Here is a 57,671-nt window from a genome sequence, read left to right as displayed (position 1 = left end):
CCATTCCCATTGCACGCTATGCTGATCGCGCCAACCGGCGCAATGTCATTGCCGCCAGCTGCATGGCCTGGAGCGTCATGACCATCGTGTGCAGCGCCGTCACGGGCTACTGGCAACTCGCCATTGCCCGCATGGGCGTTGCCATTGGCGAGTCGGGCAGCAATGCGCCATCGATGTCGATGATTGCGGATCTCTATCCGCCCCAGCGCCGTGCCAGGGCGATCAGCATACTGATGCTGGCGGCGCCGGTCGGCACGCTGATCGGGATGAGCGCCGGCGCCTATCTCACCTACTACTACGGATGGCGCGTGACGTTCTTCTGGCTCGGCCTGCCCGGACTTGCCGTTGCCTTGCTGCTGCGCGCGACGGCCCGCGAGCCGGCCCGCATCGACTACCCGGGCGATGCCAGGGGCGTCGCCGCACCGCGCGGGCAGCCGGTGGGAGAGGTGCTGGGCGAAATCCTGAGCTCGCGCACGTTCGTCACGATCGTCGTCTCGGGCGCGTTGCTTGCGTTCTCGGGCTATGCCTTCGGGATCTGGAGTACGGCCTTCCTGGTACGCACCCATGGCATGACGCTGCGGGATGCCGGCGCCCTGATGGGCCTGGCCGCCGGCCCCGGCGCCGTGATCGGTTCGCTGACGAGCGGATGGCTGGCGGACCGGCTGGCGCGCCGCGATGCCCGCTGGCAACTGGGCATCCCGGTGATCGGGGCGCTGCTGACGTTCCCCAGCGCGCTTGCGGTGACGCTGGCGCCGGTGCATGCGGCCTGGCACCTGGGCACGCTGGCGATACCCGCGGTCGGTCTGCTGATCTTCTGCATGTCGGTATTCGGGATGTGGTGGATGGCGCCGAGCTATTCCGCGGTCACGCAGCTGTTCCCGGGGGATCGCCGTGCCACGGTCATCGCGATCTACAACTTTGGCATTCTCGCGGTCGGTGCGGGGTTGGGCCCGCTGGCGGTGGGGGTGCTCAGCGACGGGCTGGCCGCACAGTTTGGCAGCGCGGCGCTGGGCCATGCGCTTGCCGCGTCGTCGCTGGCCAATCTTGTCGCCGCGGGGTTGCTCGCGACGGCGCTCAAATCGTTCGCCCGGGCGTTGCCGGAAGCCGCCGGCGTGGCGGCGGGCAAGGGCATCGCGGAACCTGAGAAGCGCGCCGCAGCACGCGCATAGGGAGCCGCATAAAAGAGGTGCTTCGGACTTTCGCGTGGGTACTGCATACGGGTGCGAGTGGCCGGAAGCAAAACGCTGGTTTGCTCCCCCATGAAATGCATGAAATGGGAGGGGCCGCCCAATCAAAATTCGGTGTGGCCGTGTGGAGCGCCCGAGGGGCGGGCCACACCCATCCGCGATGCGAAGCGAGCCGTGAAGGCACCAAAGGCCGCCTGCAGGCGGCCGGTCTGCCCGCGCCACGGGACCAGCCCGGGCGCGGGGACGCCTCAGTTCACATCAGCCCGCGCTGGCGCGCCAGCGCCAGCGCCGTGTCTTCGATCATGTCCTCCTGACCGCCAACCAGCCGCTGCCGGCCAAGCTCCACCAGGATCTCGCGTGCCGGGATGCGGTACTTGGCCTCGGCACGCTTGGCGAACAGCAGGAACGACGAATAGACCCCGGCATAGCCCAGCGTGAGCGCGTCGCGGTCGATGCGGATCGGATGGTCCATGATCGGCACCACCAGGTCCTCGGCGACGTCGGCAATGCGAAAGACATCGACACCGGTCTCGATGCCCATCCGCTCGCACACGGCTACCAGGACTTCCATTGGCGTGTTGCCGGCACCTGCGCCCAGGCCGGCCGCCGCGGCGTCGATGCGGGTGGCGCCGCAGGCGATCGCCGCCAGCGAGTTGGCGACGCCCATGGCCAGATTGTGATGGCCATGGAAGCCCAGCTCCGTTTCCGGGCGCAGCGCCTGGCGCACTGCCGTCAGCTTTTCGGTGACGTCGTGTGGCAGCATGTGGCCGGCCGAATCGGTGATGTACAGGCAATTGGCACCGTAGCTTTCCATCAGCAGCGCCTGCTTCACCAGCGTCTCGGCTGGCGCCATATGCGCCATCATCAGGAACCCGACGGTATCCATGCCGAGTTCGCGCGCCTTGCCGATGTGCTGTTCGGAGACATCTGCTTCCGTGCAATGCGTGGCCACGCGGATGGTATGGACGCCCAGGTCGTGGGCCATGCGCAGGTGGTCCACCGTGCCGATGCCGGGCAGCAGCAGGGCGGATACACGTGCCTGCTTCACCTCGCCCAGCACAGCCTGCAGGTAGGCTTCATCGCTGTGCGCGGGAAAGCCGTAGTTGACGGAGGCGCCGCCCAGGCCGTCGCCGTGGGTGACTTCCAGCAGCGGCACCCCGGCCGCATCCAGGCCGCGCGCAATGCGCTTCATCTCCTCAAGCGAGATCTGGTGGCGCTTCGGGTGCATCCCGTCGCGCAGGGTCATGTCATGCAGGGTAATGGTCTGTCCCATGTTTTCTCCTCAGGCGAGCGGGGGGGATGATGGCGTGCCGTGCGCCGGCGCGTCATGGCGCATGGCGGCGGCGATGCACTCGGCGGTGCGGGCAGCCGATGCGGTCATGATGTCGAGGTTCCCCGCATATTTCGGCAGGTAATCCCCCAGGCCCTCCACTTCCAGGAAGATGGAGACGCGCTTGCCGTCGAACACCGGCCCGTTTTTCAGCGTGTAGCCTGGGACATACTTCCGGACCTCCTCGATCATGGCGTGCACGGAGGCGGTGATGGCTGCCACGTCCGGGTCTTCATCGGTGAGGCAATGGATCGTGTCGCGCATGATCAGCGGCGGCTCGGCCGGGTTGATGACAATGATCGCCTTGCCCTGGCGCGCGCCACCCACCGCTTCAATGGCGCCGGCAGTGGTTTGCGTGAACTCGTCGATGTTGCGGCGCGTGCCCGGGCCGACCGAGCGCGACGACACGGTGGCAACGATCTCGCCATAGGCTACCGCCTGGACGCGTGACACGGCATAGACCATGGGGATGGTCGCCTGGCCGCCGCATGTCACCATGTTGACGTTCATCTCGTTGCTGCCGATGTGGGCGTCGAGATTGACCGGGGGCACGCAGTACGGTCCGATCGCCGCCGGCGTCAGGTCGATCACGCGCACGCCTCGCGCGGTCAGCGCGGCCGAATGGGCGGCGTGGACATAGGCGGAGGTGGCGTCGAACGCGATACGGATATCGTCGTCGGCAAGATGCGGCAGCAAGCCATCGATGCCGTCGCTGGTGGTCTTCAGGCCCAGCTCGCGCGCGCGGGCAAGGCCATCCGAGGTCGGATCGACGCCGACCATCCAGACCGGCTCAAGGATCTCGCTGCGGAGCAGCTTATAGAGGAGATCGGTGCCAATGTTTCCTGGCCCGATCAGGGCGCATTTGATTTTCTTCATGGAGCCTCGCGTGAGAGAAGTTCAGCGGCGCAGTTGCCCCTGTGGCCGAGGGACATGTCTGGTTGGAGTGGGACCTGCAGGACAGAAGCATCGGCAGTGCGCCAATGAACGCCCCATCGTAAGTGGAGCGACCCTCCGTTTCGTCGTCCGAACGAAGGATGCATGGCGCGAAGGGTAGAACGGCCGGCTGATGCAACGTGGCACCGATGCCGTGCATTGGTCTGATTTCCCCGGACAGGCCGATTGGGTGACAATCCATATTTGTCCAACCGGGCTGACCCGCCTAACCAAATGACTGCCACCATCGTGATGATCTTTCTCGTTGTCTACCTGGGGATGATTCTCGGTGGGCTCCCCTTCCTTCAACTGGACCGGACGGGAGTGGCACTGCTTGGTGCCATTGCCTTGATCAGTGTCGATGCCGTCAGTCTGGAAGAGGCAGCGGGCTCCATCCATCTGCCGACGGTGATCCTGCTGTTCTCCTTTATGGTGGTGTCGGCACAGATGCGGCTGGGCGGCTTTTACGACTGGATCACGCACCGGTTCGTTTCATTGTCGTTCAGTCCGCCCGGCTTGCTCGGGGCGCTTATCTTTGGCGTCGCGGCGCTGTCGGCCGTCTTCAGCAACGATATCGTCTGCCTGGCCGTTGCCCCGGTGCTGATCGATGCCTGCCAAAGGCGGCACCTCGATCCAATGCCCTATCTGCTGGCGCTTGCCTGTGCCTCCAATATTGGTTCCGCCGTCACATTGATCGGGAACCCCCAGAACATGCTGATCGGCCAGACGTTGCACATGCCGTTCTTTGCCTATGTTGGCGAGGCGATGGTGCCCGTGACCTTCGGTCTTTTGGCAACGTGGGCATTGATTGCCTGGCAGGCAAAGGGTCGCTGGTCGGCGCCCGCAAGCGCCGTGGGCATGCGCGATGAGGCGGCACGCCGTGCCGACGAAGTGCCACTGGACCGCTGGCAGACTGCCAAGGGCCTCACAGTTGCTGCCGTGCTCCTTGTGGCGTTCCTCGTTGGACTCTGGCCGCGCGAGCACGTGGCGCTCATCGGCGCTGGCGTGTTGTTGATGAGCCGGAAAATGCATTCAGCCCGGACGCTTGGCCTCGTGGACTGGGAACTCCTGGTCCTGTTCATGGCGCTCTTCGTCATCAATCATGCGCTACGGCAATCCGGCGTCGCCGCCGCCGTCATCGACGACTTCGCCGCTGCCGGACTTCACCTCGACCAGCTTGCACCGCTGTTCGGGGCCACCTTTGTTCTGTCGAACCTTGTATCCAATGTGCCGGCCGTGATGCTGCTACTGCCGCTGGCGCATCACGAGATGGCTGGACCGCTCCTTGCCTTGGTCAGTTCGCTGTCCGGCAACCTGTTCATCGTCGGCAGCATCGCGAACATCATCGTGGTGGATGCCGCGGCCAGGCGCAACATCCGAATCGATTGGCGTCGCCATGCGACAGTGGGTGTACCGGTGACACTCGTGACGCTGGCGATATCCGCTGCCTACCTGGCCCTTCGCGTGCATTTCGGCGCTTCGGGGGGATAGCTGCAGACCCTGCGGTCATTTGCGTAGCCGCAGCGCCGAGTGCGGCATTCGGTACCCCTTTTGACGCACCCTTTCCTGGGTGAGCGCGCATGACAATGCAATTGCATTGATTTGGTAGTTGATCTGCATTACCATGCAAGACATTCCCCTCTTCAACTGGAGAGCGCTATGCCTGCAACCCTCGAAGTCGAATCCACGTTGACCGACCGCTATCAGACAACGGTGCCGGAAACCGTGCGCCGCGCCCTGCGGCTGGGCAAGCGCGACAAGATCCACTACACGATCCGCCCCAGCGGCGAAGTCGTGCTGACGCGCGCCGAGGTATCCGAGGGAGACGACCCGGTGCTTGGGCAGTTCCTGGGCTTTTTGGCCCGAGACATCGCCAGCCATCCAGAGCGTCTGCAAGCCATTGATGGAGGTCTTGTACAGCGGTTACAGGCACTGGTCGGTGGCATCGACGTCGATCTCGATGCTCCCCTGTCGGCAGACGATGAATGAGCACAAGCAAGACTGGTCCCTTGGTCATCAACGGCTGGACGGTTTTTGCCCACCCCCTCTTCCTGGCGCAACTGGAAGCCCTGACCCAGCAAGTCGAAGCGTTCAAGCAAAAGGACCCTGTGGGCTACGCGAAGAAGAATGCCAGCAAGCGATTGGCCGCGATCGGCAAGTTGGCGTTTGACGTTATCCCGCAGGACCCAACCAGGCCAGAATATCGGCAAGGCAACAGTCTCGGCGACGAACACAAGCACTGGTTCCGCGCCGAGTTCTTTCAGCAGTACCGGCTGTTCTTCCGCTACCACGCGCCGGGCAAGGTGATCGTGTTCGCCTGGGTCAACGACGAGGACACCAAGCGCGCCTACGAAAGTAACGACCACGCCTACCGGGTGTTTCGCAGGATGCTGGAAAGCGGACATCCGCCAGACGATTGGCATCGGTTGCTGGCAGAGGTAAGTGCCGAGGGCCACCGCCTGCAGCGGTTTGCCACTGGGGCAACTCGCGCTTAGCGTTGCCATCCGATCTGGTGGTGCTCTGACATCCGCTGGTCGTCTCCGTCCCAACGCTCTGGCAGCGACTGCGACTGCCATGCGCCCTCCCGACACTTGCTAGCGCTGACAAGTGATGCCGGCGCGGGTTTTGCGCAGTGAGCCTCCGGTAGAGCCAGGTCAAATACCTGAACAACGTCGTCGTGCAGGACCATCGGGCGATCAAGCGCATCACCCGACCGATGCTCGGGTATAAAGCCTTTCGCTGCGCGAGCCTTCTCCTGGGTGGCATCGAGTTGATGCATATGATCGCCAAGGGGCAGATGCAGCGTCCCGGCCATGCTGCCGTGCGACAGTCCGGACTCCTCTACTTTGAAGGGAGCGTTTGGACGCTGCTCGCAGTTGACGGGGCAAGTAGCCCGAGCGTCGACGCTGAAGGCACCGCCTCCAGCATCGCCTGAAGCGTGTCCAGCACATTGGATATGCTATAGGCCGGCTCCCAGAACCGATTGGCCACTTGCAGATCCATGGCGGCTTCCCAGGCCGCCCACACTGCGCTGCCATATATACCAACCAGCGAGAGTCGCTGTTGAAGGATCTCGGGGGGAATATGGGGCAGCAGTGCCCCAAGGTGCGCCAGGCAGCGCCGATAACCCTTGTTCCAGGTTTCGCCTACCGCCTCCCGAAGCATTTCGCGATCGGTGAGTTGCACACTCGCGATCATGCGAATGTAGGTGTACTGGCCCGTCTGCTGGCCAAGTTCGAGCAGGGGGTACGCCAGCGCCTCGATCAAACCTCGTATCGACAGTGTTTGTGTCGCCTCCATCTGGTCAAGCATGGCCTGGCGCCGGGCATCGATGAGCTGAGCGCCGTCGCGCACCAACTCCTTGAGCAGGTCTCGCCTGGATCCGAAGTGATAGTGCAACGCGGCGTTGTTCCGCTGGCCCGCGGCCGACACGATCTCCTGCACTGTCACGCCTTCAACTCCGCGCAGGGCAAACAGCCGCTGTCCCGCCTGCTTGAGCCGAGCCCGCGTCTCCAAACCATCAGCCCTGAGGGTTTTCACTGATGTCATCTCTAGTTAAGCAATCTATATTAATTAAGACACACAACTTACTTATGCGCAAGGAGCGTATTAACATGCGAGTGATCATTGTAGGCGCGGGCATCGGAGGACTTTGTGCGGCACTGGCTCTGCGGCACCACGGCATCGACGCGGTAGTTCTCGAGCAAGCGGAAAAATTGACGGAGGTAGGGGCCGGCATACAGGTAGCAAGCAATGGAGCACTTGTGTTGCGTGAACTGGGCGTTGAAGCAGCCCTGGCTGCCGTTGCTACTCAGCCCGATGGATTTGACTACCGCGATCTGATCACTGGACGTCGACTGTATTTCGCGCCGCTCGGCCCGGAAGCCGCCAAGCGCTATGGTGCGCCGATGTACAACGTGCATCGTGCCGACCTGATTGACATCCTCGCGCGCGGGTTGCCTGCAAGTGCTATCCGACTCGGTGTCAAGGTCGCCTCTATTGGCCAGACCGCCGATCGGGCGTGGGTGGATCTTGTCGGAGGGGAGAGGGTCGAGGCTGACGTTGTGGTGGGTGCCGATGGTATTCACTCGGCCGTGCGTGCAGCGCTTCGGGGGCCGGAAAAGACTCAGTTCGCCAACATTCTGATGTGGCGCGCGCTGATTCCGGCCCATAAGCTTGCAGGCCTGCCGCTTCCCGTGCGAGGCAACAACTGGTTCGGCCCGGGACGCACCGTGATCTCGTATTGGGTGCGCCCGGACCTTTACAGCATTCTCGCGTCGGTGCCGGCGGGGGAAGTGCATCGCGAAAGCTGGAGCACCAGTGGCGACATCGAGGAACTACGACGCTCATTCCAGGGAGCCGAGCCGACGGTTACCGCATTGATTGACCAGGTGGAGACCAGCTTGATCACGGCAATGTATTACCGCGATCCGATCGAGCAGTGGAGCACCGGGCGCATCACGCTGCTTGGCGATGCTGCTCATGCCATGGTGCCATTCCTCGCGCAGGGCGCATGCCAATCCATCGAGGACGCCTGGACTCTGGCGGTCACCTTGGCAAGGGAGAGCAACGCGAGTATCGCCGAGCGACTGCTCGAGTATGAACGCCGCCGGCAACCACGCACCACACGCGTACAGGCCGGTGCCCGCGCCATTGTGAAAATGGTGCACGAATCCGATCCGGAGCGTGTGCGCGTACGAAATGGTCGCTGGAAAGGGATGGCTCGTATCGATCCCCTTGCCGAGACCTCCTGGGCCTTTGTATGGGGACACGACGAGCGCCTGGCAGCTCAGCAAGCTCCCGACGAAGTGGTGGGCATTGCCAATGCCCGCGAGGGGAGGCGCATGCAGCGGCCAGAGAGCCAGCGCGCATTCGACATCTGGAAAAATACATTCGCGCCGGAAGACGTGGCTCGCGGCCACGATGGCATGCGCGAGGCTTACGATCGCATGCTGCTGAGCCACTTCCCGGTGCCGCACGGCGCGTCCATAGAGCAAGTCGAACTCCATGGCGTGCAGGCGCTCAGAGTAGACGCCGCTGAAGCCTCAACAGAAAACCCCGTCGTGCTGCATTTTCATGGCGGCGCGTATGTGCTCGGTTCGGCGCGCAGTTCGCTGGAGTATGCGCATCGACTTTCCGCGGCAGTCCGCGGAGCCTGCTACACGGTCGAATACCGGCTGGCCCCTGAGCATCCCTATCCTGCCGCCGTCGACGATGCCCTGGACGCCTACCGTGGTCTTCTCGCTACCGGCGTCCCTTCTCGACAGATCATCCTCAGTGGCGAGTCGTCGGGCGGTGGACTGGCCCTGGCCCTGGCCATAGCGATCCGCAGCGCTGGCTTGCCTGCTCCTGCCGGCGTCTTCGCGGTCTGTCCCTTTGCCGACCTGTCGTTGAGCGATCCGAGCGTTCAGGCCCGCTCCGGAGACGACCCGGCAGCGCATCGGGATTCGCTGAGCCTGCTGGGAGCGTCCTACTTCCAAGGCCACGAGCCGACGGATCCGCTCGTCTCCCCTCTGTATGGTGACCTTCGCGGTCTTCCCCCGCTGCTTCTTGCTGCCGCGGAGGGCGAGGTACTCCAATGTGACACTATGCGACTGGCTGACAAGGCGCGGTCCAGCGGGGTAGACACGACGCTACGCGTCGTCGAGGATTCTGTGCATGTCTTCACGCTGTTTCCGTTCTTGCCCGAGGCGCGGCGGACATTGGCCGAATTTTCCGATTGGAGTCGGCAGCGCATTGGCTGCTCCGCACTGGCGGTGACGGCGGCCTGAAGGGCCAATGCCTGCAACGCCCGCCCGGGAAGATATGCCAACCGGGCGCGCGACTCGACTTCAATCGTCAGCCTTGTCCAACGCCTTAAGACGTACGACAAATTCGCAGCCTGGACCTACAGCGGCGGCGACCCCGAGCGCTCACTCACCAAGGATGAGATGCTCGAGACATCACGCTGTACTGGGTCCTGCTCGACACGTTGTTCAGGTACTTGACCTGGCGAATGACGATTGGGGTTTCCCGTTCGACGTTGATGTCATGCAGCGCCGCCAGGTTGGCCAGGCTGCCGTCTGGCGTGCTTTATTTTCCGTTTTCCGAAGCGGCCCCAAGCAATGCCTTGGCCTGCAGAAAGTCAGCGGAGTCGAAGCCTTCGGTGAAAGTGCCATGGATCTCAGTGAGCCTCAGCAGTGCAGCTTCCGTCTTGCCCTGTCGTTGCCATAGCCGCGCCAGACTTAGCGTCGCTCGCAGTTCGAACGACCTGGCATGTTGGCGGCGAGCTACCTCTATCGCTTTATCAAAACACGCTTCCGCTTCTTCTTCTGCTTCTTCGCCGTTAGCGGACTCATGGGGCAAAACGCGCAAACGAAGGAGCATCAACTCTCCTTTGAGCCGGTGCAATTCCGCTTCGTAGTAGCGTTCTCCGGTTCTGTCCGCCATGTCCATCGCCTCGGCCAGTACGCTCAGGCCTTTGTCGGCCTGCCTCGTATTTCCATAGGCTTCGGCCAGCAGAGCCAGGAAGTGTGGCCGCCCCAACTGAGCCCCAGTAGCCTGATAAGCGGTCAGACCTTCGTGTATCTGTGCGATGCCATCCTCACCGCTTCCCTGTTCGGCCAGGGCCCAGCCCCGAAGGATGGTTGCCCAGCCCAACCAGAACGGGAACCCCTGATCAGTCGAGAGCGCAATGGCCGCCTCGGCGCATTCTTGCACTTGCCGTGTCTCACGCCAAAACTGATGAAGCTCGGCCATGAAGATCAGGGCGTGCGCAAGGCTAAATGGCTGAGATATCTTGTGGGCCTGCGAAAGTGCCTCCTGGCCTCGCTTGCGGGCCTGATCCGGAAAGCCCTGATAGCACTGGATCCGGGCCAAAAAGGTCAACCAGCGTATCCCTGGGTCCATCCCGTAAAGAACAGCCTGGGTGGGAGGCCGCTCAGAGTTGTAGATTGCAGACACCTGTTCCAGATGGGCACGAGCCATGCTGAACTCTCCCAAAAAGAACAGAGTTGCACCGAGCGAGACATGCGCCTCCCCAAGAAGCTCCGGGTCCTGAGCGTTTTCAGCCAAGCTGAGCAAGCGCTCACCCAATTCACGTGACTTCTCCAACTCCGCGCGCAAGATGTAATACGTGCGCAGTCCAAGCTGCGCAGGAAAGAGCTGCGGCGTTTCTCCAGCCTGTCCGCATAATGCCAGCGCGCGGCTATAGGTCGCCTCCACCTCCGACGAGGCATGACCTCTGGCAGCAATCAGGGCCGGACCGATGGCAAGCAGCAAGGTGAGTTCCTGACTCGCGCGTTCGGGCGTGTCGGGCAGGCGCTTGAGCAGCCCCAGGGCCGCGCTGAGGTGACCAATCGCTTCAAAATTGGCGGAACGCTGGAGAGCCTGTTTCCCCGTGCAATGCAGGTACTCCACAGCCTTGGGATGGTTGCCGCTAAGGCTGTAGTGGCGTGCCAGTTCACTGCAGTAGTCCTTTAGCCGACTGTGGAAGAGTCCCTCGATGGCGTGAGCCGTGCGTTCATGCAGCACGCTGCGCTGTTCCTTGAGTAGAGAATTGCTGGCGACTTCCTGGGTGAGGGCATGCTTGAACGTATACTCCATCTCGGGGAAAGCAGGACGCTCGTAAATGAACTCGCCAGCCTCCAGGCGGGCCAGAAGATGGCGCAGTTGGTCATCCGGCTGCACGACGACCCGCTGGACCAGGCCCAAGGGAAACTCCTTGCCGATCACGGCAAGCGTCTGCAATAACTCCTTCTCAGCGCAGGGCAGCCGATCTATGCGGGCAGCCAGCACGCCCTGCACCGTGGTCGGGATATGCAGCGCCGCGGGCGTCTTCTCTATGCGGTATTTTCCGGGCTCGCCAAACAGTGCTTTCTCTTCGGACAAGGTCTGCACCACCTCCTCGATGAAGAAGGGGTTGCCCTCCGTCTTCTCCAGGATGAGCTCTTTGAGGGACATGAGTCCGGGGTCATCCCCAAGCAGGGCGGTGAGCAATCCCTGGGCCTCGACCTGGCCCAGTGGATTCAGCCGAAGTTGGGTGTAGAAGCGCTTGTGGCCCCAGCCATGCCGATACTCCGGCCGGTGGTTCAAGAGGAGGAGAATCCTGGCGCTCGGCAGGCGGTCGATGAGGACACCAAGGAAGGCTTCGGTTTCGCTGTCCAGCCATTGCAGGTCTTCGAACAGGAGTTCAATGGGCTGATTGAGGCTTTCCCGCACAAGCAGTCGCGTGATCGCTTCGAACGTACGTTGGCGCCGGATCTCGGGGTCCATGTTCGGCAGCGCTGAACCCGGCTCGCTGATTCCCAGCAAGTAGAGCAGGTAAGGCAGGAGGTCTTCCAGAGTGCGCTCCAACATAAGAACCCTGCCAGCCACCTTCTCCCGGCGCCTTCGCTCCTCGTCCTGGGGGATAATCTGAAAATAGTTCTTCAAGAGTTCGATTAGCGGCAAATAGGCAAAGGATTTGCCGTGCGAGACCGAGAAGGTCTCCAGCACCAGGCAGCCCCGCTGCGAGACCCCCTTGAACTCATGGAACAGCCGAGACTTTCCAACCCCGGCCTCGCCAACCACTCCGACGATTTGCCCTTGTCCTGCCTTGGTCAGGTCTAACGCCTTGTGCAATTGCTCCAGTTCGGGCTGGCGCCCGACAAAGCGGGCCAAGCCGCGACGCTCCGCCACCTGGAGGCGCGTGCGTAATGGCCCGAGGCGAAGCACCTCGTACACGGCGAGCGGCTCGGGGATGCCTTTTACCGGGGCGGCCCCCAAAGCTTTGAATTCGAAGTAACCCTCGGTCAGCCTGCATGTCTCCTCGCTCACGACAATGGACGAAGGCGTGGCGATGCTCTCCATGCGGGAGGCGATGTGAATTGTGTGCCCCACCGGGTCGTAGTCCGTGCGCAGGTCGTCCTTGCGGATGGAGCGCACCACCACCTCTCCCGTGTGGATCCCAACTCGAATCTGAAGCGGTATGCCCAGGTTCAGGCGGATCCGGTCACCGTGGCTGCGCATCGCCTCCTGCATGCGCAGCGCCGCATACAACGCCCGTTGGGGATGATCCTCGTGGGCGATGGGCGCGCCAAACAGGGCCAATATGCCATCGCCCAGGGACTTGGCCACGTAGCCCTCATAGTGGTGCACCGCCTCCATCATCAGGGCCATGACGGGGTCGATCAGGTGGCGGGCTTCTTCCGGGTCCAGATCGTGGATCAACGCCGTGGAGCCGGCCATGTCGGCGAACAGGGCAGTGATGGTCTTGCGTTCACCGGTAGTTGCTCCCCTGGCTTCCATGGCCTCCTGCTCGGCCAGAATACGCTCGGCCAAGTGGGGCGGGGTGTAGTGTATGGGGGCAGGAGGGCGGCTCGAAGACACTTCGGGTGAGTCGGCCAGGGATGAGCCACATTGGCCGCAAAACCTGGCGGCGGGGCTCGACTCGTGGCCACAGTTCGGGCAGAGCCGTGCAAGCTTGGCGCCGCAATCCTCGCAGAATTTGGCACCAGCGGGGTTCTCGAATCCGCAATTTGTGCAGCGCATATAGCCCTCGACTTCCTTGGCCTTCGTCTGCACGATTAGACGCTTTCCCCACTTCCATATCAAGATAGGGAGCGCCGGGGGCCTACGGCGGCGTCACCTTGCGCACGCCGCCAAGGCGAAGCCTCGCGGCCATGGTCACGAGATCGGCAAGCGAGCGGGCGTTCATCTTGCGCATGACCTGGCCGCGGTGCGCCTTCACGGTGATCTCGCTGATGCCCAGCTCGCCGCCTACCTGCTTGTTCATCAGGCCGGATACCACCAGCGCCATGACCTCGCGCTCGCGTTGGCTGAGCGAGGCGTGGCGCTCCTGGAGCGCCTTGAGCTCGGCCTGTTCTGTCCGTGCCATCCGGCTGCGCTCGATGGCCTGCCGGATTGCATCAAGCAGGACCTGGTCGTCAAAAGGCTTGGTGAGAAACTCAACTGCTCCCGCCTTCATGGCACGCACCGTCATCGGCACGTCGCCGTAGCCGGTGATGAAGATGATCGGCATGTCGGTGCGCTCGGATGCGATCAGGCTCTGAAGATCGAGACCGCTGAGATCGGGAAGGCCGACGTCCAGCACCAGGCAGTGCGGGGCCATGGCGCGTGGGCATTTGAGAAAATCCCGCGCGGAGGCGAACGTCTCCACCCTGAAACCCGCGAAACGGATCATCGCTTCCAGCGACTCACGCACGGAGATGTCGTCATCGACGACGAAGACGACCGGCGGGGCGTGCGCCGACGACGATTCCGGGCTATGTGCCATGGCGTGGGCTGGTGTCATCGGCAACTCCATCACAGACTTCCCGGGTGGATTCGGTTTGCCCGGAGCGCGGCCTGGATCGCGCCGAGCAAAGCGGTGTCGCTGAATGGTTTGAATAAGAACTCGACGGCACCCGGTTCGAGCATGCGCCGGCGCTGGGCCTCGTCCTCATGCGCCGTGATGAAGACGATCGGAACGGATTGGCGGCGTCGCAGCAGCTCGCGCCGCAGGTCCAGGCCCGACATGCCAGGCATGGCGATATCGAGGATCAGGCAGCGAGCCTGAACGACACAGCCGGAATCCAGGAATTCCTGCGCCGACGCAAACGCCAGCGCCGCAAAGCCGAACTCGCGCAACAGGTCGGGCAGCGCTTCGCGCACCGACTCGTCGTCGTCGACCACCGCGATCAGCGAACGGTCGGCCATCACGGGTTCCTCATGGACTGTTCATCGTCCGCGCGCGCGRCCCGAGCGGCGGCCTCGGGGCGATCGGCGGCCACCGTGCTGTCCGCATGGCATGGCATGGAGAAGGAAAACGTGGCACCAAAACTCCCGTTCGAGGTGGCCCACAAGCGGCCACCGTGGCTCTCGATGATGGAGCGGCTCACAGATAAACCGATGCCCATACCTTTCCCTTTGGTCGTGTAGAACGCATCAAAGAGCTTGCCCGCCTGCTCCGGGTCGAAGCCGACGCCGGAATCGGTCACTGCGAGCCGCAAGCTGTCGCCATCGTCCCGCCCGATGCTGAGCAGTATCTGCCGTGGACGGTCGTCGACGCTATCCATCGCCTCCACGGCATTGAGAAGCAAGTTCAGCACCACCTGCTGGAGCTGGACCCTGTCGCCTGCGACAGGCGGCAGGTCGTCGGCGGTTCTCAGTCGCAGCACGATCCGTCGTGTGCGGATCTCGCTGCGCAGCATCTCGACCACCTCGCGAACGGCTTCCACAAGATCGACCGCACCCGTCGTCACTGCCTCCTTCCTGAACAGCGCGCGCAGGCGTGTCATCACATCCGAAGCGCGGCGCCCGTCGCGCAGCGTGCGTCGCACGGTGTCGAGCGCGCCGTCGACATTGGGCGGCTCCGCGCTCAGCATGCGCAAGCCGGTGCTGGCGTTGGTCATGATGCCAGCCAGCGGCTGGTTGATTTCGTGCGCAATCGAGGCGGTCAGCGCACCCAGGCTGTTGACCCGACCCGCATGGGCCAGTTCGGCGCGCAGGCTGCCGAGCGCTGCTTCGGACTGACGCCGCTCGGTCACATCCTGCGCGGCACCGATGTACTCCAGCCGGCCCTGCGGGTCACGTGTGGCATGAGCCCGTATCAGCAGGTACTTGACCGAGCCGTCTGGCAACAGCAGGCGGTGGTCGTACTCCAGGTCCTTGCCCTCTTGCGCCCGCTCGAACATTGCGTGCAGCAGATGAAGGTCGCCAGGGTGGAGGCGCGCCGCGATCATGTCCATCGTTACCTGCACCCCTGGCTCGATCCCGTAGATGCAATAGAGTTGTTCCGACAAAGTGATCTCCCCGCTTGCCGGACGCCAGCAAAAGCTTCCGCTCAGGCTGAGTTGCTCCACGTTCGCCATCAGCGCCGCGCTTCGCCGCAGTTGTTGTTCCGCCCGTTTGCGCGCTGTGATGTCGCGCGTCACACCGAGTTGCATCATTACGCCGTCGCTGCCCCGCATCGGCGCCGCATGGGTTTCCATATGCATCCGCTCGCCGCGCAGGTTGATGATGTCGAACTCCAGGAAGCCCTTGGTGCCGGAACAGACCTTCTGGTTGAATTCGACGTAGCGGCTGCGATGCTCGGGAGCGACGACATCGTAGAAATTTTTCACCACCGGCGGTTCTGCGTACGGTGCCCCGGCCATGGCCGCTCCGGCTGAATTGACACGCAGCAGGGTTCCGTCGCGCGCGACAAGCTTCACGCATTCCGGCGTCGTTTCCACGATCGCGCGGAAGTCATTCTCGCTTCTCTTCAATGCGAGGTCGCTTCGTGCATGTTCGATGGCGATGCTCGCGACGTGCGTGAGCTGTCCAATCAGATCGCGCTGAAAAGGAGTCGGGTCCCCGGGCTCCGACCGAAAGAGCGTGAAGGTGCCGAGCGCTTCGTGGGTACACGACAGGATTGGCGTGGCCCAGCACGCGCGCAGTCCTCGTGCCAGCAGGCGCTCCCGCCATGGCGGCGTCCAGCGTGCCTCCGCCGCGACATCCGACACGATGCACTGTGATTTGGTCGCCGCCGCCATCCCGCAAGGGCCTTGGTCGGCCGAGACCGGGCTGCCGGCCGCAGGGCCGATGTGGGATGACGCGAGGTGTTCCGGAGCCCCCTGCTGGAACGTCTCGTCGTCCGGATCGATCAGCGAAACATTGCACAGGCAGTCGCCGGCGATGGCTTCGACCTGGCGGCACAAGTCGTCCAGCACCGCAGGCAAGGGCTGCCCGACAGCGATCATCTCGAGCAGGCGCTTCTCGGCCGCAAGCAGCGCTTCGGCGCGCTTGCGGTCGTCGATATCCGTCTGCAGGAAATACCACAGGACGATCCGGCCTGCGCTGTCGCGCAATGGAAAGCCCTGCACGTGGAACCATCGGTAGACGCCGTCCGCACGACGATGGCGGGACTCGGCCTCATAAGGCTGGCCAGTTCGGATCGACGCTTGAAGCCGGCTAACGGCCGCGTTCAGGTCATCCGGATGGGTCAGGCCGTTGCTCTTCCAGGCCTTGAGTTCCTCGAGGGCCACCCCCGCGTATTCCAGCGTATGGCGGTTGGCATGGAAGACGTCACCCTCCGGCGTGAAAAGTATGACCCGCGCGGGCAGGCTATCCACGATCCGCCGATAGCGGTGCTCTTGCGCGCGCAGCGCATCTTCAGCCCGTTTGCGGTCCTCGATATCCGTGTTGATCCCGCACCACTTCACGACCTCGCCGGCAGCGCTGGAAATCGGACTGGCACGGCAAAGGAACCAACGATACACGCCATCGAAGCGCCGCATGCGTGCCTCTGCCTCACCCGCCTCGCGGGCAGCAATGGTGCCTCGCCAAGATGCAAGCAGCGCGGGCCGGTCGTCGGGGTGGAACGCCGCCAGCCAGCCCTCGCCCGACGCTTGCTCGACGGAAAGCCCCGTGTATTCGCACCAGCGTCGATTCACAAAGTCGGTACGGCCGTCGGGGAAGGCAGTCCATACCAACCCTGGCAGCGCATCCACGGTGCGGCTGAGTTCATCTTCCATCACGGTCCTTTCCTGCCGACACTCCATGGCGCAACGATCGCTGCGTGCGGTCGGGTAGTCAAATATACCTTGGTATCGGTCCTGGCGTGGATCGACTGCGTGGCACGCCAGGGCAACGACCCAGCCGCATCCGGCATGCCGGCCAGGCACCGGTGCGCAGCTGTCGCCAATACCAAGGTCCAATAGACCTGGCGTTGGCCCCGGGCTAACTTGCCGGTGAACGCGCCGAAGTGCCCCTTCCATAGCTACCACTACCCGGCCTGCGGAGTGGGCGTGGTGCGGGCGATCGCCGCCATCGCGAACCGGGCTTGAGGCCGGCGCACTTCTCGTTCGGCCGTGGCATCGCCCGGTTGGCAGGCATGGCGCCACGTTGGTGAGCCCGGCAACCGCGCCCGGCGATCGGGCGCTTTAACAAAGTGGAATCAGTATGCAATTGTTTGACAATACGGAATCGGAGGTCACGCGCCTGACTCGCCGGAGCTTCCTTGGCGCTTCCGCCGTCGCGGCAGGGTATGGCATGGGACTGGTCGCGCTTGCTGACGAGGCAACTGCCGCGCCGGTATCCGCGGATGCCGGCAGCGCGTCCGACGCGATCCGGCCTTTCCGCATCGCCGTTCCGCGCGAGGCGCTGGTGGACCTGCGCCGGCGGATCTCCGCAACCCGCTGGCCCTCGCGCGAAACGGTCGCCGACGAATCGCAAGGTGTGCGCCTCGCAACCATGCAGCAGCTGTCCCGCTACTGGGCTACCCAGTACGACTGGCGCAAGGTCGAGGCAAGGTTGAACGCATTGCCGCAATTCATGACGACCATCGATGGTGTGGACATCCACTTCATCCATGTACGTTCGAAGCACCCGAATGCGCTGCCCGTCATCGTCACGCACGGATGGCCTGGATCGGTGATCGAGCAATTGAAGATCATCGGCCCGCTCACGGACCCGACAGCTCACGGTGGTCAGGCTGCCGATGCGTTCGACGTGGTGATCCCGTCGATCCCCGGCCACGGATTCTCGGGCAAGCCGACGACCACGGGCTGGGATCCGGTGCGCATCGCCCGCGCCTGGATCTTGCTGATGAACCGGATCGGCTACAAGCAATACGTGGCGCAAGGTGGCGACTGGGGCGACGCCATCACCGAGCAGATGGCGCTGATCGCGCCACCGGAACTGCTTGGCATTCACGTCAACATGCCCGCTACGCTGACGGCCAATATCTCGAAGGCGCTCAAGTACAACGAGCCGGCGCCGGCCGGACTCTCTGCTGACGAACAGCACGCATACCAGCAGCTCGACACCTTCTACAAGCACGGGCTGGGCTACGCCATCGAGATGACAAATCGCCCGCAGACGCTCTATGGTATCGAGGACTCTCCCATCGGTCTTGCGGCCTGGATGCTCGACCACGACGCCGCCAGTCAAGCGCTGATTGCCCGCGTGTTCGACGGCCAGAGCGAAGGGCTCACGCGTGATGACATCCTCGACAACGTCACGCTGTACTGGCTTACCAGGACGCCCATCTCGTCGGCACGTCTTTACTGGGAGAACAAGCTTGCGTTCTTCGACATCAAGAACGTCCGGATTCCGGTGGCAGTGAGTGTCTTCCCTGACGAAATCTATGCAGCGCCGCGAAGCTGGACCGAGCGCGCCTATCCGAAGCTCATCCACTACAACCGGCTCCAGAAGGGCGGCCACTTTGCCGCATGGGAGCAGCCCAAGGTCTTTGCCGAAGAGCTTCGTGCGGGCTTCAGGCCCTTGCGCGCAGCAGTAGCGGGTTGAGTGCGCGACGGCCCATTCACGAGATCCCAAGCTTTCGACACAAGGATGAACACCGGAAATGAAGTACATCACGTCAGCTTCCGACCAACCTGCGGCGTCGAGGGGACGCTCTTGCCGCGTCGCGTGATTTGGGTCGCGGCGCGGCCGTCGACACAAGCCTTTGCGGACGCTGTGATCGAAGTTGCCAGCTACTAAGCAGACCTGGCGTTGTCCCCGGGGTAGCTTGCTTGCCGGAACGCAGCCTTCAGATGGGATATCCACGGCAATAGTGCCGCTGCACAACCGCACGCTGGCATGCCGGAGTTTCCCGATGATGCGAACCGTGGTTCTTCAATGTCACCTCCGTCAGAGGATGCCTTTGCTTGAAGGAGTGCACCATGCGCCCGCGATATGCAACTGAAGAGGACTGGCCAGAGGTCGAAGCGCTTCTGAGCGCTTCGTCATTAGCTGTCGACGGGATGCACGAGCACATCACGCAGTACATCGTGATCCGTGACAACGCCGGACTGCTGGGCTGCGCCGGAATAGAGCGATACGAGACGACGGGCGTGCTTCGAGCACTCGCCGTCGTGCAACGCGCAAGGTCGGCAGGCGTCGGCGAACTGCTGATTGCCGCCATCGTGGCTGACCTTCGGCTGCGAGGCGTCGAATCGATCGTGCTGCTGACAAAGAGTGCGTCCGGCTATTTCGCGCGCCTGGGCTTCACGCCGATCGACATTTCAGAGCTGCCGCAATCAGTCCGCCCCGCTCACGAGTTCGGACGCGACCGGCATGACGTCGGGATGTTGATGCGGACCGCCTTATGAGAGCGAGCCTTCGCCGGCGGTGCTGACTTCGATATTCCTGCCAGCGATGTACGCCATCCTCCTGCCGAGGAAAACGATGCCGCCGATCAGCGTGTAGGCCACCCGGGTTCGACAGTTTGAGCTCACCCGATATTCGCCATTTCTGACCGTCAGCACTGTGTCGGGCCTCGTTCGCAGGTCCTCCAGCGGCTCGGTAGCCTACCAGATCGCCTCAAAGCGACTCAACACAGCCCGCATCCCACCAACTGGACCTCTGTCTATACCGGGCATAGTAGTAATATGCACCTGGTGCGAAATTTGCTTCCAATGGGGCCGTGCGCGATGGGGGCAGCCCCATCGGTACCAGGGCCATTCGTGCGTCGCTCTGCGCACCAAAGCGCGGGGAGCAGGGAACTCCGACTGCGAAGGCCGCTGAAGCCACGTCGGCCGCCTCGAAGCGCTATGACAGGGCGGAATCGGCTCTTAAACGTCAAAGCTGTCCGGAGAGGAGCAACCCCAAAAGTTATGAAGGCTTTCGATGCACAGATCAGGCTGTTCCTGGCAATAGCGCAGGCTCGGTCCATTTCAGGCGCTGCGATGGCGCTTGGGCTTACCCAATCCGGATTGAGCCGTCAGCTGGCTCACCTCGAAGCCGCAGTAGGCCAAAAGCTGTGCGAGCGCCACGGGCGCGGGGTCTCCCTCACTGACGCGGGGCAGAAACTTCAAGCAGCCGCACAGACTGCCTATGAGGTCATCGACAACACGGTTCTTCAATTGCGCGAGGAGCAAGGAGTCAGCCAAGGCCGCCTTAGGGTGGCTGTCATTCATACACTCAGCTACTACTTCATGCCGGACATTGTCTCTCGATTCATGAGTCAGCGTCCAAATGCCAACGTCTCGCTCCTGGGTAGAAGTTCGCCGGAAGTTGTAGAGCTGGTGGAGGCGGGCAAAGCGGACCTGGGCTTCGTTTACGACGTAGCCGTGGCCTCTGATGCCGTCGAGATCGTGCCGCTTTTCGACGACGCCATGTGCTTGATCGTCAGCCAGAACTCGCCCATGGCCGCCCTTGAAGGGGTCGACCTGGAGGCGCATAAAGTTTCTCTTGTCGCCTTTCCTGCGCACTATGCTCTCCGGCGAATGCTGCACAGAAAAGGATTCGACGCGAATGTCGTGGCGGAGGTCGAGACGGTCGACGCGATGCTCAGGCTTGTCGCATCGACAGGCGGTCAGTGCGTTTTGCCAGAGCGGGTGCCAACCCATCTGCTCGAAAACTATGGGCTGTCACGCGTGCGCATATTGAATCCTCCTCTCAGCCGGCGTGTCGTCGCCATTACAAAGCGGGAAAAAGCACAGACAGCGCTGGTGAAACACATGCTCGAGATCACCAAAGCGCTCTGAGGTAGTACTCAAAGTCATACCAACTATGAGCGCGCCGCGCTATCACAGTCCATTCTGACTTCCCATAATCCAATCGAACCGACACCCCGCGGCCAGGTCGGGCTGGTGCCGAAGCTTGCCCCCATCGAGGCGAAGCCGAGGCATTTCAATAGAGGCCGGGCGCCCGGGTCTGCCCGGAGACGAACAGGATTGGAAGCAAAATGGAACTTCGCTCCAAGGAATACTTCGACGAACGCGCAACGCAGGAGATGCGTGCCCACCTTAAGCCCCGAGAGCGCACGCTGCAGCAAACGCTGGCCTATGCCTGCCGCATCCTGGCCATGACCGGACAGGAAGCTGGCCTGGCTGGCCAGATCAGTGCGCGATCGGACCGCCCGGGCGCCTACTGGACGTTGCGCTTCGGACTGGGCTTTGACGAAGCCACTGAAGCCGACTTTATCGAAGTCGACCAGGATCTGAATACCCTCAGTGGTACCGGGATGGCCAATCCGGCAACCCGGTTCCATCTGTGGGTGTACGCCGATCGCCCCAACACCCACAGCATCATCCATACGCATTCCCCATATGTGTCGGCGCTTGCAGCGGCCAGGCAGCCGCTGGTCGTATCGCAGATGGACATGACGCCGTTTCACAATGATTGCGCGTTCCTTGCGGAATGGCCCGGGGTTCCCATCGCCGACCAGGAGGGCGTGATTATTTCCGGCGCCCTCGGCGGCAAGCGCTCGATCCTGCTGGCAAGCCACGGCCAGTTGACCACCGGACGCAGTGTCCAGGAGGCGACTTATCTATCCGTGTACCTGGAGCGCGCTGCACGCATGCAGGTGCGTGCCCGCGTCTTTGGTCCCCTTACTCCGCTGCCGGATGACCTCGCCAGCGAAGCGCACGACTATCTGCTGAAGCCTTCCATCGTTGATGGCACCTTCGACTATTGGTGCCGTCAGACGGAGCGTTAGGTCCAGCCCTCGCAGCCGGTAGCCACCGCCCGGCGACCTATTGCATGTGTTCGCCCCACCGTCGCGCTCGCGCGAAGAGTCAACCAGGATCGGGACCTTCACAGCGGCCTACCAGCGAACGGCGCGCCAACATGGTGCGAATGGCAGCCGGCGAAGCACACCACCCCCACCGAGTAAGTCAGAAAGGCACGCCATGTATCCAGTCAATTCACAGACGGGAATTCCCAGCACGGCTACTGTTGGGAAATCCAGGCAGCATACTGTCGCCGGCATCGCCAGCATGCTGGGAACGACCATCGAATGGTACGACTTCTTTATCTACGGCACGGCAGCCGCTTTGATCTTCAACAAGATCTTTTTCCCCAGCTTCGACCCTATCAGCGGGACATTGGCTGCATTCGCAACCTACTCCGTCGGCTTCTTCGCCCGTCCGCTTGGCGGTATCGTCTTTGGCCACTTTGGCGACAAGGTCGGAAGGAAATCGATGCTTCTGATCACACTTGTGATGATGGGGGTTCCAACCATCGTCATCGGTCTGATCCCCACTTACGAGCAGATTGGCTATTGGGCTGCGGTCGTTCTGGTATTGATGCGCTTGATCCAAGGCCTGGCCGTCGGCGGCGAATGGGGAGGAGCAGTCCTCATGGCCGTCGAACATGCCCCCGAAGGCAAGAAAGGCTTCTTCGGTAGCCTTCCTCAAACTGGCGTTGCTCCGGGTCTTATTCTTTCGTCCCTGGCGATGGCAGCAGTTGCGAGACTGCCTGAGGCGGACATGCTGAGTTGGGGTTGGCGCATCCCGTTCCTGGCCAGCGTCCTGCTCCTGGCGGTTGGCTGGTTCATCCGGATTCGTGTCACCGAGTCACCCGATTTCGAGAAAGTGAAGCAACGCGGCCAAGAGGTCGAAGTGCCGGTAGTCCATGTGGTCAAACACCATTGGCTATCGCTGCTGAAGGTTTCCGGCGCGCGGATGGCGGAAGTCACCTGGTTCTATACCGTCGCCACCTTTGGGCTCACCTACGGCACGATGAAGCTGGGCCTGCCCAAGACAATGATGCTGAATGCCGTCATAGCCGGTGCTGCTGTCGCCCTGTTCACGATGCCGCTCACGGGCATTCTCGGGGACAAGATCGGGTACAGGAAGATCTTTGCGGCTGGCTCGCTGTGTATCTGCCTCTTTGGCTTCGCGTTCTTCAAGCTTCTGGGATCTGGCAGCGTCGGCGCCGTGTATCTCGCGATGGTGGTCGCCATCGGCTTGATCTACGCGATGTTGTATGGCCCACAAGGCAGCTTGTTCTCTGTCCAGTTCCCTCCCGAAGTCCGTTACACCGGCATCTCCCTGGCGGTACAAGTGTCCGGTGCGATCGGGGGTGGTCTTGCACCGCTCGTGGCCACCTGGTTGCTTGCCCTCGGAGACGGTAGTCCCCTGTATCTCGCTTGCTACCTCACCGGGTTGGGTTGCCTGTCGATTTTCTGTGTTTCTCGTATGAAGGCTGGTGAGTGATGGCTAAAACGATCGACTACTACTTCTGGATCAATTCGGACTGGGCATATCTCGGACACGGTCGCCTGGTGGAACTTGCTGAACGCCAGCACGCCACCATCAACTACATGCCTGTAGATCTGCCGTACGTCTACTCGAAGACCGGAGGCATATTGCTCGGGCAGCGCGCTCACGAGAGGCAAGCCTACCGGATTACCGAACTCGCCCGTTGGTGCAAACGGTTGGGAATTCCGGTAAATCCCCAGCCCAAGTACATGTGCCCGAACGGTGATCTCGCCTCGTGCATGGTCATTGCGGCGAAGATCGCGGGGCTTTGCGAGGGCACCCTGGCCCAGGCGATTCTTCATGCCGAATGGCTGGAGGATCAAGACATCTCCTCTCCAGAGACGCTGCAAACCATCGCCCGCTCGCTGGGCTTGGATGGCCATGCACTTCTCAGCCAAGCCGAAACGCCAGCAATCAAGGCGGAGTACAGAAAGTACACCGAAAACGCAATCACTGACGGGGTCTTTGGCTCGCCCGCGTATGTCTATCGTGAAGAAGTGTTCTGGGGCCAGGATCGCCTCGATTTTCTGGAGGATGCCCTCGCCTCCACCTGAACCTGAAGGATGGGGCACCGACAGGGCCACCTCCGGCGTCGAGCTGATGCATCGCATTCGAAAAGGTCAGTTCGACCTCACAAAGCTGCGCCTCAAGGATGCCACTGCGCCTGCTGTTTGGCAGGCGGCGATTAGAGGAGGCGCGCAAGTGCGCCGGGTCAGGCCCCCGCCCGTCGCGGCGCCACCATCGACACCACGAACGCCACGACGATATTCGTGACAAGCGCAATCAGGCCGATGTAAAGCGGATAGGTGGCGCCGCCGAGGTGCAGCGCAAACACCGGCTTGAGCCCCTGCGAAATCGCCATGCCCGTGCCCAACACGATGCCCACCAGCCAGCCGAGAAACAGCCCAGGCGTGCTGAGCCGGCGCGTGTAAAGCGAAAACACGATTGCCGGAAAAATCTGCAGGATCCACACGCCGCCGAGCAACTGCAGATCGATGGCGTACTGGGTGGGGAAGAACACGATGAACAGCAACGCGCCGAACTTCACCACGAGCGAGGCTATTTTTGCGGTCGACGCTTCCGCCGCCGGCGTGATGTCTGGCGCAACCAGCGGGCGCCACAGATTGCGCGTGAAGAGGTTCGCAGCGCCGATCGACATGATGGCCGCCGGCACCAGCGCGCTGATCGCGATCGCCGCCGCAGCAAAGCCAACGAACCAGGCAGGGAACAGCGTTGCGAACAGCGTTGGCACCACGTCAGAGGCCGAGGTGACCTTCACCCCGGCGGCTATCGCCATGTAGCCGAGCAGCGCGATCAGGCCGAGCAACAGCGTGTAGGCCGGCAGCAGCATGGCATTCTTGCGGATCGTCGTCGCGGATGATGAAGACAATATTGCCGTCATCGTATGCGGGTACATGAACGCGGCTAACGCAGAACCCAGCGCGAGCGACGCGTAGGCGGTGAACTGCGCCGGCTTGAGGACAATGCCGGTCGCGCCACCCTTGGCCAGGAAGAACTGATCGGCAGCGTCGAACACATGCGCATAGCCACCCAGCTTCGACGGGATCAGCCAGACCGCCGCGATCACCACGATGTAGATCATGATGTCTTTCACAAACGCGATCATTGCCGGCGCGCGCAAGCCGCTCGCGTACGTGTAGAGCGCCAGGATCACGAAGGCGACGATCAACGGCATCTCGCCGCTCACGCCAAGCCCCTTGATCACGACCTGCATGCCCACCAGTTGCAGCGCGATATACGGCATCGTCGCGAAAATTCCGGTCACCGCCACCGCGGCGGGAAACCACTTGCCGCCATATTCGCCATGCACGTAGTCAGCTGCGGTGATGTGATTCCTTGCCTTCGCGAGCGTCCACAGCTTCGGCATGACCGCGAAGACGAACGGGTACACGATGATCGTGTACGGCAACGCGAAGAACCCGTAGGCGCCCACCGAGTACACCAGCGCGGGCACGGCAATCACGGTGTAGGCGGTATAGAAATCGCCGCCAACGAGGAACCAGGTGATCAGCGTGCCGAACTGGCGGCCGCCGAGCCCCCACTCATGCAACTGCGTCAGGTCACCGCGCTTCCAGCGCGCGGCAAAGAACCCGATGACCGTGACCAGAATGAAGAAAAAAATGAAAACGGTCATGGCGACCGTATTGACGGGGGGCGCGTCGTTCATTTCATGCCCCGGTACACGATATAGATCAGCAGCGAGGTGAGCGGCACCCACAGAAACTGATACYAGTAGAAAAACGGAAATCCGGCAAAGGACGGCTGCGTGTCGTTATAGAAGGGCAGCCACAGCAACGCGATATATGGCAGCAGCAAGGTGAGCCATAGCCATGAACCGCCGGCGGAGTTGCCAGATTCCATGAGTTCCCCCTAACGGTCCGTCACCGGGACCGGTCTCCTGACGTTTAGCGGCTATCGCTGGCATGCCCGCGCCAGTACCGTTGTCGGGCTATCTGGCAACAATACGTGTCAGCGCAGGTATCGGTCTTCGATGCATTGCGTCGCGGGCCATTGCGCCTTGAAGGTTGCTTCAGTCTAGGCGATCAATGAGGAGTTTTCACTTGGGATTGGCGGGGGAATGCGGGGAGGGCACGTTGCCGTCTGCATCCGTGGGCGATTGCCGACCGCGAGAATGCCATGATGCCGAGTGCAACTGGGCTATCACCGCACCAGGTGCGGCGAATAACTTGCGCCTGCGGAGGAAGCAGCCCACAATCTCCGCATGAAAGGCGGAGATTACACCTACATCCGGCAGGCCAGTGACTGGCCAGGCTGGCACTACGACCTGGCGGCCCTGGCAGGGCCTATGGCCGAGGTTAGTCGCGCCCAAGGACTGCTGATGGGGCGCTTGGCTGATGTCGCCAAGGCTCTGCGCGATCAGGCGAGTCTCGCGGCGCTCACCGAGGACGTGGTCAAGACCAGCGAGATCGAGGGCGAACAGCTCGGCGTCGCATCCGTGCGTTCGTCCATCGCCCGCCGCTTGGGCGTGGACATCGGCGCACCAGCCCCGGTCGATCATCACGTTGAAGGCGTGGTTGAAATGGTGCTCGACGCGGCCGCCAATTGCCATGCACCGGTCACCCGGGAGCGATTGTTCGGCTGGCATGCCGCGCTGTTTCCCACCGGCTACTCCGGCCTTGCCCGGATCAAGGTCGGTGGCTGGCGTAACGACGCCAGCGGTCCGATGCAGGTGGTATCCGGGCCCATCGGCCGGCAACGTGTGCATTTCGAAGCGCCGCCAGCCAATCGCCTGGAAGCTGAAACAAGCCGATTTCTCGACTGGGTCAACGGTGCATCGAACGATCCAGCGCTGCTCAAGGCAGGCCTCGGCCATTTGTGGCTCGTCACCTTGCATCCGTTTGACGACGGCAACGGCCGTATAGCCCGTGCGATCGGCGACCTGCTGCTGGCGCGCGCCGATGGCAGCCCGCTGCGTTTCTATAGCCTGTCGGCGCAGATCCAGCGGGAGCGCAAGGCCTACCACGATATCCTGGAGCGGACCCAGACGCGGTCGATGGATGTCACCGAGTGGCTGGCATGGTTCCTCGATACGCTGCATCGCGCCGTCGATCAGGCGCAGGACACCCTTGATGCTGTGCTGGTCAAGACGCGATTCTGGCAACGCTGGGCGACCACGCCACTGAACGAGCGGCAATTGAAACTGCTCAACCGACTGCTCGATGGCTTCGAAGGCAAGCTCACCAGTTCCAAGTGGGCGGCGATCGTCAATTGCTCCCCAGACACCGCGCTGCGCGACATCACTGATCTGCTCGCACGTGGCGTACTGCGGAAATCGGATGCAGGCGGGCGCAGCACCAGCTATGCGTTGAACGACCTATCCGAGTAGGCACGCCTGCGACGGGGAGCAATGGATTCCAGTCGTCGAGCGCAGGCGTGCGATGCGCTGGATGCGCTTCGTCGGAGCACGAACCCCGCGCCGGTGGCACGGTACTACCGCCACAAATCAGTTGGGTTTCGGCGCCGTCGTGGGTCGAGACAACGCTCGCGCGGCACGATGGGCTTGCAGTTGCTGCGCCCGGTTCGCATCGGCCTGTGCCACGTGTCCCGCCGCCTGACCCGCCAGATCCACGCGCGCGGCACCTTCCACCAGGCAGGTCCAGTAGCGGGTGCCGCGGCACCAGGTCCGGATCGCGTCGCGCAATACCGGCTCCGTCAGGCCAAGTCCCTGCGCCTGCTGGACGAGATCCTCGAAGATGCCGATCTTGAGCGGCACCTTGGGCGCAGGATTCTTCGGAAAGGTTTGCGGGAAGCGCTTTTGCAGCTTCACGATGGCTTGCAGTACCGGATCGACGGGCTTAGTGGGCGCATTAGTGGGCTCATTAAGGGGCGCATTACCGGGCTCATTACCGGGCTTAGTCGGGCGGGCCGAAGCCTTCGGGGGCGCGCGGCGGTTCTTGGGCCGTGGCGCGGCCTTGGCTTGCTTTGCCAGTTGTTCCTTCAATGCCGCCAGTTGTTCGAAGCCCATCGCGTCCAGCCAATAAAAAAGAGCTGAGATTGTAGCAGTCCTTCGCGATTCGTTTTGTCACCCACGCCGCCGCTTGGCCTTGGACAACCGGGGAATCCCGGCCAGGGCCGCGCCTTACCCTTCGCGCGTCCACCCGATCCGGTGCCCTTCCTGCGTGGCCTCATGGCGGGCATCGTCTTCCGTATGTAAATACGGCACTCGTGGTGGCAATGGACGCGTGCCCAAAGTTGTCTCTTGCAAACCGCAGGTCCACCTGCTGGTCGGTTCCATGTGGATCCTCCTTGGCAAACTGCGACGATGTGGCGCATTCGACCTCAGCTTGAAGGAGGCTTGCGCTGCAAGCCATGGTACGTGTCCTGCCGAGGACGGGAGGCGACCATTCCATCTACACTTCACGGTGATCGAGCGGCAGTCGGCACCCAAACGCGCGGCAGCCCCAAAGCCGGCGTAATGCACCTGGAGGACGCGTCAGGATTTGCCGAGTGAGAGGATTTCGCTGGCGCTGACGATGGCGGCGGCGATCTCCTCGGTGGTCACACGCTTGCTCATGGCCTGATCGCGAATCAGGTCGTAGGCGGCCGCGTCGGAAATGCCGTGCGTGCGCATCAGGATGTTCTTGGCATCCGCGATCGCGCGTACGCCCTGCAGCTTGGATTCGAGCTTGCGCACCTTGCGTGCGCGCTCTTTCAACGCCCCGTCCACCTGCCGCGCGACGACGAGGGCCGACAGCAGGCCGAACGAGCGTACGGGCGACGGCAGCACCGCGCGCGAACCGATGCGCAGCACGGACTCCACGATGGTGGGATTCTCGTAGGTCACCACGGTGATGATGGCGGGCACATCGTCTCCCTTGAGCCAGTCATAGCCGGCCTCCATCGATTCCGGGCGCACCGCCAGGAATATCACGTCCACACCTTCCGGCAGCGCCGGCAATGGCGGCCAGAACGACTGCACCTGGCAGCCGATGCGCTGCAGTTGCTGGGTGAGCAGCTTGCCATCGCCGTCGTCCGGATGAAAGACCAGCACGCGCAGTGTGCGCAGGTCCTTCAGCAGGGTTGGTGTCGCGCGGATGGTCCGGCGTTGGCTGGGCGCGTCCACTTACAACTCCAGCGCGTTCAGCGTGGTGGTCCAGTCGCCGAGCGAGTGGGTCACCAGGTAGGGATCGGGATGCACGGCGCGGGTGGCTTCCCGCACGATGGTGAACTGGCCTTTGGAGTTGACCACGCCAATACGCGGATGCAGGCAGGTGTGATGGTTGTTGGCATCCACGCGGATGCGGCCCTGTGGCGCATCCAGCTCGCTGCCGAGGATATGCGGCAGGATGCGGACGATCTCGTCGTCGCCCGCTTTGGCGAAGGCATTGGCGAACAGGTGCACCTGGAAGTAGGCGGCTTCCCAGCACATATTGGGAACGGCGGCGTCGCCGAACTTGCCGCGGAATCGCTCCAGGCACTGCAGGTTGGTGGGCGACTGTATGGACTGGAAATAGGGCGCTGAAGTGAAGTGCCCTGCGGCCACGTCGTTGCCCATCTGGCTGATCTCCGCCTCCGAGGTGGTGAGGCTGGCGATCGGCATCTGCTTGGGGTTGAGGCCGGCATCCGCGTAGGCGCGGTAGAAGGCCGCGGCGGAGTCGCCCACCACGGTGGAGAAGATGAAATCCGGCTGTTTCTCGCGGATGTCCGCGAAGATCGGCGCGTAGTCGATCTCGGTCGCATCGAGCGGCACATAGCGCTCGCCGACCTTGTCGCTGCCCTGGCGTTGCAGCACCAGTTCGCCCATGATGCGGTTCGACTCATAGGGAAAGATGTAGTCGGAGCCGACCAGATACACCCGCGCGCCGAAGTTGGCTGTCATGAACTCCGCCAGTTGCACGCTGTTCTGGTTGGGTGCCGCGCCGGTGTAGATGATGTTGCTGGAGAACTCGAAGCCTTCATAGATGGTGGGGTAGAACAGCAGCTTGTTCCATTTCTCCACGATCGGCAGCACGGCCTTGCGGCTGCTTGACATATAGCAGCCGAAGATCACATTGACCCGGTCCTGCACGATCAGCCGCTCGGCCAGCTCGGCGTACACAGCCGGCTTGGACTGGGTGTCATAGGCCACGGGAACCACCTCGCGGCCGAGAATGCCGCCGGCTGTGTTGATCTCTTCAATGGCGAGCAGCGTGCCTTGCAGCTGCGACCGGCCGATGGTGGACGTGACGCCGCTCATCGAGAAGAGCACGCCGACGCGGATGGGGTCAGTAATCATGCGGATGGATTCCGGTGAGGTCACGGGCGGATGGCGCGCCCGGCGCGCGACGCGGGGAACGTCGAAAAAAGCCCGCGTCGGCGGACAAGACAATGGTTCGATTCTAATCCAAACTCCGGCGGACTAACGCTTGCACACGCGGGGAAATCGTACATTTCGGTGCCGGTCCGCCTACGCCGTAACGAGGCTCGCGTAGAGTGCCCCGAGCTGCCCGGGCAGCCCGTTCGCATCTCCCGCAACGCGCCACGCATCCGGCCCGAAGATGCGCCGCATATAGGCAGCGTCGCCGGCCTCGACGGCGATGCCGGCGGTCACGATGCCCGCGCGCCGCGCCTCGGTGGCCGCAGCCTGCGCGTCCTCGACCAGATAGCGGTCGTCGAAGATATCGATATCGGCCGGGGCGCCGTCGGTGACGACCACGATGGCGCTACGGTCGCCGGCATCCCGTCCGCGCCCTGCTTGCAACAGGGCTGCGGCATGCCGCAGCGCCGCGCCCATCCGTGTGGAGTAGCGGCCTGGCATGGCATGGATCGCCGCTTCCGCGGCCGCATCGAGCGGCGTATCGAAATCCAGCAGGCGGTAGTAGTTGACCGCATGGCGCGTGTCCGAGCAAAAGCCGTGAACGGCGATGCCGTGGCCTGCGGCTGTGGCGGCGCGGGCCAGCATCAGTGCGGCGTCTTTCTCCCGTTCGAGGATGGTTCGCGTGCCTGCGCGCGCATTGGTCGATGCCGACACGTCCAGCAGCAGCAACATGCGCAGGCTGTGCCTGCACGCGCCCGGACGGGTGAACACCCGATGCTCGGGAGTATGGCCGCGGCGGCGGTCGATCGCGTGCTCGATGGCAGCGTCCAGATCGAGGTCTTCGCCTTCAGGCTGGCGGCGCAGCCGCGCGTCGCGCGTCAGGTTGTGCCGGGCCGGCAGCTTCACGCGCGGCAGGCTGCCGGGAGCGCTGCCTGCCGTGTGCGGCATGGCAGGCGGCTCCCGCTCGATGACGGTAGCCCAATGCGAGCGCAGCACGCCGCTGCGATAGTCCAGTTCGGGATAGGTGGCACGTGACAGTTGCATCGCGTGCGCGCTATCTGGCGGCGGATCATGGCGGCCGTCCGCCGGCCTGGCGGCGGAATCGAGCGGTCCCGCCATCTCCAGGCCCTTCGCCCGCTCCGACGGCGGGTCCGGGTATTGCCAGAGAAACGTATTGTCGTCCCGGTAAGGCGCCGGCACCACGTACTGCTGTGGATGAAAGCGCACCCGCATCTGGCCAAGGTCATTGGCGAGAATCGAGCCGAGCGCGCGGAAGGCTGCGTAATCCTCGAGCGAACCGGAGAGCGCGTTGAACATCGTGCGCGCCTTGTTGATCCAATAGTTGTCGTCCTGATAATCCGGCGCCATCAGCGCGTAGTTCATCCGGGAAATCAGCGCGGCAAAAGACAGGCCGTGCGGCTCCAGGCTGCGTGCGAGCAGCGGCAGGCACCATGCCCGCGTGCCCGGAAACTCGCGGGCCAGCAGGTGCTCCACGCGTGCATCCTCGACAGCGGCGATCACCGCAAGGCTCATCGGCTTAAGCGTGCCCGTAGGCAACCCGGCTGGCGAGTAGCGCAGATGCGCCACCGCATGCGCGATCGCCGCGCGATAGAGCCGTGCAGGGTCGGTCGCGTCCAGTACGGTGTAGTCGGTCGGTAGCAGCAGGTGGGTGGGCGTGAGGATGGGCCTCAGCGGCGCGCCATCCAATGCTTCGACGGCATTCTCCTGCAGTTGCATCGGTCGCCCGGCAAGCGCCTCCGTGAGCACGGAGAGCGCCGGCAAAGCCTCGGCGAGACGCACTGCGTCCGCTTCATGGGCAAGCGCGGCACGGGCCAGCGGATCCTCGCCCTGGAAATAGCGCAAGCGTGCCGCTGGCTCGTTCGGGTAGCGACGCATGCCGGCCAGAAGCCAGCGACAGAATGCTTCCACCGGCAAGGCGCTCAGCAGCGCGGGGAGTCGGGCGGTCACGGCCTCCGCACTGCTCCGATCGAGATGCAGCAGGGAAACCAGCCAGCGCCGCGCGGTGATTTCATCGTTCGCGGCAAGGCTGGTTGAAGGACTGCCCGCCAACGTGCGGAATGCTACTTCAACCTGGTCCTCAGCGCCTGCGGCGGCGAAGACGGGATCGGGTGCAACACCGAAGACGGAGGCGTTCATGCGAAGTGCGCGTCGACAAGGTCGCGCAGCGCGGTGATCATCTCAGGGTCGTCCGTCAGCGCCTGCGTCAGCGTGGCTTCGCAGCTGGCTCGCGCCGATAGGCCGGCGCGCATCAGGACGGCCGTGTGGATCAGCATGCGGGTGGAAGCGCCTTCGTCCAGCCCGCGGTCCCTCAGGGCGCGCGTGCAGCGTCCCAGCTTGACGAGTCGCAGGGCAAGCGCCTGCTTGATGCCGCCTTCCATGGCGACGATCGCGGCTTCAGCGGCTTCGTCGGGATAGTCGAAATGCATGGCCACGAAGCGTTGCCGCGTGGACGGCTTCATGTCTTTCGAGCGGCTCTGGTAGCCCGGGTTGTAGGACACCACCAACTGGAAGTCCGGATGCGCGCGCACGACTTCGCCGCGCTTGTCGAGCGGCAGGATCCGGCGTGCATCGGTGAGCGGATGGATCACCACCGTGGTGTCCTGGCGCGCCTCCACCACTTCGTCCAGGTAGCAGATCGCGCCCTCGCGCACTGCCGTCGTCAACGGGCCGTCGTGCCAGGTGGTGCCGTGCGCGTCGAGCAGGAAGCGCCCGACCAGGTCGGATGCCGTCATGTCCTCGTTGCAGGCCACGGTGATCAGCGGCCGGCGCAGCTTCCATGCCATGTATTCGACAAAACGCGTCTTGCCGCAACCGGTCGGCCCCTTGAGAACCGTCGGAAGCCGGTGCGCATAGGCGTGTTCGAAGAGTGCGACCTCATCGCCGATGGCGCGATAGTAAGGGGCTTCGGGCAGGCGATAGGAATCGATATGGGAGAGCACTGTACGGATCATCCTTGGCGGTGTGCGGGCCGCCGCGCCTTCGCGGCGGCCAGGGGGAGGGCGATTTAGCGGTGTTCCGCTGCCTCGTGCGGGATGCCTTCGATCGGGCATTCCGGCGTGCCCAGCGTGCTGCGCGTCAGCGCTTCCACCTGCTTGCGCGTGCCGTCGGGATCGTTGACCCACTTGCCGTAGAACTCGAACGGACATACGGCCACGCCAAGCGCGCCTTCGCCGGAATTGAGCTTGCCGGTATAGCCGCGATGCAGCAGCTTGAAGAGGTGATTATTCGACTGCATGTTCTTGCGCGCATCGCGGATCAGGCTGATCGACAGCTCGCCGTAGTTGATGCCCATTTCCTCCGTGCCGCACTCGCCCAGCGCGCGGCCGTCGAAGCCGATGATCGAGGAGCCGCCGAAGTAGGAGTAGACGCCGTCGAAGCCCGTGGCATTGGCCACCGCCACGTAGCTGTTGTTCATCCACGCCATGGTCTTGGCCACCATCGCCTGCTGCTCCTTGGCCGGGTACATATAGCCCTGGCAGCGCACGATCAGCTCCGCGCCGCGCATGGCGCAGTCACGCCAGATTTCCGGATAGTTGCCGTCGTCGCAGATGATCAGGCTGATCTTCAGCCCCTTGGGTCCTTCCGACACATAGGTGCAGTCGCCCGGGTACCAGCCTTCGATTGGCGCCCACGGCATGATCTTGCGGTACTTCTGCACGATCTCGCCATGGTTGTTCATCAGGATCAGCGTGTTGTACGGGGCCTTGTTGGGGTGTTCCTCGTGGCGCTCGCCGGTGAGCGAGAACACGCCCCACACATTGGCCTTGCGGCACGCCGCAGCGAAGATCTCCGTTTCTTCGCCGGGGATGGTGGCCGCGGTCTCGTACATCTCCTTGGCGTCGTACATGATGCCGTGCGTCGAGTACTCGGGGAAGATGACGAGGTCCATGCCCGGCAGCCCCTGCTTCATGCCGACCAGCATGTCGGCGATCTTGCGTGCGTTGTCGATGACTTCCGCCTTGGTGTGCAGGCGCGGCATCTTGTAGTTGACGACGGCAACGCCGACGCAATCCTTGGTGCTTCCGATATCTCCATGTCGCATGGCTGAACTCCTGGTTCGAGGGGGTGAGTGAGGTGATGCCGCTGTTTTGGCTGGTCTGTGATGCCGATCCGAAAGACAAACGAAAAAAGCCCGAGCCGGTGTGAACCGGATCGGGCTTTTTTTGCCTTGCAGCTCTGCTGGCGATATTGGCAGCGAGCGCGAAATGTAGAGGACGTTCTTGTCCTGGACGGAGTTATAGCACACGCAATTTTTTTTGCGCAAGGTTTTTTGCGATAGCGTCCGAGGCCGTCAAAAACCGTGCGCGCGATGCGTCATGCTGCACCATCCCTGTGCGGAAATCGCGCCGAAACGGGGATACGTACCGCACTTCAGGGGTGCAAACGCACGGGTTCCTACCTGACCTATGCCCCGATAACGCTCTTTGCAAAGCCATTGCTATCCTGAATAACGCACGAGCGGGCGCGACTTGCAGGCCGAGCGGAAGGCGCCGGCAGCGTCGGCGAGCCTCCGTGGCGAAGGTCGCGGGCACGGCTCTTGCGGAAGGCTGCATGCGCAGGGATGCGGCAAGCGACTTCGCTTCCCTGCACGAAGTACATCGATCGCCGGTGGGACAACAGCGTCCCGTACGGCTATGGCTAGAGAAGCCCGACAACCAGGTACGCCCTGGCTGTCGGGCTTTTTTTTTGTTTTTTGAAGAGGAGCCCCTATGACAAACACGAGACGCGACTTCATCAAGACCACGTTTGCCACGGCGATCGCTACCGCGCTGCCTGGCGCCACCCTGCTGGGCCCACGCGCAGCCAGTGCCGCGGAGCCCGTCAAGGTGGGCATCCTGCATTCGCTCACCGGCACCATCGCCATCGCCGAGGCGCATGTGGTGGATGCCGAGAAAATGGCCATCGACGAGATCAATGCCAGCGGTGGCGTACTCGGCCGGCCGGTGGTGCCAGTGGTGCAGGACGGTGCCAGCGACTGGCCAACTTTTGCCGAGAAAGCGCAGAAGCTCCTGCAGAGCGACAAGGTGGCCGCCACCTTCGGGTGCTATACGTCGGCATCGCGCAAGGCGGTGCTGCCGGTGTTCGAACGCTATAACGGCCTGCTGTACTACCCAACGTACTACGAGGGCCTCGAGATGTCGAAGAACATCCTCTACACCGGGCAGGAGGCCACGCAGTCAGTGATTCCGGCGGTGAACTGGCTCGCGCAGAACAAGGGCAAGAAGTTCTACCTGATCGGCTCCGACTATATCTGGCCGCGCACCACCAACCGCATCGCGCGGCCCACCATCGCCAAGTCCGGCGGCACCGTGGTCGGCGAGGACTATCTGCCGCTGGGCAACGTGGAGTTTTCCTCCCTGATCAACAAGATCAAGGCGGCCAAGCCGGACGTCATTCTCTCCACCATCGTCGGCGGCTCGAACGTGGCGCTGTTCAAGCAGCTCAATGCGGTGGGCATCGACGGCAAGAACACCACCATCCTTGCGCTCGCCGTCACCGAGGAGGAAGCCATCGGCATTGGCCGCGAAACCCTGGTTGGCGTGCATTCCTGCATGGGCTATTTCCAGAGCGTGACGAACGCTCGCAACCAGAAGTTCGTCGCCGCCTTCAAGGCGAAGTACGGACAGGACCGCGTGGTCGGCGACACCATGGAGGCCGCCTACACCGCCGTGCACATGTGGAAGCTGGCGGCAGAGAAAGCCGGCAGCGTCGATCCGCAGAAGGTGATCGCCGCGTCGGCTGGCCTGGCCTGGGACGCACCCGAAGGCGGCGTGCGCTTCCACCCGTCCAACCACCATCTGCTCAAGCATGCGCGCATCGGCCTGTTCAAGCCGGACGGCCAGGTGCAGCTGGTGTACGAGTCGCCGCTGATCGAGCCGAATCCCTTTCCAAAGCTGTAACGACTGCGGCCTTTCGAACCACGGACGTGCGCACGGCGCGCGTCCGGCTTCCAGTGGGATTCTTCCAATGACTGCCGATACCTTACTGACCCAGGTCTTCAACGGCCTGTCGCTGTTCACCGTGCTTGCGCTGATGGCCATCGGGCTGGCGATCGTGTTCGGCCTGATGGGCGTCATCAATATGGCGCACGGCGAACTGATGGCGCTTGGCGCGTACATGACCTACCTCACGTCGTTGGGGTTCGCACGCTATCTGCCAGCGATGATGGGCGCGTATTTCATCGTGGGGCTGGCCGTGGCCTTCCTCGTCACCGCCGCCGCGGGCTATGTGCTCGAGCGCGTGATGATCCGCCATCTCTACCAGCGGCCGCTCGACACAATGCTGGCCACCTGGGGCCTGTCCCTGATCCTGCAACAGGCATACCGGCAGGTTTTCGGCCCGATCGATGTCAGCGTGCCAACGGTGGCCTGGCTGCGCGGCGCATGGAACCCTGCGGCCGATATCGCGATTCCGCTGAACCGGCTGTTCATCATTGCGCTGACCCTGGCCGTGGCCGTCGCCGTCTACCTCTTCCTGTTCCGTAGCCGCTGGGGCCTGCGCATCCGCGCGGTCATGCAGAACCGCGCCATGGCCGGCGCGGCGGGCATCAATACGGAGCGGGTCGATGCGGTGACCTTTGCCGTGGGCTGCGGGCTGGCCGGCGTGGCAGGTTGCGCGCTGACAATGCTGGCGTCCACGGGGCCCATGACCGGGCAGCAGTACATCGTCGACACCTTCATCGTGGTGGTGTTCGGCGGCATCGAGAGCCTGCTCGGCACTTTCCTCTCGGCATTCGCGATCGGGCAGTTGCAGTCGCTTTTCGAACTGGGGCTGAGCGCTTCGATGGCCAAGGCCGCGATCCTCATGCTGGTCATCGTGGCGCTGTACTACCGGCCGAACGGCCTGTTCGCCCTGAAGGTACGCCGGTAGCCATTCCGCTACGCAAGAACCGTTTCTAGAAAGGTAGTCGCCAGATCATGGAACATATCCCCTATTCACCGGACGGCACGGCCGCGCACGCGCGCACCGCCACGCATGCGGACATGAGCCGCGCCGCCGGCCGGCTCGAACGCTTGGCCTTGCCGGTCCTTGCACTGCTGCTGCTGGTTGCCATTCCGGCCGCATCGGACACCTTCCGGCTCGGCCTGTTCGGCAAATACCTGTGCTTCGCCTTCTGCGCTGCAGGGCTGGTGCTCGCCTGGGGCTATGGCGGCATCCTGAGCCTGGGGCAGGGCATCTTCTTCGGACTGGGCAGCTATATGATGGCCATGTTCATGAAGCTGGAAGCCACCTCGGCCGATCCCGCCGCAGCCGTATTCGGCGCTGGCGGACCGCCCGTGCCGGACTTCATGACGTGGAACAGCATCGATACGCTGCCCTGGTGGTGGACGCCGTTCCAGCATGTGTCCTTCACCCTGGCGGCGATCCTGATCCTGCCGGCGGCACTGGCCTTCGTGCTCGCCTACGCCAACTTCCGAAAACGGGTGGGCGGCGTATATTTCTCCATCGTCACGCTGGCGCTTGCCGCCATCGCCTCGATTGTCATCATCGGGCAGCAAGGTTACACGGGTGGCATCAACGGCATCACCAACCTGCCTGCCTTCATGGGCTACAGCGTGCAGAGCGATCAGGCCGTGCATGTGCTTTATTACCTCAGCGCCTGCCTGTTGCTGCTGGCCTTGCTGGCAGGCCGCTTCATCTTGCGCAGCCGCCTCGGCCGCGTATTGGTCGCCATCCGCGACCGCGAGGACCGGGTGCGGTTCTCGGGCTACGACCCGGCGCTCTTCGAGGGCTTTATCTTCGCCGTGGCGGCGCTGCTGTCGGCGATCGGCGGTGCGCTGTTCACGCTCCAGGTTGGCTTTGCTTCGCCATCGGTCTGCGGCATCGTGCCATCGATCGAGATGGTGATCTACGCCGCCGTGGGCGGGCGGTTGTCCCTGGTTGGCGCGGTATATGGCGCCCTGTTCGTCGGGGTGGCCAAAAGCTATCTCTCCGAGCACTTCGTCGGCTTCTGGGTCTACATGGTGGGGGCGCTGTTCATCCTGGTGCCCATGTACCTTCCCTCGGGTCTGGCCGGCGTGCTGGACCGCTTCGCACGCAATGATAGAGATGCACCATGAGCGAACCGATTCTCGAAGTACAAGGGCTTGGCGTTTCCTTCGATGGCTTCAAGGCCGTCGACAACCTGGATTTTCGCGTCGAGGAGAATGAGCTGCGCGTGGTGATCGGCCCCAACGGCGCGGGCAAGACCACGCTGCTTGACATGATCTGCGGCAAGACCAAGCCTACCTCCGGGACCATCGCCTTTCGCGGGCATGAGCTGCAGCGTATGCTCGACTACCAGATCACGCGGGCGGGAGTGGGGCGAAAGTTCCAGAACCCGCTGGTCTACGAGGACTTGACCGTCGCCGAGAACCTGGAGATCTCGTATCCGAAGAAACGGGACCTGTTCGGCAGCCTGTTCTTCCGGCGCGGCGAGGACGTGCGCGACGCGATCCTGCGGGTGGCGGAAATGATCTTCCTGTCCGACCAGCTACGGCGCAAAGCGGCGCTGCTTTCCCACGGCCAGAAGCAATGGCTGGAGATCGGCATGCTGCTGATGCAGGATCCCCAGCTGATGCTGCTGGACGAACCCGTCGCGGGCATGAGCGCCCACGAGCGCGAGCAGACCGGCCTGCTGCTGCGCAGGATCGCGCAGGGACGCTCGGTGATCGTTATCGAGCACGACATGGAATTCGTGCGCGCCGTGGCGCACAAGGTCACAGTGCTGCACCAGGGCAAGCGGCTTGCCGAAGGCAGCATGGACGAGGTGCAGAACGATCCTCGCGTCATCGAAGTCTATCTGGGGCATTGACCATGCTGAACATCGAGCATCTGAACGTGTTTTACGGCCAAAGCCACGTCCTCCACGATTTGTCCTTCGACGTGGCGCCGGGCGAGACAGTGGCCGTCATGGGCCGCAATGGCATGGGCAAGACCACACTGCTCAAGACGCTGATCGGCATGCTGCCCGCGCGCGGCGGCAGCATCCGGCTGGGCGGGCGTGAACTGGCCGGCAGGAAAAGCTACGAGCGCGTGGCGGCCGGGCTTGCCTTCGTGCCGCAGGGGCGCATGATCTTTCCGTACCTGACGGTGGAGGAAAACATCCTGGCCGGCATGGACCGCGCGCAGCGGCCCAGCGTGCCGGACTATATCTTCGAGTCGTTTCCCGTGCTGGCGGAAATGCGGGCCCGGCGCGGGGGGAACCTGTCCGGCGGGCAACAGCAGCAACTTGCCATCGCACGGGCACTGGTGTCCGAGCCCCGCGTGCTGATCCTCGACGAACCTACCGAAGGGATTCAGCCGTCGATCATCAAGGATATTGCGCGCGGCCTGAACCGGCTGAAGAAGGAGAGGAACTTCGCGCTGGTCGTGTCCGAGCAAGTTCTGTCGTTCACGATGGAGATTTCCGACCGCTTCCTGATTATCGAGAAGGGGCGCTTTGTGGATAGTGCGCGGCGGGAGAGCGTCGATGTGGAACGCATCATGCGGTATCTGACGATCTGAACCGCGCGTCCGCCACCGCGGAAAACTGAAGGATCCTCACGGGCTTCGCCGTAACGCCTGCCACAAATGGTGAACCGGGTGCAGAGGTTCGTCCGTCCAGCCCATGGACTATGCGCCCAGTAGCCTGCGAGCAAGCACTGACTGCATATCCCGACGACCATCGGCGATCAGGTAAACGACGACCTGACTGCCGGTGATGCGGTATATCACACGATAGGGTTTGAACAAAGTCTGGCGGTATTCTTTGATGCCCAGTGCGACCAGCTCTTTGGGGTAGCTGCCACGCTCCGGAAACCGCGACAGACTCTCGACGACTTCCATCAACTGGTCCAACACGTAATTGGCGTTGGCAACAGAGTCGAAATCTGAGATGTAGTCGTGAATGGACTCCAAGTCCTGCTCGGCACCCTCGGTGAGCAGGACTTCGAACTTGGCTTTAGTGCCTGCCATCAGCCGACTGCTCGCTTGGCACGCAGACGGGTGACGACATCAGCCACTGGCTTGACCTTGCCTGCCGCCACGTCCTGATTGCCCAGCGCCAGGATCTTGAGCAATGCCAGCGTTTCCTGGGTTTCCTCGAACGAGGCCACATCCTGCAGGACTGCCTTGGCCTCGCCATTTTGCGTGATGACCAAAGGCTGACGCTGCTCGACCAGGTTAGCAAGTACCTCGGCCGCGTTGGCCTTGAGGTAGCTGATCGGCTTCACTTGAGATGAGTAGCGCATGGCCCTCCTCCTGATGACGTTTAGATAGGACTAAATATAGTCTTTTTTTGGACTCATGGCAAGGCGCATGCACTGACATCACCTCTGTCGCTGAGGAGTTCCTGAAGGCGGGGGCGGGAGTGGAATGGCGCCACCGGGAATTGGTTTCGTCAGTGTGTTGCCGTTGTTGCCGGTCACCTTCCTGATGTCCATGTAAGTGGCTGCAACGCCAACTGCAAGCCCGGCGGCATCCGGAGGGGTAAACATTTCCCCTCCGATGCTGCCTGCTATGTTGTACCGCACCTGGAAGTCTTCTCCGGCGTGCGCCGTCATGCTGGCAAGGCAAGGGATTGCCGCGATGGAAAGGCAATGAACAGAAGTCTGCAACACAAGGGTCTCCGCATTGTTATTGACGTGGCGTAAAGGAAGCCCCGCCCGCCGGCGCCATGAACTGGAGCCAGAAGGTTGGTTATTTGTCTGCGGGGCGACGGGTGCTTCAGGCGGCCTTGGGGTGGCGCATGTCGAGGCGTAGCTGTGGCGGATCGATCAGATCAAGGGCGCGCTGGAGGATGTGCTCGGCCTGAGAGGCCGGGCCTTCGGCGAGCACGCATCGATCCGGGCGGACCACTACCAACCAGTCGAGCGGGGCCACGCGGGGCAACACGACCTCGTCCAGTGCTTCCAGGCGCCGGCCTTTGGGCGCGAGATGCTGCGCTTGCGCACGCTGGCACCATTGCCACACCTTGCCGCCAGCGAGGGACCAGCGCACCATGAGCTCAGACGACAGGCGCGTCGCGGGGTCGAAGCCGAATCCGATGACTGCCCACTCAAGCCCCAGGCACTCGTCGCTGAGTGTCGGGATTCCGCTTTCTGCCGGCCGGACCCAGCCCTGTGGAAAACTCGAACCGGCACGCAATTTCTCGGTGCCGGGCACGCGCACGAACAGGCCTTTGTCGAACGTATTTGCGGGCTTGACTTTCAGGTCCGCGAACCAGGCACGGCCGCGCGGCAGCAACCTTATGGCGCTCATGCACCCGTGTACGGCGAGTGCTGCTGCCCGGTTGCGTGGCATGACAAGTGCCCCAAGAAAGCGCGCCAGGTTGATGATCTTTCTCGCGTGAGGCCGGCGTTCCTGGTCATAGCTGTCGAGAATCTGCTCGCCCGCCTGGCCGCGTAGCACCCACGCCAGCTTCCACCCAAGGTTTGCCACGTCCCGCAGGCCGGCCACCAATCCTTGCCCGGCAAAAGGGGGCGTAATGTGAGCGGCATCACCGGCCAGAAAACATCGACCTTTCGAGAATGACTTGGCTTCTCGTGCATGAAATCGATATACCGCAGTGCGTTCGACCTGGATCTTGTCTACATCGCACCACGGCGCGAGCAGCTTGCGCACCGATTCAGGCCGCTCCATTTCCGCAGCGAGTTCCCCCGGCTTCAACATGAATTCCCAGCGCTGGCGGCCCCCTGGCGCGACCATATGCGGCGTGGGCCGTGCCGGGTCGCAGAGAAACTCGCAATGGTCGATGGGATTGGGTACGCCAAGTGCGTCGACGATCAGCCAGTCCTGCTGGAATGTGCGGCCCTCGAAGTCAAGCCCCAGCGCATGCCGGACCAGTGAACCTGCGCCATCGATTCCCACCATGTACTTCGCCCTGACCTGCAGGTCGGGCGAGCCAGCCGATTTCACGACGGCATGCACATGGTGACCATCATCGACGAAGGACTGGAGTTCAGCCCCGAGGCGAACGTCCACGGTGCGGTACGCTGACAGCTTCTTGCGTAGCACCGCCTCCAGCTCCGGCTGGTAGAACGTGACGAGCATCGGATGGCCGTCGACAATTCTCGCGCTGTTGATGCGAGCAAAGCGGCCGAACAGTGGCGAGCGGTATTGCACCTTCGGAATCGCCACCGTGGCGAATTCGCCCTCCGCTACGCCCACGAGCTGCAGAATGCGCAGAGCCTCGTTGTCCAGCGCGATCGCGCGCGGTTTGGCAAAGATCTCCGTGGCGCGGTCGATGGCCAGGACGCGGACCCCGTAGCGGCCAAGCAGGTTGGCCAGCGCGGCCCCAACCGGCCCAAGTCCGACAAGCAGGACATCCGTATCGAGCAGGTTCCCGTGCGGGGCCTTCGCGGTGTCCGTCATCATTGCTCCTGCCATGCGGGGATCACGGGATAGCGGGCTACCAATGCCATCGCCGTCTCGCGTGACGCGACCGGACCGGAGATATCGGCCACGGCGCCGCGCTCGGGGCACAGCCGGGCCTTGACGCGGGTGTCGGACATGCCATGCTCGGCAAGCGCCGCCCGGAGGACGTGCTCGATGGTGAGCAGCCGCAAGTCTGGCTTGGAGACCTTGCCGACGGCAGTAAGGGGCAGTGTCGGCATGAATTCGATGCGCACCGGCACCGCCGCACGTTCAGGAATCCTCTCCCGCGCGTATTCCATCAACGCTTCGCTGCAAGCCTGTGCACCTGGCCTGAGTACCGCGAAGGCCACCGGCAATTCGCCCGCATGGATGTCCGGCTGCCCGACTGCAGCGACCATGGCGACCGCGGGGTGTGCGGCGATCGCATCCTCGATCATCGACGGATCGACGTTATGGCCGCCACGGATAATCAGGTCTTTCGCGCGGCCGCACAGCGTGAGAGCGCCGTCCGCGTCAAGGCGGCCCAGGTCGCCCGTATTGAACCATCCGCCCGCGATCCAGATGCCGCGGTTGTCGGCTTCCCTTAGGTAACCGGGAAACACATTGGGGCCGCGTACGCCAATTACGCCGGTCGTACCAGCTTCGGCAAGTTCGGCGGCCCTGCCGTCTGCGCGTAGCTTGAATAGCTTCAATTCCTGATACGGAATGCGGATGCCAACCGTACCGGCCTTGGGCGCGGCTTTTGGCGGGTTGACGGTCGATACGCAACTACCTTCCGTCAGGCCATATCCCTCGTGGATGCGTACGCCGGTGAGCTTTTCAAACTCGTGTGCGACCTGACTGGGTAGCGGCGCGGCACCACAGAGAACGTGGCGCAAGGTCGGGATCCCGTCCACAGGCAAAGGTCTGGACAGCAGCGCCGCCAGGATGGTTGGCACGGCGGAAAACGTGGTGGCCCCAAATCGGTTGGCAATCTCCCAGAAGGCGTCCAGCAGGCCCGGCGTCCGATACCCGCCAGCGGTCAGCATGACGATCTCCGAACCACTATGAAGCGCGCCGAGTCCGGTCACCATGGCGCCATTGACGTGGAAAAGGGGCAACCCCGCCAGCATCACGTTGCGCCGGTCATCGATCCGTTGCAGGACCCATGCCATCACGGCTTCGTTCAGGTGACTGTGCACGGCCACCTTGGGATACCCGGTGGTGCCACCCGTATGAAAATAGGCGCACGGCTCGGTGGGCGTGAAGCGCCGCCCGCTGATCAGCCGCGTGCTGTCGGATTCGGCCAGCGCGTCGTGGAAGTCAAGCACTTGCACGCCGGGACGTGCCGGCAACTTGCCGCGCGGGGTGTGGCCGCCGGAGCAGATACGCCCCCCCAGTGCGGCCGTCGGGTCAACCTGCAGGATCGTATGGACCCCAGGCAGCCGGTCAGCGACTTCCACGGCCTTTTCCCAGATATTCCCGTCCGTCGTGGGCCCCAGGGCGATGACCACCCTGGCCCCCGTCTCTTCGCAGATACGGGCAATGAAGCTGGATTCCAGCATCGGGTTGATTGGGCTGGCAATGCCGGCAGCTTGCGCGCCCCATAGCGCCAGGTGGCCCTCGATCAGGTTCGGTAACAGGATGGCAACTGGCACGCCCGGCGCGACACCCAGGCGGTGGAGTGTATTGGCGGTGCGATGGATGCCCTCCAGCAAATCGGCAAAACGGACGTCGCGCGTCGGCGCGGAGGCGCTGCCGTCCAACAGCAGCCGCAGGGCCACGCGTTCCGACCAGCGCTCGCAAGCGGTCCGTAATACCGTGTAAGTGTTTGTGGCGTGGATCACGTCCTGCCAGGGCGTCCGTTCGATCTGTTCCACGTCCTCCAGTCGCCTGACGACATCTGGCATGGGGTTGATTGCAAGGCTACTCATAAGACTTCACTCTCATTCCAAAAACTGCGATGGGATGGCACGTGTTTTGTCGCCAGCCGGCGTGGTCGTCATGCCGGGGCGATAACGGTGGTCTGCTCACCCAGGTCGATGGTGCCGTCATCCGTGCGAATCGAGGCCCGGATGCTGTCGCCGGGCCGAAGGTAGGCGGGATTGGTCATGCCGCGGCGCACAAACATGCGCCATTTTCCGGCGTCGCTGAGAAGATGTTTCGCCATGAACATGGCCAGCTTGCCCGGCGCGCGCGCCGCGCAACCGGCAGGCGTACCGGTGGCGATCAGGTCGCCCGCGTGAACGTCGTGCATGGATGCCAGTTCCGTCAGGGTCGAGGCCGGCGCGTGGATCATGTCGGCGCAGTAGGCGTCCTGCCGGGGCTGTCCGTTGACATCGAGGCGCATCCGCAGTGTCGGCCAGCGTTGCCATTCATCCGGCGTCAGCAATACGAGTCCAGGGCCGACCGGGCCAAAGCCGCGATAGCTCTTGCCCTTGTAGAACTGACCCTGCGGCAACTGCACGTCACGCGCCGAAAGGTCATTGACGATGGTCACGCCAGCAAGCCAATCACCGAGAGCGTCGGGGCCGATCTTCGCACCAGGCTGCAAGTTCCGCCGCAGCACCAGCCCCAGTTCGATCTCGTAGTCGAGCAGCTTGACGTGGGGTGGGGAGATAACCGGGGCATCCGCGGCCGTGATGCATGAGGACGCCTTCGTAAAGATCGTGTTGAAGGGAAAATCCTCGACACGCAGGCCGGATTCCATGACGTGGCTGCGGTAGTTGACCCCCTGGCAGAGGAATTGCTGGTTCTGCGTGACGGGAGCCAGAAGCTCGACGGCCTCGCGCTGTATCGACGCCTGCGCCGCCGGCACTTGCCAGATGCTTTGCCAGTGTTTGGCAAGCAACTCGCCTGTGGTCGCGGCGTTGACCTGCAACGGCGCGATGCGTGCGCCAAAGAGAATGCCCCATTGCGGGCCATCCGTATGGATGTAGCGAATTACGGTACGAGACATGACACTTCCTAGGGAATTGCTTGGTTCTAAAGCCAGGGCCTGGCGGGTGCGCCCAGCGCTGTCTGGATCAGCTTGAGCCGCGCCGGCGCAATCGCCTTGCGCCGTACCAGCCTCAGCACCTTCAGCACATTGCGCAAAGTCTTTCTTGGTTTCATGGAAGCCGGTGCGTCGGCGCCCCAGGCCCAGATGCCGCTGAATTCAAGCGGCGAGTAAGCGGTTTCGAAATCCGCGGTGAACAGATCCCCGTCGGTGTAGTGCTCCAGCTCGAAACCGTCCGGATCGCGCCAGTAGTCGAACAACTGGCTTCCCAGCAAGTGCCGCCCGATGCCCCACACGTGCGAATGGCCTTGCGCACGCAGCACCTGTTGACCTTGCCCGAGCGCATCGAGATCGATGACTTCGTACGCGCTGTGCTCGTATTTCTCTTCGATGCCACCCACCAGTACGAGGGTGTGGTGTTCGGCTGGCGCCTGCCCAAGGTCGAGCCGGCAGAAGGCCAGGTTGGGACTGCCATCCGCGAGGTACTGCACATCGGTCGGAATGACGCCGAGTACGGTCATGTACCACGCCGCCATGGCGGCAAAGTCCACGGTTTGAAATACAACATGACCCAGCCGCACAATGCTGGCCGGCTCAATCGGGGTGCGAACGGTGCGGTTGACTCGCGGCGCATGTTGCGCCGTGTTGGTCAATGTCATGGGCGGGCGCATGGGCAAGGGTTCGACACGCTGCGTGCCTTGCACGAGCCAGACACTGCGCCCGGAAGGATCGAATAGCTCGACACCGCGCCCGCCTCCGGGAATCTGCTGTTCGGACAACCACTTGGCGTCAAAGCGATCGACGTACCGATTCAAGTCGGTATCGTCCGACATGCGAAAGGCGGGCCCGACGAAGCGGCTCACCGCCGAACGTTCGGCCACCGCAATGCAGGGAGCCGTCCCGACGCCACGGGCCGTGAGCCGCTCAGGCGAGTCGCTGGCCACGTGCAAGCCGAAATCGCGCCAGAAGCGCTCGGTCGCTGCCAGGTCCTTCTTTTCCCAGCGAAGGAACGCCAGTTCCACGGCTCTACCGAACGGCTTTGGGCGAGTGAGCCGTTGCACGCCAGGTGGCAGCCGGCTCTCCGGGTAAGACTCCGTCTGGCGGAGCATTACAGTCGATTTGGGCATGAGGTCTTCAACCGCTGAGCGGTCCGTTTGTGATTGTCTTGGATCGACGCCGTGCGCGCAGCTGCTGCCAAGGAGGCGCCACGGCGCTTGCGACGTCGGAACGCGAGGTCAAGCGACCTCGTTCATGGGCGTGATAATAGTATAGCTGTCATAATGACGGATACATCGTTAACACCTAGATGGTGCGTCAAGGTGGGCTGGTCGTGCGCAATGTGCGGGGCGTTTTACGTCTAGCGGCCAAGGGATTGCACGCCGGCTGCAATATGAGCCGTAGTTGCCACAAGGACCTCCTGATACACATTGGTGGCCACGCCGTCTGGCTGCCCGGGCGCGGGCACCTTTGTTTCGGTGCAAACCTGTTCGTTGAGCGACACTTTCGGTAACCTGTATCTTGCGACGGGCGGTCATTACGCTTCTAATGAGTTCGTGGCAGGCGAAGGCTGTCAGAGGGCGATATGCGCTGCACAAAATGCGGGTTCGAGAACCCCGTGGGAGGAAAATTCTGCGAGGAGTGCGGGCGAAGGCTTGCGCCGGTCTGCCCGCAATGCGGCCATGAGTCCGGCCCCACAGCAAAGTTCTGCGGTTCCTGCGGCGCGCCCATGACGGCGCTGGCCGCAACGCCGGTCGCTGCCGCAGTGCCAATGCCGGCTGTCCCCGCACCGGTTTTTTACACGCCGCGCCATCTTGCCGAACGCATCCTCGCCGAGCAGGCCGCGATGGAGGCCAGGGGACAGGCTGCCGGCGAACGCAAGACCATTACGGCGCTGTTTGCGGACATGGCCGGCTCGACCGCCTTGATCCAGGACCTGGACCCCGAAGAAGCACGCGGGCTGATCGACCCCGTGATCGTGCTGATGATGGAGGCCGTGCATCACTACGAGGGATACGTTGCCAAATCCCTGGGCGACGGCATCCTGGCGCTGTTCGGCGCACCGATCGCCCACGAGGACCACCCCTTGCGGGCGTTGTACGCGGCGCTGCGCATGCAGGAAATGATGCGCCGCCATGGTGAGCGGTTCCGTCTGGAGCAGGGTGTCCCGCTGCAGATCCGGGTCGGCATCCATACCGGCGAAGTGGTGGTGCGCTCGATCCGCAAGGATGACTTGCGCGCGGACTACGACCCGGTGGGGCACACGATCCATATCGCTTCCCGGATGGAAGGCGTCGCAACACCGTCGTCGATCCTCGTCAGCGAATCGACCCATAAGCTGACCGAGGGGTACTTCGAGTTCAAGACCCTCGGGACCACGCACGTAAAGGGCGTTCGGGAGCCGCTTGCGGTCTATGAGGTACTCGGGCTTGGCGCATTGCGCACGCGCCTGCAAGTGGCGGCGCATCGCGGTCTGGCGCGGTTCGTCGGCCGTCAGGCCGAATTGGAGCGCTTGCATGAGGCGTCGGAGTCGGCCAAGGCGGGGCAAGGGCAGATCGTCGGGGTGGTGGGCGAGGCGGGTGTTGGCAAGTCGCGTCTGTTCCACGAATTCAAGGCACGCTCGAAGCAGGGCTGCATGGTGCTCGAAACCTTCTCGGTTTCGCATGGCAAGGCGTTTCCCTATCTGCCTTTGATCGACTTGCTGAGAAACTACTTTCAGATCACCGCGCAGGATGACGAACGGCTGTGTCGTGAGAAAGTCACCGGCAAGTTGCTGAACCTGGATCGCGCACTGGAGGACCATCTTCCCTATCTGCTTTACCTGCTCGATATCAGCGAAGCGGGCTCGGCGCTGCCCACGATGGACGCCACCATCCGGCGCCAGCGTACCTTCGAAGCCATTGCACGGCTACTGGTGCGTGAGAGCCAGAATCAGCCGCTGATGGTCTTGTTCGAAGACTTGCAATGGCTGGACAGCGAGACCGAGGCCTTTCTCGATATCCTCATCGAGCATGTGCCGGGCACCAGCTTGCTTCTGCTCGTCAACTACCGCCCGGAATACGCGCATGACTGGGGCGGGAAACTTTACTACACCCAATTGCAACTGGAACCGCTGGGGCAAGCGGAGGCACAGGGCCTGCTCACGGCCCTGCTGGGAGACCATCCCTCGCTCATGTCCCTGAAACTGCTTATCCGGGCGAAGACGGAGGGCAACCCGTTCTTTATGGAGGAAGTCGTCAAGACGCTGGCCGAGGAGAGCGTCTTGCTTGGCCAGCCCGGCAGCTACCGGATCGAGAACGCCCCTTTGTCACTTCATATTCCGACGACAGTGCAGGGCGTGCTTGCCGCTCGTATCGACCGGCTTCCCGTCGCCCAGAAGGACTTGCTGCAGACCCTTGCGATCATCAGCAAAGAGTTTCCCTTAAGTTTGATCCAGCATGTCACCGCGCAATCGGAAGAGGAACTGCGCCCGCTTCTGGGGGATCTCCAGGCCGGCGATTTCGTTTACGAGCGTCCCGCATTCCCGGAAGTGGAGTACGCTTTCAAACACGCGCTTACCCAGGAGGTGGCCGCCAACTCCCTGCTGACCGGTCAGCGCAGTGCGCTGCATGAACGCACGGCCCGGGCCATCGAGACACTGTTTCCAGGCCGGCTGAAGGACTATTGCAGCGAACTGGCTCACCATTACAGCAAGAGTGGCAATGTGCCGAAGGCCATCGAATACCTGCATCTGGCGGCCCAGCAGGCCTTGCAACGTTCAGCACAGCTCGAAGCGATCCATCATCTCAGCGCGGCCCTCGAACTGCTCAAGTCCGTGGCAAATTCCCCCGAACGCGCACGCGAGGAACTCACCCTGCTCCATAGCCTCGGTCCTGCCTGGATGGCCGCTCGAGGCTATGGTGCGCCAGAGGTGGAGGAGACCTACACACGTGCATTAGCCTTGTGCGAACAGGGCGGGGAATTACCACAGATCTTCTCTGCGCAGTTGGGACTGTGGTCGTTTTATCTATTGCGTGCGCAACTCAGTACGGCACACGCCCTGGCGCAGCGGCTGCTCGGTCTCGCGCAGGATAAACAAGATCCGGAACAACTCGCGGAGGCGCACCGCATTCTCGGCGCCACCTTGTTCCGGCTGGGCGAGATCAGGATGGCCCGGACCCACATGGAGCAGGCGCTGGCACTGCACCGCCCCGATCGGCAAACATACAGCAAACTTCTACGTTATGCGCCGAACCTCGCCCTTCATATCCGGAGCACATTGAGCTGGACGCTCTGGTTTCTGGGCTTGCCGGACCAGTCGCGCGCGCGCAGCGAGGAAGCGCTGGCGCTGGCCAGAAAGTCCTCTGATCCGTTCGGCCTTGCCTTGTGCCTGATCTTCGCGGCCGAATTGCACCAGTACCGCGGCGAAGTGCAAATGGCGCGGGAGTATGCAGACGCCGCCATCGCGCTTTCGAGCGAACAGGGGTTCCCCCTCTATCTGGGTTGGGGAACGATCCTGCGCGGCTGGGCGCTGGCCGAGCAGGGTAGTCATGCGGAGGGCATCGCGCAAATACATCAAGGCCTCCGCGCCCATGAAGCCACCGGAGCGGCATTGGGTCGGCCGAGGCTTCTGGCACTGCTCGCCAATGCTTATGGAAAGGCAGGACAAGCCGAGGCAGGGCTTGGTGTGCTGACTGAGGCGCTGGCTCTGGTGACGAACACGGGCGAGCGGTTCGCTGAGCCGATTCTGCTTCGGCTCAAGGGGGAACTGATTCTGACGTTATCTGGCGACGAAGCCGGCCCGTCCACCAGGGCCAAAGAAGCGGAAGCCTGTTTTCAGGCGGCAATTGCCATTGCGCATGACCAGGGCGCCAGGTCAGTCGAGCTGAAAGGCGCGCTGAGCGTGGCCCGGTTATGGCAACGCTGCGGCAAGACGGATGCTGCGCGCTCGATCCTGGCTGGCATTCATGGCACGTTCACCGAGGGATTCGAGACCGTCGACTGGCAAGATGCCAAAGTCCTGTTGGAAGAGCTGACGTAAGCGGCCTGACCAGGCTCGCGGAGGCGTCCGCCGACGACAAGCGGCTGCCTTTGGATCGATGCAGGTCCCTCAGGCGCTTGGGGAGGCAGCCGCCGCAGGCGCGGGCTATTCCGGCTGGATGCCGGCGGCTTTGATCACCTCGGCCCATTTCGCGGTTTCGCTGCGCACGAACGCCGCCAATTCTTCTGGCGTCGATGGGGAGGGTTGGCCTCCTGTCTGGCTGAAATGTTCGGTAGCCGCCGGGCTGGTCAGCCCCTGTCGAATCAGCTGGCTCATACGCGCGATGACCGGTTTTGGCGTGGCGGCAGGGAAGAAGGCAGCAACCCAAGCCGTCATCTCGTACCCCGGCAGGCCGCTTTCCGCCATGGTCGGGACATTGTCGAGCAGGGGATGGCGCCTGGACGTGGTCACGGCGACTGGGCGCAGCTTGCCGTTCTGGATCAGGGGCAGGGCAGGATTGATGTCGGAAATCATGAAGTCGACCTGGTGGCCCATCAAGTCGGTCAGGGCCTGCGGCACGCCCTTGTACGGCACATGCAGTGCCGGTGCGCCGCTCATGATCTTGTAGAGCTCACCGGCGACCCGGGTGGAGGAACTGCCGCTGGCGAAGGTCATCTTGCCTTGCCGGCTTTTCGCCAGCGTGGTCAGTTCTGCCACCTTCTGCACCGGGCTGTCGAATGGCACCACCAAGACCAATCCGCTCTTGGCGATCAACGACACCGGCGCGTAGTCCTTGATGGGATCATAGGGCAGCTTCCTGAACAGGGATGCATTGGCTGCATGGGTGGTATTTGTCGTGATGAGCATCGTGTAGCCATCTCCGGGCGCTCTCGCGACCGCCGTGGCCGCGATGAACCCGTTGGCACCGGGGCGGTTTTCCACGACGACGGACTGGCCGGTCTGGGCGGTGATGTTCCGCGCGATGTAGCGAGCGGTGTTGTCCGTGCCGCTTCCCGCAGGGAACGGCACCACCACACGGATCGGTTTGTCCGGATACTCGTTCAGGCCAGTTGCCCACACCAGTTGCGACGCCGCGCAAGCAGCGGCTAGTCCGGACAGCAGGGCGAGCATGCGTCGCCGGGGAAATCGCTGGGTCATCTTGTCTCCTCCCGCATCGTGGGATCTGATTGATTCACTTGGCCGAGCTGGCGTCAGGTCAGCGGATCGTGTGCGCGAATGACGATCAGCTCGCGCATTCCGCCTGCCGATTCGAGGCTGAGCTCGGCTCCGTCGGGAATGTAGGCCCACTCCCCGGCCCCGGCGGCGAAGCGCTCGCCTTCGATGCGCCCGTGGATCGTGCCGCTACGCACGAAGAGCACCTGCTCGGTCTCGCCAAGCCTGTGCGGCTCGGCGCCGCCATCTGGGTCAAGGTCGACCATGTAGATGTCGAGAAACCGGGAATCGACGGTCTGGCGTGTGATGACCGGCCTGGCGAGCGCGCCACGGTAGTGCGGCAGCTCGATCGCTTCGGTGCTGACTGGAACGTCGCGGACATCGGCGGCACCGGCCTGAAGGCGCGGGTCGTCCGGGCCGCTCGCGGTCACCGCTGCGTTCGGGTTTTCGCTGTATGGCGGAGCGTAGACCACCATCACCTGTACCGGTTCGTCGCTGATGACCTCGAAGCGATGGAAGACGCCGGCCGCATTGAAGCTCCAGTCCCCCGCGCGCAAGATGCGCTGCTTTCCGGGTAGTTCGCCGATACCCTCGCCGGCGAGCAGGAACGACGCCTGCTCGAGGTCCGGGTGTGCATGCGGCAACGCGCCGTGGCCTCGGGAAATCGTACCCAGCAGGACTTCGAGGCGGCGCGCGCCGACAGTCTCCTTGCCGATGATGCGCTGGTTCGCCGTTCCGGTGTGGTTGGCCGGTGCGTACGCGGCCACGTCGGTGGCCCTCCGTACAAAGGGTGATGTCATGCCGATGTCTCCTTGTTCGAATGGTGAAGTCTGTCGCGCTCAGCGGCGGCTGTCGGGGATGGCCAGCGCCGGGTAATGCTCGGTCAGCTTGGCTGGCATCTCCACATCCAGGATGAAACGATCGCCGCGATACCAGAATTGCCCTGCCAGAAGCACATTGCCGTCGACGTCCAGCGTCGATCGGACGATCCTGGCGATTGGCGCCCCGAAGCCATAGCCGAGATCGCGTGCCAGGATATAGTCGGCCGGCTCGACCGTCATGGTCTGCTGCATCATGCCAAGGCGGTCGCCTTCGACCTGGCGGAGCAGATGACCGAGCTTGTGGTGCTTTTCGCCACCGCGGGGAAAGCGGGCAAAGACCGACGAGGCTACATACATCTCGATCAGGCAAAATGGCGTGCCGCCATGCATATGCAGTTTGCGCACCATCACATAACTGTCCAGCGGCGTGCCGCGCCGGACCAGGTCCGGCCGCAACGCCACGCCCTCGCGCATTTCCAGGATGCGGATTTCCAACTCGCTGCCATGGGCTGATTCGTCATTGATGGCGGAGCGCAGCCCTTGTCCCGGTTCTGATGGCTGCTTGATGACGTGCGTGCCACGACCTCGCTGGCTGCTGACCAGACCCTCCTCTGTCAGGGCGGCAAAGGCCTGGCGCACGGTGACTTTGGCGACCCCATAGGTTTGCGCGAGGCTATCCACGGTTGGCAACTGCATGCCCACCGGGTACTCGCCCGAAACGATCCTGTGTCGGATGACGCTGGCCAGTTGTCGATATCGCGTCACGCCACCGGTGCCGTCGTCAGCGAGAATGACGCTCTCGTTGGCAGCTGCGTTGGACGCATTTCTCGTCATGACAACAGCTCCCGCGGCACACGCACTGGCATGGTCAGCAGGATCTGCGCCATGCCCTTTCCGAGCGGATCGTTCCGCAGCGACGCCATGCCGCCGCCATCCAGGGCCGACTCGCAGACAAAGTTCATGGCGTCGAAGCCGGGCAGGTCATAGCATGTCACCGGCCCCTTCACCAGGTACCCAAGCCAGTCCGCCACGCGCGCCACCGTCACTTCGGCCCGGAGCACGGGCAGGTACGCCCGGCGGCGGGCGATCAGCCCGATGTTCGAAGTATCCCCCTTGTCGCCGCTACGGCCATAGGCAAGCCGTATCAGCGGAACTTCGACGGTATCGCGTTCCGCAGGACCGGCGCCCGTTTGTTCAGCGACTTCAGGTGCCGCGGGCGCGACCGGTGCCGACGCGCTGCCTGAAGGAATGGTGACGCCGCTGCGTACGCCGCTCATCACCACTGCCGGGGTCAGGGCGCTCTTGTCGAGCAGGAATGCATACTGGCGGATCGATGGCGAGGGACTGGAACGCCCACCAGCCGAGCCCGTCGTGCCCGGCGCCCAACTGGTCCCCGCCGCGGCAATTTCCCGTGCGAACAGTTCCAGCGCCGCCTTCTCGGGATGCATGACCGCCAACCGCATCACCGCCTCGCGGGTGTGCCGGACGGCAGCATGTGGCCCAAAGCAGGACTCTGCTCCCAGCACCTCGATCCGGGTGCGACTGTAGTCCCCCCAACCGTTCTCCCCGAAAAGCTTGCGCGTGCGGGCGAGGATCGCCTCCGCCGTGCGTTCCGCCTTGGCGACCGCGTCGACGCCGACGATGGAAAGCTGCGCGTTGCAGCGAAAGCCGTCGACATAGGTGGCACAGACTTTGTAGGCATTGCTCGGGGCCCGCCCGCGTGCGCCGCTGACTTCCACCAGGTCCGGTGCGGCCTGCCGAAGGGTTACCTGCGTGAAATCGCAGGTGACGTCTGGCAGCAGGTAGGTGGCCGGGTCGCCGATCTCGTAGAGCACCTGCTCGCCGACCGTGGCGGTATTGACCAGTCCCCCGGTGGCGGGGGGCTTGCCGACAACGAAGGTGCCGTCGGCACGGCACTCGACCACCGGATAGCCGATGTCGTGCCAGTCCGGGACGCTTTCCCAGTCGGTATGCAAGCCGCCCGTTGCCTGGCACCCACACTCGATGATGTGGCCGGCCAGACTGCCTTGGGCCAGGCGATCATAGTCGTCCGCATGCCAGCCGAACTCGTGCATCAGCACGCCGAGTGTCACGGCACTGTCCACGCAGCGTCCGGTGATGACGATCTGGGCCCCCTGGTCCAGCGCCTGCCTGATCGGCAACGCGCCCAGATAGGCATTGGCGCTGACCACGTGCTCTGGCAAGGGGCGGCCTTGCTGCATGTCTTGCACACCGGCTTCGCGCAACTGGGGAAGCAGGGGCATCACGTCATCGCCTTCCACCACGGCAATGCGCAGCGCCACGCCCTGTTCCGCCGCCAGCGCGGCAATGGCCTGCGCACACCCGTGCGGGTTCATGCCACCTGCGTTGCTGACCACGCGGATCCCGCGTGCGGCGATCTCTCCGATCAGGGCCTTCATTGTCACCGTCACGAAGTCGGTGGCGTAACCCAGTTCCGGTTTGCGCAATCTGGCAGCGGCCAGAATCGACATGGTCAGTTCGGCCAGATAGTCGAACACCAGGTAATCGATATCGCCGTGGCGCACAAGCTGTGGCGCGCCGACGCTGCTGTCGCCCCAGAAGCCAGAAGCACCGCCAATGCGTACCCTTTTTGCGTCCATGCCCATCTCCCTATCTGCCAGTCCACTTGGGCTGGCGTTTCTCGCGGAATGCCAGCTGGCCTTCGCGCGCGTCCTCGGTCAGTGCAAACAGCCCTATCTGGCTTTCCGTGAACGCCATGGACTGCTCGAACGACATGATTTCCATATGCTTGAGCGTGTACAGCCCCCGACGGATGGCGGCGGGCGAATTGTTCAGCATGCGGGTCAGCAAACGGTCCATCTCCGCGTCGAGATCGTCGCTGACGTAGTTGAGCAGTCCGGCGGCCAGCGCTTCCCTCGCGGACAGTGGCTCGCCGCACAGGCACAATTCGGTGAGCGTGCGACGTGGCACCAGGTGCTGCAGCACGCTCAGGACCTGCGCCGGGAACAAGCCCAGCTTGACCTCCGGCAGGCCGAAGCGGGCGCCTTCGCCAGCTATCGCCAGGTCGCACATCGCCATCAGTCCCATGCCACCCGCCATGCAGGCCCCGTTGACCCGCGCGATCAGCGGCACGGTTGACTGCCTGGCGCAGCGGAACAGGTCGGCCATCCCTTGGTAGGGATCCGCGTAATCGAACGTGAACGATTTGCCGGTCTGCAGATCGGCGCCGGCACAGAATGCCTGTTCGCCCGTTCCCGTAATGACCACAGCGCGGATGTCGGCATCGCGATCGGCGCGCAGGATGCCGTCGCGAAGTCCCTGCAGCACCCCCGGTGTGATGGCATTGCGGCGCTCCGGCCGGTTGATGGTCAGGTAGAGTGCTGCGTCCCGGACCTCGCACAGCAGTTCATCATTCATGGGAAGTTTCTCCTTCGGTTCGTTGCGCTTTCGACCCATCCCTGGAGATGCCTGACGCGAACAGCGTATCGATGGCGGCGTTGTCGTAGCCGGCCTCACGCAGTACCTCACGGCTGTGCTCACCCAGGCCGGGTGCGTGGCGGCGGCTTGTCGGCGGGGTGCCATGCCATTCGCTGGGCACCGCCATCTCCCGGATACGCCCGACGGCCGGGTGGTCCGATTCGCTGAAGAAACCGATGTCCTGCAAATGGGGATCATCCAGCAACGACTCGAACGTGTGCATCGGAAAGACCGGAACATCGGCCTCCTTGAGCAGGGTGCGCCATTCCTCGGTGGTGCGCTTGGCCATTTCGTCGCTGACCATCGCATACAGTTCGGTGATGTTGGCGGTGCGGGTGTTCATGTTGGCGAGGCGCGGATCGGTGTCGTACAACTCCGGCTTGCCAATGACCTGGAGGAAGGCGCGCCAATGATGATCGTGATAGATCAGGCAGCAGACATGTCCGTCCTTCGTCCGGTACGGGCGCCGTTCCGGCGAGAGCAGGCGCGGATAGCCGAAGCCGCCCTTTGCCGGAACGAAGGTCTCGCCATACAGGTGGTCTCCCATCACATAGGGAACCATGGTCTCGAACATCGGGACATCAACGCGCTGGCCCTTGCCGGTGCTCGTCCGCGAATACAGCGCGGCACAGATCACGCCGAAAGCATAGAGCCCCACCGAGCGATCCGCGATGGTGATTGGCAGATATCGAGGACTGTCGCCGCTGCCCAGCGAAACGGCCAGCGGCAGGCCGGTTGCGGCCTGGATCAGATCATCGAAGGCAGCCTGGGGAGCGTAGCGTCCGCGCTGCGAAAAGCCGAACATGCCGACATAGACCAGGCGCGGATTGATGGCCGACAGCGTTTCATAATCGAGCCCAAGCCGCTGCATGGCCTGTGGGCGCACGTTGTAGGCCAGCACGTCAGCATCGCGTACCAGGCAAAGCAGGGCCTCGCGCCCCTCAGGCGCTTTCAGGTCAAGCACGATGCTGCGCTTGTTGCGGTTCAGGCCCAGGAAGAGCGGCCCCAGCTTTTCATCGCCGCAGGGGCCTATGCCGCGCGTACTATCTCCGGTCGGCGACTCGACCTTGATCACGTCGGCGCCCAGGTCTGCCAGCATCTGGGTGGCAGAGGGCCCCATGAATACTGACGTGATGTCAACCACTTTCACGCCGGCCAGCGGTCCCGTTGTCTCGTTTTTCTTCATATCCATTTCATCTCGGTAGGTCAATGTAAGACGGCTGGCCCTGAGGCCACCGTTCCCTGCCTGGCCGGTGTTGAACCGGCAGCCGAGCACATAGTCGACCTATCGAATAAGCGGAAGGTAGGTCAAGTGCCGAGCGCTGGCTGACGGGGGAGACATCTGGCCGATGGTCTACTGGGGCCCGCCGTCGAGTTCTGGTATCCGCTTCCTGATTTTCGAGATAGTGTGGATCTTCACCCGTTGCGCCCACGGACCATCGATGGTGCGTAGATTCTTGCCCACGAGATGCGCCAGGCCAAGCTCGTCACTGAGCTGCGAGAGGGACGTCTCGATATCGAGCGAGAGGTTGGTGACAAGCACGTCGCCGCCATGGAAGACCAGGCTGTTCGACCAGAGAAAGCCTTTGGGTGCCCCCTTGCGATCGATGCCATCGAAGTCGCCGAGCTTGGCAATCACCCGCCCCTGCGTCGGCTCGAGCACGAGAATCTCGTTGGACTGGTTGCACGCGATCCAGAGGTTGTCGTGCTCATCGATCTTCACACCGTCGGGTCCGCCGCCGATCCGGTTGACGAAGACTTCAGGCGT

47 protein-coding genes and 4 pseudogenes (2 of these 51 running past the window's edge) are annotated in these 57,671 nt (G+C 63.1%); 20 read left to right on the top strand and 31 right to left on the bottom strand.

The genetic code is table 11. From position 1 onward, the window contains the following. Positions 1-1,169 carry the 3' portion of a spinster family MFS transporter gene (locus AC1DQ3_RS07970; protein WP_477119634.1) on the top strand. 193 nt of this gene lie to the left of the window's left edge, so 1,169 of the gene's 1,362 nt are visible here — the last part of the coding sequence; its start codon lies beyond the left edge, outside the window; the stop codon is at positions 1,167-1,169. Positions 1,170-1,440: 271 nt separating this feature from the next. Here AC1DQ3_RS07970 and dmpG read toward each other — a convergent pair whose 3' ends face one another. Together dmpG and AC1DQ3_RS07960 are read right to left on the bottom strand one after the other, a co-directional pair. Next, positions 1,441-2,460, bottom strand: coding sequence for a 4-hydroxy-2-oxovalerate aldolase (dmpG, locus tag AC1DQ3_RS07965; RefSeq protein ID WP_477119633.1), 1,020 nt, complete (start codon positions 2,458-2,460; stop codon positions 1,441-1,443). A gap of 9 nt (positions 2,461-2,469) precedes the next feature. Continuing rightward, positions 2,470-3,393 (bottom strand): acetaldehyde dehydrogenase (acetylating), encoded by a 924-nt coding sequence (locus AC1DQ3_RS07960; protein ID WP_477119632.1) that lies wholly within the window; start codon positions 3,391-3,393, stop codon positions 2,470-2,472. A gap of 291 nt (positions 3,394-3,684) precedes the next feature. Between AC1DQ3_RS07960 and AC1DQ3_RS07955 the strand changes: the two genes are divergently transcribed. The 4 genes and pseudogenes from AC1DQ3_RS07955 to AC1DQ3_RS07940 form a co-directional block, all read left to right on the top strand. Next, complete coding sequence (locus AC1DQ3_RS07955) at positions 3,685-4,941, top strand: anion transporter (protein WP_477119631.1); 1,257 nt, start codon at positions 3,685-3,687, stop codon at positions 4,939-4,941. Positions 4,942-5,109: 168 nt separating this feature from the next. Continuing rightward, positions 5,110-5,439, top strand: coding sequence for a type II toxin-antitoxin system PrlF family antitoxin (locus tag AC1DQ3_RS07950; RefSeq protein ID WP_477119630.1), 330 nt, complete (start codon positions 5,110-5,112; stop codon positions 5,437-5,439). Then, on the top strand, positions 5,436-5,945 hold the full coding sequence (locus AC1DQ3_RS07945; RefSeq protein WP_477119629.1) for a type II toxin-antitoxin system YhaV family toxin: 510 nt from the start codon (positions 5,436-5,438) through the stop codon (positions 5,943-5,945). Before AC1DQ3_RS07950 ends, AC1DQ3_RS07945 begins: the two co-directional genes overlap by 4 nt. 155 nt (positions 5,946-6,100) lie before the next feature. Next, a pseudogene (locus AC1DQ3_RS07940) lies at positions 6,101-6,262 on the top strand (DDE-type integrase/transposase/recombinase); the annotation flags it as partial. Between the two features lie 29 nt (positions 6,263-6,291). Here AC1DQ3_RS07940 and AC1DQ3_RS07935 read toward each other — a convergent pair. Continuing rightward, the gene (locus AC1DQ3_RS07935; protein ID WP_477119628.1) at positions 6,292-6,990 is read right to left on the bottom strand and encodes a TetR/AcrR family transcriptional regulator; all 699 of its coding nucleotides are present in this window, start codon (positions 6,988-6,990) and stop codon (positions 6,292-6,294) included. 74 nt (positions 6,991-7,064) lie between these two features. Here AC1DQ3_RS07935 and AC1DQ3_RS07930 point away from each other — a divergent pair, with 74 nt between their 5' ends. After that, positions 7,065-9,221, top strand: a complete 2,157-nt coding sequence (locus AC1DQ3_RS07930) for an alpha/beta hydrolase fold domain-containing protein (RefSeq protein WP_477119627.1) — start codon at positions 7,065-7,067, stop codon at positions 9,219-9,221. Between the two features lie 196 nt (positions 9,222-9,417). Here AC1DQ3_RS07930 and AC1DQ3_RS07925 read toward each other — a convergent pair. The 5 genes and pseudogenes from AC1DQ3_RS07925 to AC1DQ3_RS07905 form a co-directional block, all read right to left on the bottom strand. Then, a pseudogene (locus AC1DQ3_RS07925) lies at positions 9,418-9,519 on the bottom strand (IS6 family transposase); the annotation flags it as partial. 3 nt (positions 9,520-9,522) lie between these two features. Further along, positions 9,523-12,960, bottom strand: a complete 3,438-nt coding sequence (locus AC1DQ3_RS07920; protein WP_477119801.1) for an adenylate/guanylate cyclase domain-containing protein — start codon at positions 12,958-12,960, stop codon at positions 9,523-9,525. An 82-nt stretch (positions 12,961-13,042) separates the two neighbouring features. After that, on the bottom strand, positions 13,043-13,723 hold the full coding sequence (locus tag AC1DQ3_RS07915; protein WP_477119800.1) for a response regulator transcription factor: 681 nt from the start codon (positions 13,721-13,723) through the stop codon (positions 13,043-13,045). Positions 13,724-13,734: 11 nt separating this feature from the next. After that, positions 13,735-14,127, bottom strand: coding sequence for a response regulator (locus tag AC1DQ3_RS07910; protein ID WP_477119626.1), 393 nt, complete (start codon positions 14,125-14,127; stop codon positions 13,735-13,737). Next, a complete protein-coding gene (locus tag AC1DQ3_RS07905) occupies positions 14,127-16,925 on the bottom strand; it encodes a PAS domain S-box protein (RefSeq protein ID WP_477119625.1) in 2,799 nt (932 codons plus the stop codon). Before AC1DQ3_RS07905 ends, AC1DQ3_RS07910 begins: the two co-directional genes overlap by 1 nt. A 427-nt stretch (positions 16,926-17,352) precedes the next feature. Between AC1DQ3_RS07905 and AC1DQ3_RS07900 the strand changes: the two genes are divergently transcribed. Together AC1DQ3_RS07900 and AC1DQ3_RS07895 are read left to right on the top strand one after the other, a co-directional pair. After that, positions 17,353-18,699, top strand: coding sequence for an epoxide hydrolase family protein (locus AC1DQ3_RS07900; RefSeq protein WP_477119624.1), 1,347 nt, complete (start codon positions 17,353-17,355; stop codon positions 18,697-18,699). Between the two features lie 377 nt (positions 18,700-19,076). Next, complete coding sequence (locus tag AC1DQ3_RS07895) at positions 19,077-19,505, top strand: GNAT family N-acetyltransferase (protein ID WP_477119623.1); 429 nt, start codon at positions 19,077-19,079, stop codon at positions 19,503-19,505. On the opposite strand, the gene AC1DQ3_RS07890 is transcribed toward AC1DQ3_RS07895, so the two are convergent. Beyond that, positions 19,500-19,631, bottom strand: a complete 132-nt coding sequence (locus AC1DQ3_RS07890) for a hypothetical protein (protein ID WP_477119622.1) — start codon at positions 19,629-19,631, stop codon at positions 19,500-19,502. The genes AC1DQ3_RS07895 and AC1DQ3_RS07890 overlap by 6 nt on opposite strands. A gap of 378 nt (positions 19,632-20,009) precedes the next feature. Between AC1DQ3_RS07890 and AC1DQ3_RS07885 the strand changes: the two genes are divergently transcribed. From AC1DQ3_RS07885 to AC1DQ3_RS07865, 5 genes and pseudogenes are all read left to right on the top strand, one after another. Then, positions 20,010-20,882, top strand: coding sequence for a LysR family transcriptional regulator (locus tag AC1DQ3_RS07885; RefSeq protein WP_477119621.1), 873 nt, complete (start codon positions 20,010-20,012; stop codon positions 20,880-20,882). A 200-nt stretch (positions 20,883-21,082) separates the two neighbouring features. Beyond that, positions 21,083-21,835 (top strand): aldolase, encoded by a 753-nt coding sequence (locus tag AC1DQ3_RS07880; protein WP_477119620.1) that lies wholly within the window; start codon positions 21,083-21,085, stop codon positions 21,833-21,835. Positions 21,836-22,028: 193 nt separating this feature from the next. Next, complete coding sequence (locus AC1DQ3_RS07875; RefSeq protein WP_477119619.1) at positions 22,029-23,336, top strand: MFS transporter; 1,308 nt, start codon at positions 22,029-22,031, stop codon at positions 23,334-23,336. Further along, positions 23,336-23,935 (top strand): DsbA family protein, encoded by a 600-nt coding sequence (locus AC1DQ3_RS07870; RefSeq protein ID WP_477119618.1) that lies wholly within the window; start codon positions 23,336-23,338, stop codon positions 23,933-23,935. Before AC1DQ3_RS07875 ends, AC1DQ3_RS07870 begins: the two co-directional genes overlap by 1 nt. A gap of 31 nt (positions 23,936-23,966) precedes the next feature. After that, a pseudogene (locus AC1DQ3_RS07865) lies at positions 23,967-24,068 on the top strand (IS6 family transposase); the annotation flags it as partial. 25 nt (positions 24,069-24,093) lie between these two features. Here AC1DQ3_RS07865 and mctP read toward each other — a convergent pair. Next, positions 24,094-25,569, bottom strand: coding sequence for a monocarboxylate uptake permease MctP (gene mctP, locus AC1DQ3_RS07860; protein ID WP_477119617.1), 1,476 nt, complete (start codon positions 25,567-25,569; stop codon positions 24,094-24,096). Further along, positions 25,566-25,763 carry a DUF3311 domain-containing protein gene (locus tag AC1DQ3_RS07855; RefSeq protein ID WP_477119616.1) on the bottom strand — a complete coding sequence of 66 codons (198 nt, stop codon included), beginning with the start codon at positions 25,761-25,763 and terminating at the stop codon, positions 25,566-25,568. The genes mctP and AC1DQ3_RS07855 overlap by 4 nt, the downstream gene beginning before the upstream one ends. 361 nt (positions 25,764-26,124) lie before the next feature. Here AC1DQ3_RS07855 and AC1DQ3_RS07850 point away from each other — a divergent pair, with 361 nt between their 5' ends. Then, the gene (locus AC1DQ3_RS07850; protein WP_477119615.1) at positions 26,125-27,249 is read left to right on the top strand and encodes a Fic family protein; all 1,125 of its coding nucleotides are present in this window, start codon (positions 26,125-26,127) and stop codon (positions 27,247-27,249) included. Between the two features lie 117 nt (positions 27,250-27,366). Here the strand turns inward: AC1DQ3_RS07850 and AC1DQ3_RS07845 are convergent, their stop codons facing one another. The 7 genes and pseudogenes from AC1DQ3_RS07845 to AC1DQ3_RS07815 form a co-directional block, all read right to left on the bottom strand. Then, the gene (locus AC1DQ3_RS07845; RefSeq protein WP_477119614.1) at positions 27,367-27,888 is read right to left on the bottom strand and encodes a ProQ/FinO family protein; all 522 of its coding nucleotides are present in this window, start codon (positions 27,886-27,888) and stop codon (positions 27,367-27,369) included. A gap of 114 nt (positions 27,889-28,002) precedes the next feature. Beyond that, a pseudogene (locus tag AC1DQ3_RS07840) lies at positions 28,003-28,159 on the bottom strand (tyrosine-type recombinase/integrase); the annotation flags it as partial. 197 nt (positions 28,160-28,356) lie between these two features. Further along, complete coding sequence (locus AC1DQ3_RS07835) at positions 28,357-28,986, bottom strand: ANTAR domain-containing response regulator (RefSeq protein WP_477119613.1); 630 nt, start codon at positions 28,984-28,986, stop codon at positions 28,357-28,359. Continuing rightward, positions 28,987-30,138, bottom strand: coding sequence for a transporter substrate-binding domain-containing protein (locus AC1DQ3_RS07830; RefSeq protein WP_477119612.1), 1,152 nt, complete (start codon positions 30,136-30,138; stop codon positions 28,987-28,989). It abuts the gene before it with no gap. 171 nt (positions 30,139-30,309) lie between these two features. After that, the gene (locus tag AC1DQ3_RS07825; protein WP_477119611.1) at positions 30,310-32,316 is read right to left on the bottom strand and encodes a nitric oxide reductase activation protein NorD; all 2,007 of its coding nucleotides are present in this window, start codon (positions 32,314-32,316) and stop codon (positions 30,310-30,312) included. After that, positions 32,313-33,131: an AAA family ATPase gene (locus AC1DQ3_RS07820; RefSeq protein WP_477119610.1), complete on the bottom strand. Its 819-nt coding sequence runs from the start codon at positions 33,129-33,131 to the stop codon at positions 32,313-32,315. The genes AC1DQ3_RS07825 and AC1DQ3_RS07820 overlap by 4 nt, the downstream gene beginning before the upstream one ends. Before the next feature lie 53 nt (positions 33,132-33,184). Then, complete coding sequence (locus tag AC1DQ3_RS07815; RefSeq protein ID WP_477119609.1) at positions 33,185-34,222, bottom strand: aliphatic amidase; 1,038 nt, start codon at positions 34,220-34,222, stop codon at positions 33,185-33,187. 667 nt (positions 34,223-34,889) lie between these two features. Here AC1DQ3_RS07815 and urtA point away from each other — a divergent pair. From urtA to urtE, 5 genes are all read left to right on the top strand, one after another. Next, complete coding sequence (gene urtA / locus AC1DQ3_RS07810) at positions 34,890-36,080, top strand: urea ABC transporter substrate-binding protein (protein ID WP_477119608.1); 1,191 nt, start codon at positions 34,890-34,892, stop codon at positions 36,078-36,080. Between the two features lie 67 nt (positions 36,081-36,147). Then, entirely contained in the window at positions 36,148-37,050 is a 903-nt protein-coding gene (gene urtB / locus AC1DQ3_RS07805) for an urea ABC transporter permease subunit UrtB (RefSeq protein ID WP_477119607.1), read from the top strand. Positions 37,051-37,097: 47 nt separating this feature from the next. After that, on the top strand, positions 37,098-38,240 hold the full coding sequence (urtC, locus tag AC1DQ3_RS07800) for an urea ABC transporter permease subunit UrtC (RefSeq protein ID WP_477119606.1): 1,143 nt from the start codon (positions 37,098-37,100) through the stop codon (positions 38,238-38,240). After that, positions 38,237-38,974, top strand: coding sequence for an urea ABC transporter ATP-binding protein UrtD (urtD, locus tag AC1DQ3_RS07795; RefSeq protein WP_477119605.1), 738 nt, complete (start codon positions 38,237-38,239; stop codon positions 38,972-38,974). Before urtC ends, urtD begins: the two co-directional genes overlap by 4 nt. Positions 38,975-38,976: 2 nt before the next feature. Further along, the gene (gene urtE, locus AC1DQ3_RS07790) at positions 38,977-39,666 is read left to right on the top strand and encodes an urea ABC transporter ATP-binding subunit UrtE (protein ID WP_477119604.1); all 690 of its coding nucleotides are present in this window, start codon (positions 38,977-38,979) and stop codon (positions 39,664-39,666) included. Between the two features lie 108 nt (positions 39,667-39,774). Here urtE and AC1DQ3_RS07785 read toward each other — a convergent pair whose 3' ends face one another. From AC1DQ3_RS07785 to AC1DQ3_RS07760, 6 genes are all read right to left on the bottom strand, one after another. Then, on the bottom strand, positions 39,775-40,116 hold the full coding sequence (locus tag AC1DQ3_RS07785) for a type II toxin-antitoxin system RelE/ParE family toxin (protein ID WP_477119603.1): 342 nt from the start codon (positions 40,114-40,116) through the stop codon (positions 39,775-39,777). Then, entirely contained in the window at positions 40,116-40,391 is a 276-nt protein-coding gene (locus tag AC1DQ3_RS07780) for a type II toxin-antitoxin system Phd/YefM family antitoxin (RefSeq protein ID WP_477119602.1), read from the bottom strand. Before AC1DQ3_RS07780 ends, AC1DQ3_RS07785 begins: the two co-directional genes overlap by 1 nt. Positions 40,392-40,866: 475 nt before the next feature. After that, positions 40,867-42,516, bottom strand: coding sequence for a bifunctional 3-(3-hydroxy-phenyl)propionate/3-hydroxycinnamic acid hydroxylase (locus AC1DQ3_RS07775; RefSeq protein WP_477119601.1), 1,650 nt, complete (start codon positions 42,514-42,516; stop codon positions 40,867-40,869). Further along, the gene (locus AC1DQ3_RS07770; protein WP_477119600.1) at positions 42,513-44,429 is read right to left on the bottom strand and encodes an acyl-CoA synthetase; all 1,917 of its coding nucleotides are present in this window, start codon (positions 44,427-44,429) and stop codon (positions 42,513-42,515) included. The genes AC1DQ3_RS07775 and AC1DQ3_RS07770 overlap by 4 nt, the downstream gene beginning before the upstream one ends. A 68-nt stretch (positions 44,430-44,497) precedes the next feature. Next, entirely contained in the window at positions 44,498-45,376 is an 879-nt protein-coding gene (locus AC1DQ3_RS07765) for a fumarylacetoacetate hydrolase family protein (RefSeq protein WP_477119599.1), read from the bottom strand. Positions 45,377-45,480: 104 nt separating this feature from the next. After that, complete coding sequence (locus AC1DQ3_RS07760; RefSeq protein ID WP_477119598.1) at positions 45,481-46,620, bottom strand: VOC family protein; 1,140 nt, start codon at positions 46,618-46,620, stop codon at positions 45,481-45,483. A gap of 455 nt (positions 46,621-47,075) precedes the next feature. Here AC1DQ3_RS07760 and AC1DQ3_RS07755 point away from each other — a divergent pair, with 455 nt between their 5' ends. Next, a complete protein-coding gene (locus AC1DQ3_RS07755; protein WP_477119597.1) occupies positions 47,076-50,510 on the top strand; it encodes an adenylate/guanylate cyclase domain-containing protein in 3,435 nt (1,144 codons plus the stop codon). Positions 50,511-50,615: 105 nt separating this feature from the next. On the opposite strand, the gene AC1DQ3_RS07750 is transcribed toward AC1DQ3_RS07755, so the two are convergent. The 7 genes from AC1DQ3_RS07750 to AC1DQ3_RS07720 form a co-directional block, all read right to left on the bottom strand. Next, positions 50,616-51,608: a Bug family tripartite tricarboxylate transporter substrate binding protein gene (locus tag AC1DQ3_RS07750; protein WP_477119596.1), complete on the bottom strand. Its 993-nt coding sequence runs from the start codon at positions 51,606-51,608 to the stop codon at positions 50,616-50,618. A gap of 53 nt (positions 51,609-51,661) precedes the next feature. After that, positions 51,662-52,423: a cupin domain-containing protein gene (locus AC1DQ3_RS07745; protein WP_477119595.1), complete on the bottom strand. Its 762-nt coding sequence runs from the start codon at positions 52,421-52,423 to the stop codon at positions 51,662-51,664. A gap of 39 nt (positions 52,424-52,462) precedes the next feature. Continuing rightward, positions 52,463-53,278: a GntR family transcriptional regulator gene (locus tag AC1DQ3_RS07740; protein ID WP_477119594.1), complete on the bottom strand. Its 816-nt coding sequence runs from the start codon at positions 53,276-53,278 to the stop codon at positions 52,463-52,465. Beyond that, on the bottom strand, positions 53,275-55,065 hold the full coding sequence (locus tag AC1DQ3_RS07735) for an acyclic terpene utilization AtuA family protein (RefSeq protein WP_477119593.1): 1,791 nt from the start codon (positions 55,063-55,065) through the stop codon (positions 53,275-53,277). The genes AC1DQ3_RS07740 and AC1DQ3_RS07735 overlap by 4 nt, the downstream gene beginning before the upstream one ends. A gap of 10 nt (positions 55,066-55,075) precedes the next feature. Next, on the bottom strand, positions 55,076-55,843 hold the full coding sequence (locus AC1DQ3_RS07730) for an enoyl-CoA hydratase/isomerase family protein (protein ID WP_477119592.1): 768 nt from the start codon (positions 55,841-55,843) through the stop codon (positions 55,076-55,078). Beyond that, a complete protein-coding gene (locus tag AC1DQ3_RS07725; RefSeq protein ID WP_477119799.1) occupies positions 55,836-57,089 on the bottom strand; it encodes a CaiB/BaiF CoA transferase family protein in 1,254 nt (417 codons plus the stop codon). The genes AC1DQ3_RS07730 and AC1DQ3_RS07725 overlap by 8 nt, the downstream gene beginning before the upstream one ends. Before the next feature lie 168 nt (positions 57,090-57,257). Then, on the bottom strand, positions 57,258-57,671 hold the end of the coding sequence (locus AC1DQ3_RS07720; RefSeq protein ID WP_477119591.1) for an SMP-30/gluconolactonase/LRE family protein. It continues 687 nt past the right edge of the window; only the last 414 of its 1,101 coding nucleotides appear in the window; the start codon falls outside the window, past its right edge — the gene reads right to left on this strand; the stop codon is at positions 57,258-57,260.

This window comes from Cupriavidus sp. 01T418, from assembly GCF_056398885.1.
Note: the sequence above shows the minus strand (reverse complement) of the source record. Positions and strands in the feature narration are given on the sequence as shown.

Bases quoted from the DNA above. Each gene is read 5' to 3' on its own strand.
- urtA (WP_477119608.1), top strand. From the start codon at position 34,890: ATGACAAACACGAGACGCGACTTCATCAAGACCACGTTTGCCACGGCG.
- AC1DQ3_RS07895 (WP_477119623.1), top strand. From the start codon at position 19,077: ATGCGCCCGCGATATGCAACTGAAGAGGACTGGCCAGAGGTCGAAGCG.
- AC1DQ3_RS07920 (WP_477119801.1), bottom strand. From the start codon at position 12,960: ATGCGCTGCACAAATTGCGGATTCGAGAACCCCGCTGGTGCCAAATTC.
- AC1DQ3_RS07780 (WP_477119602.1), bottom strand. From the start codon at position 40,391: ATGCGCTACTCATCTCAAGTGAAGCCGATCAGCTACCTCAAGGCCAAC.
- AC1DQ3_RS07785 (WP_477119603.1), bottom strand. From the start codon at position 40,116: ATGGCAGGCACTAAAGCCAAGTTCGAAGTCCTGCTCACCGAGGGTGCC.
- AC1DQ3_RS07915 (WP_477119800.1), bottom strand. From the start codon at position 13,723: ATGACACCAGCCCACGCCATGGCACATAGCCCGGAATCGTCGTCGGCG.
- AC1DQ3_RS07910 (WP_477119626.1), bottom strand. From the start codon at position 14,127: ATGGCCGACCGTTCGCTGATCGCGGTGGTCGACGACGACGAGTCGGTG.
- AC1DQ3_RS07950 (WP_477119630.1), top strand. From the start codon at position 5,110: ATGCCTGCAACCCTCGAAGTCGAATCCACGTTGACCGACCGCTATCAG.
- AC1DQ3_RS07930 (WP_477119627.1), top strand. From the start codon at position 7,065: ATGCGAGTGATCATTGTAGGCGCGGGCATCGGAGGACTTTGTGCGGCA.
- AC1DQ3_RS07740 (WP_477119594.1), bottom strand. From the start codon at position 53,278: ATGACGAGAAATGCGTCCAACGCAGCTGCCAACGAGAGCGTCATTCTC.
- AC1DQ3_RS07745 (WP_477119595.1), bottom strand. From the start codon at position 52,423: ATGACATCACCCTTTGTACGGAGGGCCACCGACGTGGCCGCGTACGCA.
- AC1DQ3_RS07825 (WP_477119611.1), bottom strand. From the start codon at position 32,316: ATGAACGCCTCCGTCTTCGGTGTTGCACCCGATCCCGTCTTCGCCGCC.
- AC1DQ3_RS07955 (WP_477119631.1), top strand. From the start codon at position 3,685: ATGACTGCCACCATCGTGATGATCTTTCTCGTTGTCTACCTGGGGATG.
- AC1DQ3_RS07830 (WP_477119612.1), bottom strand. From the start codon at position 30,138: ATGATTACTGACCCCATCCGCGTCGGCGTGCTCTTCTCGATGAGCGGC.
- AC1DQ3_RS07945 (WP_477119629.1), top strand. From the start codon at position 5,436: ATGAGCACAAGCAAGACTGGTCCCTTGGTCATCAACGGCTGGACGGTT.
- AC1DQ3_RS07725 (WP_477119799.1), bottom strand. From the start codon at position 57,089: ATGAAGAAAAACGAGACAACGGGACCGCTGGCCGGCGTGAAAGTGGTT.
- urtD (WP_477119605.1), top strand. From the start codon at position 38,237: ATGAGCGAACCGATTCTCGAAGTACAAGGGCTTGGCGTTTCCTTCGAT.
- AC1DQ3_RS07815 (WP_477119609.1), bottom strand. From the start codon at position 34,222: ATGCGACATGGAGATATCGGAAGCACCAAGGATTGCGTCGGCGTTGCC.
- AC1DQ3_RS07775 (WP_477119601.1), bottom strand. From the start codon at position 42,516: ATGATGACGGACACCGCGAAGGCCCCGCACGGGAACCTGCTCGATACG.
- AC1DQ3_RS07900 (WP_477119624.1), top strand. From the start codon at position 17,353: ATGCAATTGTTTGACAATACGGAATCGGAGGTCACGCGCCTGACTCGC.
- AC1DQ3_RS07755 (WP_477119597.1), top strand. From the start codon at position 47,076: ATGCGCTGCACAAAATGCGGGTTCGAGAACCCCGTGGGAGGAAAATTC.
- AC1DQ3_RS07750 (WP_477119596.1), bottom strand. From the start codon at position 51,608: ATGACCCAGCGATTTCCCCGGCGACGCATGCTCGCCCTGCTGTCCGGA.
- AC1DQ3_RS07885 (WP_477119621.1), top strand. From the start codon at position 20,010: ATGAAGGCTTTCGATGCACAGATCAGGCTGTTCCTGGCAATAGCGCAG.
- AC1DQ3_RS07960 (WP_477119632.1), bottom strand. From the start codon at position 3,393: ATGAAGAAAATCAAATGCGCCCTGATCGGGCCAGGAAACATTGGCACC.
- dmpG (WP_477119633.1), bottom strand. From the start codon at position 2,460: ATGGGACAGACCATTACCCTGCATGACATGACCCTGCGCGACGGGATG.
- AC1DQ3_RS07730 (WP_477119592.1), bottom strand. From the start codon at position 55,843: ATGAATGATGAACTGCTGTGCGAGGTCCGGGACGCAGCACTCTACCTG.
- AC1DQ3_RS07820 (WP_477119610.1), bottom strand. From the start codon at position 33,131: ATGATCCGTACAGTGCTCTCCCATATCGATTCCTATCGCCTGCCCGAA.
- urtB (WP_477119607.1), top strand. From the start codon at position 36,148: ATGACTGCCGATACCTTACTGACCCAGGTCTTCAACGGCCTGTCGCTG.
- AC1DQ3_RS07850 (WP_477119615.1), top strand. From the start codon at position 26,125: ATGAAAGGCGGAGATTACACCTACATCCGGCAGGCCAGTGACTGGCCA.
- AC1DQ3_RS07875 (WP_477119619.1), top strand. From the start codon at position 22,029: ATGTATCCAGTCAATTCACAGACGGGAATTCCCAGCACGGCTACTGTT.
- mctP (WP_477119617.1), bottom strand. From the start codon at position 25,569: ATGAACGACGCGCCCCCCGTCAATACGGTCGCCATGACCGTTTTCATT.
- AC1DQ3_RS07770 (WP_477119600.1), bottom strand. From the start codon at position 44,429: ATGAGTAGCCTTGCAATCAACCCCATGCCAGATGTCGTCAGGCGACTG.
- AC1DQ3_RS07760 (WP_477119598.1), bottom strand. From the start codon at position 46,620: ATGCCCAAATCGACTGTAATGCTCCGCCAGACGGAGTCTTACCCGGAG.
- urtE (WP_477119604.1), top strand. From the start codon at position 38,977: ATGCTGAACATCGAGCATCTGAACGTGTTTTACGGCCAAAGCCACGTC.
- AC1DQ3_RS07870 (WP_477119618.1), top strand. From the start codon at position 23,336: ATGGCTAAAACGATCGACTACTACTTCTGGATCAATTCGGACTGGGCA.
- AC1DQ3_RS07845 (WP_477119614.1), bottom strand. From the start codon at position 27,888: ATGGGCTTCGAACAACTGGCGGCATTGAAGGAACAACTGGCAAAGCAA.
- urtC (WP_477119606.1), top strand. From the start codon at position 37,098: ATGGAACATATCCCCTATTCACCGGACGGCACGGCCGCGCACGCGCGC.
- AC1DQ3_RS07880 (WP_477119620.1), top strand. From the start codon at position 21,083: ATGGAACTTCGCTCCAAGGAATACTTCGACGAACGCGCAACGCAGGAG.
- AC1DQ3_RS07735 (WP_477119593.1), bottom strand. From the start codon at position 55,065: ATGGACGCAAAAAGGGTACGCATTGGCGGTGCTTCTGGCTTCTGGGGC.